We start from the raw sequence: 56292 nt of genomic DNA on the forward strand, positions 1-56292 counted from the left end.
CGCTCAATGCAGGCGCGACGACCGGTTCCTGATCTCTACCTCAACCGCAGGCGCCCTCCCGCGCAGCGGGTTCGTTCTTCGGCCCCAAAATGACCATTAACGCCGAAGTTTGGTGGAAAACGGAACGTCCGCTGTCGGCCACCCTTCAGCAAATTTCCACCACATCCCAGAACTAACGATCGCTTCATCGGGATTGGCTGATAGCTTCGGCACGTCTTGGCATGACATGACTGCGGGAGGATGCCCCCTTGAGAATGAGATATCTGCTAGCGGCCTCACTCGTTGTGGCGATCGTCCTGACGCTCAGATGGGAATGGCGGGAGCCCCATCACTTCGAGGATGAGGTCATGCGAGCCGCGCTGGCGGAGGAAGTTCGCCGGGACGACACCCGTTGCCCGCTCAGCAGCAAAGCTGTGGAGCAGGCTCGGCCATGGGTTCTTGCAGCCTGCGCGGCAGGCGGGCTCGGCTGGCATGAGGCAGCGGCGAAATATGGCGACGATGCAGCCAGAGTGTTCCTCGTCTATGGCGAGGATGCGGATTTCGTGGAGGTTTTCGACCGTCTCGGCCATCCGGTCGTGCCGGTGATTGCTTACTTCGTGAAGAATGGATCGTCGCAGTACTTGTTGCAGGAAACCATCGGTCAGGGCCTCTCGAGCCTGTGGGACGACCGGCAGGTGGGATTCGGCCTCGCCGAGATTTCGCCGGAGCAATATGGGCTTATTGCCATTCGCGAGCTCAAGGATCGCGGGCATGAGATGCTGTCGGAGTTCGAGATCGTTGACGGAACAGCAGTCCGCAGACAGTTCACCCGCACGCTGCTTGGTGCGAAGAACATAGTCCTGGGCGGCGTTTCCGACCTGGAAGGGGTGATCACCCGCGGCGAGCGGCTTCCGACCTGGGACGAGATGGGTTGGGCGGCCTTCGATGCGGCAATCGTCGTCGGGGGCATGGGCGCCGCAGCCAAGGCATTGCGGGTTGCGAGGGCACCGGTGGCCGCAGCTGGTCGCGGAACTGTGCGGATCGCACATCTGAGGGCAGCAGGCAAAGGTGCGTTCCAATCGCTTTCCACCGTCGGTACCGCAGCCGGTGTCGCCGCCGTCGTCGCACTTCCCTATGTGGCGATCACGCGACCTCACCTTCTGACAAACGCCGCCGGTTGGATAGCCGAACAAGCAGGTCTCCCGGCCTGGCTCGGCGCCTTTGCGGCCTACTTCATACTCTGTCTTGTCCTGGCTTCTCTGCTGAGGATGGTTCTGGCGCCGCTGGCCTGGACGCTGCGAACGCTGAGCAAGATCGTTGGACGACTCGCCGGTGCCGGCGGTGTCCGATCCGCCTAAATCCCGGGCGCAGCGCCAATGGTGCGCGAAGCAGACATAGTTTAGATGGCGCGGCTCAGATTCTGCAAAATCGCGAGTGGGTAGGTGCCGGAACAGCCGACCTGGGTTGGCGGGTGAAATGGCAGCAATAGCGTGTCGCAGTTAAATAGTTATGCGTCTGCCAGCTCCATCGAGCGGCCTAGATACTTTTCCATCTTTTCAGTGGGGATATCTGCGGGGCAGGCAGTATTCGGGTTGCCTAACCCATTGTTTTTTCTGGTCGGAGTGGCAGGATTTGAACCTGCGACCCCATCGTCCCGAACGATGTGCGCTACCAGGCTGCGCTACACTCCGTGACCAGACCGCGGGCTTATAGCCGCCGTACTTCGTTCCTGCAAGCGCCAATGGCAGCGCTTCTGTCGCATTTCTTGCCGTTTCGCCTTAACGTCATACAGGTTTCAGTTCCCTGCGGGATAAACACCGCTTAAGGGCTCGTGTTATAGGCATGGCCACCTGCGTTGAAACCACTCTGAATCCAGCCGCTTGGAGTTGCTGTCTTGTCCCTGAAGATTGTTAGCGAAGCCCTTCCCAACACTTTCGAGTTTGAAACCTCGGCGCTGATCAAGGCGTCCGGCTTTCGTGAGTATGATGCGCGCTGGTGGTTCGGCCATCCGGGCTCTGCAGAGCCACCGGAGCTCAACCTGATCGGTGTGCAGGCGCTCGGCATGGGGCTCGGCACGCTGATCCGGCGTTTGGGCGCCGGGCCGGACATCGTGACCGGGCATGATTTCCGCTCCTATTCGCTGGCGATCAAGCTGGCGCTGGTTTCCGGGCTGATGGCCGCCGGCGCGCGGGTTAGGGATATCGGGCTGGCGCTATCGCCGATGGCTTATTTCGCCCAGTTTGCGCTCGACACGCCGTCTGTCGCCATGGTCACCGCCTCGCACAACGAGAACGGCTGGAGCGGCGTCAAGATGGGGGCGGCGCGGCCCTTGACCTTCGGTCCGGAGGAAATGAGCGCATTGAAGACGATCGTGCTTGCCGGCGACTTCGACCTGGTCGGCGGCGGCTCCTATGACTTCGTTGCGGATTTCCGCAAGATCTATCTCGACGACCTGACCCGCGACAAGCGCATAGCGAGAAAGCTCAAGGTGGTCGCCGCCTGCGGCAACGGCACTGCCGGCGCTTTTGCACCTGAAGCGCTGGAACGGATCGGCTGCGAGGTGATCCCGCTCGATGTCGAGCTCGATCATAGGTTTCCGAATTACAACCCCAATCCCGAAGACATGAAGATGCTGCACGCGATCCGCGACAAGGTGCTGGAGACAGGAGCAGACGTCGGGCTTGGCTTCGACGGCGATGGCGACCGCTGCGGCGTGGTCGACAATGAGGGCAACGAAATCTTCGCCGACAAGGTCGGCGTCATGCTCGCGCGCGACATTGCGCGCCTGCATCCAGGCTCGACCTTCGTCGTCGACGTCAAGTCGACCGGATTGTTCAATACCGACGCCGCGCTGCGCGCCGATGGCGCCGTCACCGATTACTGGAAGACCGGCCACTCCTACATAAAACGGCGCGTCGCCGAGCTTGGCGCCATCGCCGGTTTCGAGAAATCCGGCCATTTCTTCTTCAACCCGCCGATCGGGCGCGGCTATGACGATGGTCTGATCACAGCCATCGCCATCTGCGAGATGCTGGATCGCAGCCCCAAAAACAGCATGGCCGATCTCTATCGCGACCTGCCGCTGACCTTCGGCACGCCGACCATGTCGCCGCACTGCGCCGACGAGCTGAAATATGGCGTGGTCGAGCGGGTCGTTTCCGACTTTCAGGCCATGAAGCATGACGGCGCCATCTTCGCCGGGCAGAAGATCGCCGAACTGATCACCGTCAATGGCGTTCGCGTCGTTGCCGAGGACGGCACCTGGGGCCTGGTGCGGGCGTCGTCGAACAAGCCGGAGCTTGTCGTCGTGGTGGAGAGCCCGGTGTCGTCGGAGCGGCGCCGGCAAATGTTCGAAGCCGTCGATGCGGTGCTGCGCCGCAGCCCCGAAGTCGGCGCCTACAACCAGACGTTCTAAGTTCTCTGGCTAAGGTCTCTGGTCGGCGGCGCCGGTGAGCCTCAATAGGGGCTCGCGACGTCGCCAGTCTCGACATAGACCGACTTCAACTGCGAATAGAGTGCCAACGCGGCAAGCGAGTTTTCTCGCCCGATTCCCGACTGCTTGAAGCCGCCGAAGGGAATTTCGACGGGCGTCAGGTTGTAGGCGTTGATCCAGCAGGTGCCGGCCTGCAACTCGGCGATGACGCGGTGGGCGCGCGGCAGATCGCGCGTGAACACGCCGGCGGCAAGGCCAAATTCGGTATCGTTGGCGCGGTCGATCACCTCATCCTCACCGTCGAATTTCAGCACGCTCATGACAGGCCCGAAAATCTCCTCGCGCGCGATGCGCATGGTGTCGGTGACGCCGGTGAAGACCGTCGGCTCGACGAAGAAGCCACCCTGGAAACCTTGCAGCGAAGGTACATTGCCGCCGCAGGCTAGCATGGCACCATCCTGCTTGCCGGCCTCGATATAGCCGATGACCTTCTCGTGCTGCGCCTTGGAGACCAGCGGCCCCATCTGCGTTTCCTGGTCAAGCGGATCGCCGATACGGATTTTCTTGGTCCGTTCGACCAGCCGCTCGACGAAACGGTCGTGGATGCCCTTCTGCACGAAGACCCGCGTGCCGTTGGAGCAGATCTGGCCGGTCGAATAGAAATTGCCGAGCATCGCGCCGCCGATGGCGTTTTCGAGGTCGGCATCGTCGAAGACGATCAGCGGCGACTTGCCGCCAAGCTCCATGGTGGCGTGCTTCATCTTCGAGCCGGCGAGCGACAGCACCTTGCGGCCGGTCGGCACCGAGCCGGTCACCGAGACCTTGGCGACGACATCGTGCCCGACGAGGCCGGCGCCGACATCGCCATAGCCCTGCACGACGTTGAACAGCCCGTCGGGCAGGCCGGCCTCGGTGTAGATTTCGGCGAGCGCCAGCGCCGACAGCGGCGTGTTCTCCGACGGCTTGAACACCATGGCGTTGCCCATGGCGAGTGCCGGCGCCGATTTCCAGCCGGCGATCTGGATCGGGTAGTTCCAGGCGCCGATGCCGACGCAGACGCCCAGCGCCTCGCGCCTTGTATAGGCAAAGGCGCCGCCGAGATCGACGGACTCGCCATTATAGGCAGCGACCGCGCCGCCGAAATATTCGAGGCAGTCGGCTGCCGATGGCGCGTCCGCCACCAGCGTCTCCTGGATCGCCTTGCCGGTATCCAGCGTCTCGATGCGCGCCAGGTCGGCGTTGCGCACGCGCAATATGTCGGCGGCGCGGCGCAGGATGCGCCCGCGCTCGACCGGCTTCAGCCGCGCCCAGGCCGGTTGTGCTGCACGCGCTGCTTCGATCGCCAGTTCAAGCACGTTCGGCGTCGCCGAACGCAGCATCGCGATGGTCTCGCCGGTTGCCGGATAGATGACCGGCAGCGGCGCACCTTGCTCATCGTCGATGTAGCGTCCGTTGACATAGTGCGATGCCTTTGGCTGGGCGCGCATGGGACCTTCTCCAAACTGTCTTTCGATGGGACCGGCGGGCGGGCACCGCCGGATCATGGCTTATCGCATCGGCTCGAAAATCGGAATCGATTTTCGGAAAGCACGATGCGAGGACTAAAAAAGCGATAGAGCGCTTGTGCGTCCGAATGGACGCACGTCGCTCTATCGATCCGACACCTGCCAGCGCGGATTGATCCATGGTTCCTGGTTGGACGGCGCCAGCGGCGTGCGGCCGAGAATGTGGTCGGCGGCCTTTTCGCCGGTCATGATCGACGGCGCGTTCAGATTGCCGTTGGTGACGCGCGGGAAGATCGAAGAATCGGCGATCCGCAGCCCTTCGACGCCGATGACACGGCATTGCGGATCGACGACGCTCATCCGATCATCCTTGCGGCCCATCTTGCAAGTGCCGCAGGGGTGGTAGGCGCTTTCGGCGTGATCGCGGATGAAGGCATCGAGATCGTCGTCCGACTGCACGTGCGAGCCCGGCGAGATCTCCTTGCCGCGATAAGGGTCGAATGCCGACTGGCCGAAGATCTCGCGCGTCAGCCGGATGCAGTGGCGGAACTCGATCCAGTCGTCCGGATGCGACATGTAGTTGAAGCGGATCACCGGCTTCGATCCGGGATCGGGCGAGCGCAGCGTGACGGAACCGCGCGACTTCGATCGCATCGGCCCGACATGCGCCTGGAAACCGTGCGCTTTCGCCGCCGCCTTGCCGTCATAGCGGACCGCCGCCGGGATGAAGTGATACTGGATGTCGGGATAGTCGACGCCGGCGCGCGAGCGCACGAAGGCGGCCGCCTCGAAATGGTTGGTTGCGCCGAGGCCCGATTTGAAGAACAGCCATTGCGCGCCGATCAGCGCCTTGGAGAACGGGTTCAGCACCGAATTCAGCGTGATCGGCTGCGTCGATTCCTGCTGGATGTAGAGTTCCATATGGTCCTGCAGGTTGCGGCCGACGCCGGGCCGGTCGGCGATCACCGGAATGCCGTATTCCCTCAGATGTTGGGCCGGGCCGATGCCGGACAGCATCAGGATCTTGGGCGAATTGATCGAAGAGGCGGCAACGATCACTTCACGTCGCGCCTTGATCACCTGAATCCGTCTGCGCACTTCGATCTCAACACCGGTGGCGCGTTGATTCTCGATGACCACCCGTCGGGCGAAGCCCTTGACGAGGCTTACATTTTTCCGCCTCAGCGCCGGCCTGAGATAGGCACTCGCCGCCGACCAGCGGCGGCCGCCGCGAATGGTCTGCTCCATCGGACCAAAGCCTTCCTGCTTCGCGCCGTTGTAGTCGTCGGTCAGCTCGAAGCCGGCCTGACGGCCTGCCTCGACGAAGGCGCCGTAGAGTGGATTCGTCCTTGAGCCGCGCTGCACGGTCAGCGGGCCGCCGTGGCCGCGCCAGCCATTCTCGCCGCCGTTGGCGTCCTCCATGCGCTTGAAGTAGGGGAGCACGTCGGCAAACCCCCAGCCAGCCGCGCCCTGTTCTGCCCAATGGTCGAAATCGCGGGCGTGACCGCGTACATAGACCATGCCGTTGATCGAGGACGAGCCGCCGATGACCTTGCCGCGCGGCGTCGCCAGCACACGGCCGCCGAGATGCGGCTCCGGCTCGCTGGCAAAACCCCAGTCGTAGAGGCTCATATTGAGCGGGATCGACAGCGCCGACGGCATCTGGATCAGCGGCCCGATGTCGCTGCCGCCAAATTCGATGACGATCACCGAATATTTGCCATCCTCCGACAGCCGGTAGGCCATGGCCGAGCCGGCCGAGCCGGCGCCGATGATGACGAAATCCGCCTCAAGACCGTCTGTCATCATTCGCCTCGTGGAAAGCGCTTCTGCTCTTCGAGCAGGTCGAGGTTCATGTGGTTGCGCATGTAACGATCCGAGGCCTTCTGCAGCGGCTGGAATTCCCAGGGGTAATGCGTGCCGTTGCGCAGCGCCGGATAGACCACCCAGCGGCGCGCCTGGCTGGCGCGCACGGCGGCATCGAAGGCAGCCATGTCCCAGCGCGCCCGGACCTTGCCGGTGAAAGAAGCCACCAAAGCCGCGTGCGCCGGGTCGGCGGCGAGGTTGGTCAATTCCCGCGGATCCGATTCAAGATCAAACAGTTGCGGCGGATCGATCTCGCAATGGATGAATTTGTAGCGGCCCTCGCGGATCGCCACCATCGGCGCGTTGGAGCCTTCGGCCGCATATTCCATCAGCACAGGTTCAGCGCGCGTCTTGCCGTCGAGCAGCGGCAGCAGCGACTGGCCGTCGGTCCATGGCGCAATCGCGCTCATGTCGATGCCGGCGAGGTCGCAAAGCGTCGGCACGACGTCGAGATTGGAAACCGGCGCGTCGATCAGGATGGCCGAAATGTCTTTTCCGGCGATCATCAGCGGCACCCGCGCCGAGCCCTCGAAGAAGCACATCTTGAACCACAGGCCGCGCTCGCCGAGCATGTCGCCGTGATCGGAGCAGAACAGGATGATCGTGTCGTCGAGCATTCTCGTGCGCTCGAGCACCGACAGCAGTTCGCCGACCTTGTCGTCGAGATAGGAGATGCTGGCGAAATAGCCGCGCCGCGCGCGGCGGATCTGCTCGCCGGTGATGTCGAAACTGTCATAGTCGCTGGCGCGGTAAAGCCGCTGCGAATGCGGATCCTGTTCGTCATAGGGGATGAAGCCGACTTCCGGCTCGAGCGCCGGGCAATCCTCGTAGAGATCCCAGTAGCGCCGGCGCGCGACATAGGGGTCGTGCGGATGGGTGAAGGAGACGGTCAGGCACCACGGCCGGCGCGCGGCATCGTCCGAGACGCGGGCGAAATCATAAAGCTTCTGCACCGCGTGAAAAGCGACTTCGTCGTCATATTCCATCTGGTTGGTGATCTCGGCGACACCGGCGCCGGCCACCGAACCGAGATTGTGATACCACCAGTCGATCCGCTCGCCGGGCTTGCGATAATCCGGCGTCCAACCGAAATCGGCCGGATAAATGTCAGTGGTCAGCCGCTCCTCGAAGCCATGCAACTGATCCGGCCCGACGAAATGCATCTTCCCGGACAGGCAGGTGTGGTAGCCGGCGGTACGCAGATGATGCGCATAGGTCGGGATCGACGAGGCGAATTCGGCGGCATTGTCATAGACCTCGGTGCGCGACGGCAACTGGCCGCTCATGAACGCCGCACGGCCCGGCGCGCAGAGCGGCGAGGCGGTGTAATTGTTCTTGAAGCGCGCCGAACGAGCCGCCAGCGCCTTCAGATGCGGCGCATGCAGGAAGTCCGCCGGCCCATCCGGGAACAATGTGCCGTTGAGTTGATCGACCATGACGATCAGAAAATTGGGTCGCTTCGACGTCACTGCGCGCTCCGCTGGCCGAGTTTCGTTTCGAGATAGTCCTCGATCAGCGCGATCGCGGTCGCGGCATTGGGCACGCCGTCCTTCAGCGCGCGCCTGATGTAGAGCCCGTCGATCAGCGCCGCTGTCGCCTCGGCGACACGGTCGGCTTCGCTTCTCGGCAGGATGCCGGTCAGCCCGCTCAACAGATTGGAATGCAGGCGTCGCGCATAGACCTTGAGCAGCCGGCGCAGCGCTGGCGATTTTTGCGCCTCGACATAGAAGGCGAGCCAGGCGGCTATCGTTTCCGGCTGGAACTGGGCGTCGGAGAAATTGACCGCGACCACCGCCGAAACGCGCTGGCGTGGCGTGCTGGCCGATCGAAGCGCGCGCCGCATGTCGGCGGTCAACTCGGCCAGGATGTGCCGCATCGTCGCCAGCAAAAGTTCGTCCTTGGCGCCGAAATAGTGATGGGCGAGCGCCGAGGACACCCCGGCGCGCCCGGCGATTTCCGACATCGTCACATCAAGCGAACCGCGCTCGCCGATCGCCGAGATCGTCGCGTCGATCAGCGCCCTGCGGCGCAGCGGCTCCATTCCGATTTTCGGCATCTTTGCTCCGGTCCGTTGCGGCAAGATTATTTTTTATTGACGGATCAATCAACAAAAATCCGACGCGATTGTGTGGCAAATGTCAGCTGCCGTGACCAGATATCAAGATCAAGTCGTTGTGTGGTTCTGGCCCCTTTACGAAGTCGCTGGGACGGTTCATTCTTGAACAATGTTGATAGCGCGCCGCGACATCGCGTAGCCCGGCCCGCAGGGATGGAGATAATCATGACAGCATGCATCGTCGGCTGGGCGCATTCGCGCTTCGGCAAGCTCGAAGGCGAGACGCTGGAGGGCCTCATCACCAAGGTGGCTAGCGAGGCGCTCGATCATGCCGGCATCGGTCCGGACGAGGTCGACGAGATCGTGCTCGGCCACTTCAATGCCGGCTTTTCCGCACAGGATTTCACCGCAAGCCTGGTCCTGCAGGCCGACGACCGGCTTCGCTTCAAGCCGGCGACGCGCGTCGAGAACGCCTGTGCCACCGGCTCGGCGGCGGTCAGGCAAGGCATCCGCGCCATCGACGCCAATGCGGCGCGTATCGTGCTGGTGGTCGGCGCCGAGCAGATGACGACGACATCAGGTCCGGAAATCGGCAAGAATCTTCTCAAGGCCTCGTATCTGCCCGAGGAGGGCGACACGCCGGCAGGCTTCGCCGGCGTTTTCGGCCAGATCGCGCAAGCCTATTTCCAACGCTATGGCGACCAGTCGGACGCGCTGGCGATGATCGCCGCCAAGAACCACAGGAACGGCGTCGACAATCCCTACGCGCAGATGCGCAAGGATTTCGGCTATGAGTTCTGCCGGCACGAGAGCGAGAAGAACCCCTTCGTCGCCGGTCCCCTGAAGCGTACCGACTGCTCGCTGGTCTCGGATGGCGCCGCCGCCCTGGTGCTTGCCGACACGGCGACGGCATTGAAGATGCGCCGCGCCGTCGCTTTCCGCGCCAATGAGCACGTGCAGGATTTTCTGCCGATGTCGAAGCGTGACATCCTGGCATTCGAGGGTTGCGAGCAGGCCTGGAATCAGGCGCTGAACAAGGCCGGTGTGACGCTCGACGATCTGTCCTTCGTCGAGACGCATGACTGCTTCACCATCGCCGAGCTGATCGAATATGAGGCGATGGGCCTGGCCAAACCGGGCGAGGGCGCAAAACTGGCGCTGGACGGCGAGACGGCGAAGGACGGCCGGTTGCCGGTCAATCCGTCAGGCGGGCTGAAGGCCAAGGGCCATCCGATCGGCGCCACCGGCGTCTCGATGCACGTGCTGAGCGCCATGCAGCTCGTCGGCGAGGCCGGCGGCATCCAGGTGCCCGGAGCAAAGCTCGGCGGCATCTTCAACATGGGCGGCGCCGCGGTAGCCAACTACGTTTCCATTCTCGATCGGATCAGATAAAAGCGGCCCGCATTACAGCGCCGCGCGCCCTTCCGGACGCGAAAAGAGTGCTGTAACACTTTGATTTTACGCATGATCCTTTTCGAAAATCGAATCCGATTTTCGAGGTCACGCGTTAGCGGGGAATTCATGACAAATCCGGTTCTGGTCGAAGTTTTGCGCGGCGCCGTGGTCGAGAGCGCGCATCGTGGCGCTATTGCGGTCTTCGATGCCGATGGCAAGCCGGTCTGGGAAATCGGCGATACGGCTCGCCCGGTGTTCCCGCGCTCAGCGGTCAAGGCGATCCAGGCGCTGCCGCTGGTCGAAAGCGGCGCCGCCGATGCGTACGGTTTCGGCGACCGCGAACTGGCGCTGGCCTGTGCTTCGCATTCCGGCGAGCCGGCGCATGTCGAACTGGCGCGGGCGATGCTGGCCAAGGCCGGGCTGGACGTGGCGGCGCTGGAATGCGGCGCGCATTGGCCGTCGAGCCATGACGCGACAGTTGCGCTGGCCAGCACCGGCAATTTGCCAAACGCGCTGCACAACAATTGTTCTGGCAAGCATGCGGGCTTTCTCTGCACCTGCGTCCACGCCGGCGTCGCCCATCGCGGCTATGTCAAATCAGGCCATGCCTCGCAGGAGATGGTGCGCGATGCGATGCAAGCGGTGACCGGTGCCGCTCATGATGTCGATCATTGCGGCACCGACGGCTGCTCGATCCCGACCTATGCCGTGCCACTGCGCAGCTTCGCGCTCGGCTTTGCCCGCATGGCGACAGGTATCGGCCTTGAACCCGTGCGCGCCAAAGCTGCAAAGCGGCTGCTTTCCGCCTGCATGGCCGAGCCGTTTCTGGTCGCCGGCACAGGCAGGGCCGATATTGCGCTGATGCAGGCCGCGTCAGGCCGGATTTTTGTGAAGGTTGGGGCCGAAGGCGTCTATTGCGCGGCGCTTCCCGAGCTTGGCCTTGGCATTGCACTGAAATGCGATGATGGCGCCGGCCGCGCCGCTGAAGTCACGGTCGCGGCCGTGCTGGCCAGGTTTTTGCACGCCGACAAGGCGCTGGCGGCGATACTGATCGAAGAGGCACATCCGCCCATAGAAAGCCGGATCGGCGCCAAGGTCGGCTCACTCCGCCCTACTGCTGCGCTGAGCTGAGGACGGGCATTCAGCTCACGTGATTGCGTCCGATGGTCAGATGCGCATAGCCACACAAATTCCCAGCGTCCTGCCGTCGCGCCGCAGGAATCGTGTCACGCCGGATCGGCAGATCCGGTTTTCCGGCAATAGCTTGTAGAGTCGCCACGCGAGGCATAAGCTCGACTGATGAGCAGAGCCTTCACGCGCGAAGAAGATAGCGAAAACGCCATCGCCGGCATCGGCGAGCGGCCGATCAGCCACCATCGCAATCTGGTGACGCAACGCGGCCTGGCGCTGATCGACGCCGAACTGGCTGCCCTGCGCGACGATCTGGGCAGAGCGGAAAAGAGGGCGGACCGCGAGCGCATCGCGCTCATCTCGCGCGACCTGCGCTACTGGACCGCGCGGCGTGAAAGCGCCGAGCTTTCCGTGCCGGAACCGGGCAGCGACCTGGTTCGCTTCGGCATGGGCGTCACGCTGGAAGGCGATGACGGCAGGAAGGTGCACTGGAGGATTGTCGGCGAGGATGAGGCGGATCCGGCCAAGGGGACGATTTCCCATGTTTCACCGATGGCCTTGGCCTTGTTCGGCAAGAAGGTCGGCGAAATTGCCGTGGTGAACGGCAGGGAGTGGGAGATTGTGAAGCTCTCCGACAGCTAATGCATGTCGCCCCAAAAGCATGCGGGCCTGACCCGAGGGTGCGCAGCGGTTTTGCGATAGCGACTGCATAAAAACGAGAACTTAAAGCGCGTCGCGGAAATCCATCCCGAACGCGACGCACATTAGCCCTCGACCTTGACGACATGGTCGCGGAAGAACGCCGCAGCACCAGCCTCGTCGATTTCGCCGGCGGCAACGCCCATGACGAACTCATAGATCGTGCCGTTGTCGGCCATCAGCACATAGCCGTTGACAATCAGGAACGCGCCGGCGGCGACGATGGCCGTGCGCTTGTTGCCGTCGACAAAGGCGTGATTTCTGGCGATGCCGAAGATATAGGCCGCGGCCAGATCCTCGATCGATGGATCACCATAGTTGGCCTTGTTCTCGGCTCGGGCGAGCGCCGATTCGAGGGCATTCTCATCCCTCAAACCGTGCGCGCCGCCGTGCCGACGCAACTGCTCGGCGTGCATGGCTTCGACCGCACGCCGGCTCAGGAACTCCCAGCTCATTCGGCGAGCTTCTGAAGCGCGACTTTGTATTTGTCCATGACTTGGCGAGCGGCTTCCATCTGCCGCTCGAAGCTGTCGTCCACTGGCCGAAGGGCGATGCCCTTGCTCGTTTCGACGATCTCAAGCTGATCGCCGGCCTTCAGATTCAGGTGATCGAGAATTTCCTTGGGCAGGATCACGCCTTCGGAATTGCCGATTTTGCGAATGGTCGTGTTCATGGATTCATCCTCTGTTGCAACGCCAATTATAACTCAACTGTCGGTCGTTGCAACATGGATTATAACAATTCAGCCAGCCTGCAGCAGCCGGTCCATCAGCCGGTCGGCGGCCTCGGGAATAACCGTGCCTGGCGGGAAGATCTCCGCCGCCCCCGCCTGCCGTACCGCCTCATGATCTTGCGGCGGGATGACGCCGCCGGCAACGATCAGCATATCGCCGCGGCCAAGCTTCTTCAGCGCGTCCCTGAGTTCGGGAATGAGCGTCAAATGGCCCGCCGCCAGCGACGAGGCGCCAATGATATGCACGTCGTGCTCGACGCCAAGCCTGGCGATCTCGTCCGGCGTCTGGAACATCGGCCCGACGGTGACGTTGAAGCCTAGATCGGCAAAGGCGGTGGCGATCACTTTCTGGCCGCGATCGTGGCCATCCTGTCCCATCTTGGCGACGAGAATGCGTGGCTTGCCGCCGGACTTCTCCTCGAACGCGACGATCTTGTCCTGCAGCCGATCGACCACCGGATTGTCGCCGAGCGCCTTGCGATAGACGCCGGAGATCGTCTGGACGGAGGCGACATGGCGGCCAAAAACCTTTTCCAGCGCCAGTGAAATCTCGCCGACCGTGGCGTTGGCGCGCGCGGCGCGAATGGCGAACTCCAGCAGGTTTTCGCCACTCTCGGCAGCTCGGGTCAGTGCATTCAGTGCATTCTCCACCGCGCCGACGTCGCGCGTGCCTTTCAGCCGCTGCAGTTTCGACAATTGCCGGGCCCTGACTTCGGCGTTGTCGATCTTCAGCACGTCGACTTTGATATCCGTCTCGGGACGATGGGCGTTGACGCCGACCAGGATCTGCTCGCCGGAATCGATCCGCGCCTGCGTGCGCGCGGCGGCCTCTTCGATGCGCAGCTTCGGTATGTTTTTTTCGGTTGCGGCGGCCATGCCGCCCAGGCTCTCGACCTCTTCGATATGGGCAAGCGCGCGCGCCGCCAGGTCATGCGTCAGCCGTTCGAGATAGGCAGAGCCGCCCCACGGGTCGATGATGCGGGTGGTGCCGGATTCCTTTTGCAGGATGAGCTGCGTGTTGCGGGCGATGCGGGCCGAATGGTCGGTCGGCAGCGCCATCGCCTCGTCGAAGGCGTTGGTGTGCAGCGATTGTGTATGACCCTGCGTCGCCGCCATCGCCTCGATCATGGTGCGAATGATGTTGTTGTAAGGGTCCTGCGCCGTTAGCGACCAGCCCGAAGTCTGGCAATGGGTGCGCAGCGACAGCGAGCGCTCGTCCTTCGGCGAGAAGTTCTTCAGCATCAGGGTCGACCACAAAAGGCGGGCTGCCCTCAGCTTGGCGACCTCCATGAAGAAGTTCATGCCGATCGCCCAGAAGAAGGACAGGCGCGGCGCAAAACGGTCGATATCGAGACCTGCGGCGACACCGGCGCGGGCATATTCGATGCCATCGGCGATCGTGTAGGCGAGCTCGAGGTCGGCGGTCGCCCCTGCCTCCTGCATGTGATAGCCGGAGATCGAAATCGAATTGAACTTCGGCATGTGCTGCGACGTGTAGGAGAAGATGTCCGACACGATCCGCATCGAAGGTTTTGGCGGATAGATGTAGGTGTTGCGCACCATGAACTCTTTCAGAATGTCGTTCTGAATGGTCCCCGCAAGGTCCTTTTGCGCAACGCCCTGTTCTTCCGCGGCGACGATGTAGAGCGCCATGATCGGCAGCACCGCGCCGTTCATGGTCATCGACACCGTCATCTCGTCAAGCGGGATGCCGTCGAAGAGCTGGCGCATGTCGAGGATGGAATCGATGGCGACGCCTGCCATGCCGACATCACCGGCAACGCGCGGATGATCGCTGTCGTAGCCGCGATGCGTGGCAAGGTCGAAAGCCACCGACAGTCCCTTCTGGCCGGCCGCGAGGTTGCGCCGGTAAAAGGCGTTCGACTCTTCCGCCGTCGAGAAGCCGGCATATTGCCTAATCGTCCACGGCTGCTGGACATACATGGTCGGGTAGGGGCCGCGCACGAATGGCGGCAGGCCCGGATAAGTGTCGAGATGCGGCAACCCCTTGAGGTCGCCCTGGTTGTACAGATGCTTGATGGCCAGTCCTTCCGGGGTCATCCGCTGGCCCTTGACCTCGATCGGCGCCCGGCGCGGCGCCGACCAGCCGATCTGGCTGAAATCCGGAATCATGATGCTGCTCCGATCGATTGATCGATACGGATCGGAAACAGCGGCTCGCACACCGCGACGCCCTCGGTGACCGAGGGCCGCCGCTCCGCCGCCAAGGTTTCGACCGGACGTTCGATCTTCGACGGGTGAAGCGTCGTGCCGATGATGGCCCGGTCGCCCGCCTGATAGGCAGCATTGCGGCGGGCGGCGGCCGCCTGAACCCGTTTCTGGATGTGTCCTTGCTGCAGGCTGGACAGAACGCCGCCTTCCGCCTCGATCCGTTGGAATTCTTCCCACGCCGCTTCGCAGAGTTCGGCAGTCAGCGCTTCAACGGCGCCCGAACCGCAAGCAGGGTCGGCGACATGATCGATATGGCTTTCGTTGGCCATGATCAGTTGCGTATTGCGGGCGATACGGCGGGCAAAGCCCGCCGGCAGGCCATGCGCGATCGTATGCGGCAGGATGGAGACCGAGTCCGCCCCGCCGGCTGCCGCGGCAAAAGCGGCGATCGTGGTGCGCAGGATGTTCGTCTCCGGGTCCGCCGAAGTTATCATGCGGAACGATGTCTCGGCATGGATGTTAGCGGTGGCGGCGGAGATCGAGCATGCCTCCTGGACCCGCGCCCACAGCCTGCGCAGGGCCCTGACCTTGGCCATCGATACGAACTGGTCCTGGTCGACGCTCAGCGCAAAGCCGATATGGGGCGCCGCATAGACAAGCGGCTGGCGCGCCTCCTCAAACATCCGGAGATAGGAGACCGCCGAAGCCATCATGGTGCCCAGCTCCTGCGCTTCGGTGGCACCGGCATTGTGGAAGACGCGTCCGTCTGCCTCCAGCAGGACCCCGGGCACGCCCATCGAGAAAAAGTGCGCCAGGGACTGCGGCATCGACGCCTGCAAGGCCTCGATCGACATCCGCAACCGGCCGGTTCCGGCAAAGATCGCCGCCGGGTCGATGCCGAAGGACAGGTTGAGCTTTGCCGGGTCTGACCGGCGCTTGCTCAAGAACGCAACCAGCCAGTCGGCCACGGCGCGGCTCCAGGGATGCGCGTCGATGCGGACCTGGATGCGGTTGAGTGGCACGCCGTCCAGCACGGTCTCCAGCGCCTGGGCAGTCCTCGGCAGGCCGTAGCCGAACGCATTCGGCGCGCCTTCGAAGACAAGCGACAATCCGGTGGCGCCCTGTGCGACGTCCTCCAGGGCCTGGGCTTTGGCGCGGCCGACATCCGGATCGTCGATACGCTGGCTGACGATCCACGGCGATCCGGGGTTTGCCCGTGGGAGAGGCTCTGCGGTGACCGAACGATCATAAAGCGGTTCGACGCGGATGCCATCGTCCGTATGGGATACGAGTTTTTCCTCGAAGGATCCGCCGGCCAGGGCTTTTTTCGCAAGGGCCAGCCACCGCTGCCGGTCAGGGTTCGGAAGTTCGGCATCGTGGTTCAAGGCACCGGCCATCCGCTCTCCTCGTCTTCTCGGCCGATAGGCCTGGAACGTCAATCTACGGTTCCCCGTCGCATATCACAATGCAACACGCGCCCTGCGACGGTGAACCGTCAACCGATTGCCAAACATGCGCAAAATCCGCAAGCTCCAAAACCCAATTTCGACCATGGCCATTGTCGCTGCGCAATGGCGTCATTATACCTGCGGCGAGCCCCGCTACTTTCAATAGATCAGGGCATTCAACACTTCAGGTTGCGGAGACCGACACATGGCTGACGACACCAGTATTTTCATCGGAGCCAGCCGAAAGCCTGATGACAGCTACCAGCGCGCCGAAAACCTGCTGCTTCAGTATGGCAATCGTCATGGCCTGGTCACCGGCGCGACCGGCACCGGCAAGACCGTGAGCTTGCAGATTTTGGCGGAAGGTTTCTCCAATGCCGGCGTGCCGGTCTTCTGCGCCGACATCAAGGGCGACCTGTCCGGTATCGCCATGATGGGCGCGGCACAGGATTTTCTGGTCAAGCGCGCCGAGCAGGTCAAGCTCGATCCCTATGATTTCCAGGAATTTCCGGTCATATTCTGGGATCTTTTCGGCGAGCAGGGCCATCCGATCCGCGCCACCGTCTCGGAAATGGGGCCGCTGCTGCTGTCGCGGCTTATGAACTTGTCCGAGGCGCAGGAAGGCATCATGAACATCGCCTTCCGCATCGCCGACGAGGAAGGCTTGTTGCTGCTGGACCTGAAGGACCTGCAAGCGCTTCTTGCCAACATCGCCGAACGCGCCGAAGAAATCGGCGCTCGCTACGGCAATGTGACGAAACCTTCGGTTGGCGCAATCCAGCGCACGCTGCTGGTTCTGGAGCAGCAGGGCGCGACGAATTTCTTCGGCGAGCCGGCATTGCGGATCGCCGACATCATGCGCACCACCCGCGACGGGCGCGGCGCGATCAGCGTGCTGGCCGCCGACAAGCTGATGATGAATCCCCGGCTCTATGCGACATTCCTGTTGTGGCTGATGTCGGAACTGTTCGAGGAGCTGCCCGAAGTCGGCGATCCCGACAAGCCAAAGCTGGTCTTCTTCTTCGACGAGGCGCACCTTCTGTTCGACGACGCGCCGAAGGTGCTGATCGACCGCGTCGAGCAGGTGGTCCGCCTGATCCGTTCGAAGGGCGTCGGCGTCTACTTCGTCACCCAGAATCCGCTGGATATCCCCGAAACCGTTCTGGCCCAGCTCGGCAACCGGGTGCAGCACGCCCTGCGCGCCTACACGCCACGGGAGCAGAAGGCCGTGAGGACCGCCGCCGAGACGTTCAGGCCCAATCCCGACTTCGACTGTGCTACCGTGATCACGCAGCTCGGCACCGGCGAGGCGCTGGTCTCGACGCTGGAAGCCAAAGGTGTTCCGTCCATGGTCCAGCGGACGCTGATTCGCCCGCCGTCGTCGCGACTTGGCCCGATCACGCCTGACGAGCGCCGCACGCTGATCACCGAGAGCCCGGTTGCGGGACAGTACGATCAGACCGTCGATCGTGAATCGGCTTTCGAGATGCTGCAGAAAAAAGCCAAGGATGCGTTGGACGCGGAGGCGCAGCAGCAGGAGAGCGGCGGCTCGCGCTGGACCATTCCAGGCTTCGGCAATGACGATCCCGCCCCCCAGCCCACCGGCGGCAGGCGAGCACCGGCGCCGCGAGCGTCCAATCGCCAGACGGTGGCGGAGGCGGCGATCAAATCGGTGGTTCGCTCTGTCGGCACGTCGGTTGGACGGGCGATCGTGCGCGGCATCCTCGGCAGCCTGGCAAGGGGGCGGCGCTGAAAGCACCGCATCGGACCCAAAACTGGGCACCGGTTGCGAGAATCCGATGCTCAGGCCAAAATATCGGGCCCCCAAAATGGGCGCCGAGTCTGGAAAAATCCCGGTACTGTGTCGCAGGCGGCACCAGGCTGAATTAGGGCTGCGAACGGCAGCTTCGGGCCAAGAACCGACCTCCATGATGCCTGCTATCACTTAGTACGACCCAATCAATCAGCCGTCATCTCTCAATTATTAAGCCCAACTTAAAGACGCATCCGGATATTGGCATCTAATCGAGGAATACGTTTGGCTTTATCGTTTTCGCAACGGTCTGAAAGGTTGGGAAGGGATAGGGCTTTGAATTCACGGAATCGGTATGTAGCGTCGATGGCTGCTGTGGCTATGCTTATGCTAGCCTCCACTGGCGCAATGGCCGATCAAAAGGGAAACTCGGAGCCACTGGCGATCCAAGATCAGGGCAGCTTCGCCGTCGGCGGGACGGTGCTGAGCAATCCCGGTGCCTACAATAACAATGCGCCCACCGCCGAAGGGCAAACTTTACACGGAGATCATCTCTACGCCTCCTATCAAGTCCCGCAGAATCCGAAAGCGCTGCCTATCGTCATGCTGCACGGCGCCTTCCAGTCGGCGCGAAGCTGGGAGACCACCTCGGACGGGCGCGAAGGCTTCCAGACGATTTCCCTGCGCAAAGGCTACCCGGTCTATCTGGTCGATCAGCCGCGTCGCGGCCGCGCGGGCAACAGCACCGTCGCTGCGACGATCAAGCCGGACCCAAACGATCAGCTCTTCTTCGACCAGTTCCGGATCGGCAAGTGGCCGGACTACTTCGACAACGTGCAGTTTGACCGCAAGCCGGAAACGCTGGACCAGTTCTTCCGTTCGGTCACGCCCAACACCGGACCCTACGACGCCGGTGTGATCTCGGACGCAATGGCGGCGCTGTTCGCAAAGACCGGCCCGGCAATCCTATTCACCCACTCGCAGGCTGGCGGGCCAGGCTGGCTGACGGCGATCAAGAGCGAGAACGTCAAGGGGATCGTGTCCTATGAGCCAGGCAGCGGCTTCATCTTCCCCGAGGGTGAGCTTCCGGAAGACATGCCGAGTGCGGCCGGCACGCTGAAGCCGGAGGCAGTGCCGCTGGCGGATTTCGAGAAGCTCGCCCGCATCCCGATCGCCATCTACTACGGCGACAATTTTCCAGTCGAGCCGACCACGGAGCGCGGACAGGACAATTGGCGTGTGCGCCTCGCCATGGCCAAGCTCTGGGTCGAGGCCGTCAACAAGCATGGCGGCGATGCCACGCTGGTGCACCTGCCCGAGATCGGCATCAGGGGAAACACGCACTTCCCGTTCTCGGATCTGAACAATGTCGAGATCGCGGATCACACCGCAAAGTTCCTGACCGAGAAGAAGCTGGACTAACGCGTCCCGCGTGACCTCTCGCGGGGTCCTCCGAGCCCATCATTCGCAAAGCAGAGAAAGGAGGTCGGAATGACCAACGAAGTCATCGACAAAAGACGGCGCGAGTTCCTCGGCGCCTCGGCGCTCGTTCTCTCAGGCGCAATGTTAGGAGTTCCAGCAATGAATACCACCGCTGTCGCAGCCGACTACAAGCAGAATCCGTTCAGCTTGGTCTATGGCGGGGCGATCACGACGAACGAGCCGGGCGAGGTCAATATCCACCCGGTCAAATACAAGCTCCACGGCCTGGACATCGTCGCCAACGTCTACACGCCGGCGGACTATGATCCAAGTCAGAAATATCCCGCCATCGTCGTGGCCCACCCCAATGGCGGGATAAAGGAGCAAGTCGCGGGCTTATATGCCCAGCGCCTGGCCGAACAGGGCTACATCACGATCACCGCGGATGCCGCCTACCAGGGCGGAAGTGGCGGCGAGCCGCGCAGCGTGGATAAACCCGCATTCCGCATCGAGGACATCCACGGCATGGCTGACTTCATCATCCGCTACGAAGGCGTAGATGCCGATCGTCTTGGCCTGCTCGGCATCTGTGGCGGCGGCGGATACTCGTTGTCCGCGGCGAAGGCCGACAAGCGCTTCAAGACGGTCGCGACGCTCAGCATGTTCAACTCCGGACGGGTCCGGCGCAACGGCTTCGCGGATTCGCAACTCGACACGATTCAGGAGCGCCTGAAGCAGGTTTCCGAGGCCCGCGCCCAGGAGATGGCCGGCGGGGAAATCCTCTACTCGGGCGACGCCAATCTGACGGACGAGCAGATCGCTGCGCTGCCGTTCGAGATGTATCGGCAGGGTTACGAGTACTACTGGAAGACGCACGCACATCCCAACTCGACCTTCAAGTACACCACGAGCAGCTTGCTGGACCTGATGCGCTGGGATGCCACCGACCAGATTGACCTGATCGACCAGCCGCTGCTGATGATCGCAGGCAGCAAGGCCGACAGCCTGTACATGACGGAGGATGCCTTCCCCAAGGCAACCGGGACGAAGGACAAGGAACTGTTCAAGATCGAGGGCGCGACCCATATCGAAACCTACTGGGTCCCCGAATATGTCGATGCCGCTATGGGCAAGCTGACGCCGTTTTACGCCCGGACGCTTGTTTCCGACCGTTCGTAACCCGCCGACCCCTTAATTCACAGGTGACGTGCGGCTCGGTTCCGGGACGTCATCTCCTTTCCCCAACCTCAAGGTGTCATTCTTTGAAGAAGCTCACCCGAAACCTGTTCGTCGCAGCCAGCCTGCTTTTGTCCGGAGGGATTCCCACCATGGCTATCGCCCAAAGCGAGACCCCCGCCGCGTCCGATACCCCTCCTGCCCAGCAGCAGTCGCGAGCGCAGCAGCTCTATGGCGATATCGCGCCGAAGATGGCCGAATTGACCGACGAGGTGCTGTATGGCGACATCTGGGAGCGTCCCGGGCTTTCCAAGCGGGATCGCAGCCTGGCGACCGTCAGCGCGCTCGTCGCCATGAACCGCCCCGACCAGCTTCGTTCGCACCTTGCCATCGCCAAGCGCAACGGCGTCACCGAGGAAGAACTGATCGAGACGATCACCCATCTCGCCTTCTATTCCGGCTGGCCCAACGCGGTATCCGCGATCGCCGCCGCCAAGGAAGTCTTCAAGAAATGACGCGGAACCAAAGGAAGCGAATGAAACTCGCCGCCATGACCGCCGCCTCGTTCGTCCTTGCTGCTTCGATCGCCTCGGCCCAGTCCGAGCAGGCGGTTACGGTGACGCGCGCCGGATCGCAGCCGTCCACGACGGGCGCGGCTGAGAATTTCATCGGCTCCGTCCGAGTCGACGACCGGTTCAAGGGAAGCGGCGACGCCCGGATCAGCGGCGCAACCGTCACCTTCGAGCCGGGAGCACGGACCGCCTGGCACACGCATCCGCTCGGCCAGACCCTGATCGTCACGCAGGGTGTCGGCCGGGTGCAGCACGAAAATGGCCCCGTTCAGGAAATCCGCCCGGGCGACACCGTCTGGATTCCGCCGGGCGTGAAGCACTGGCATGGCGCTAGCCAGACGGTCGGCATGAGCCACATCGCCTTCTCCGAAGCACTCGACGGCAAGACCGTCGAATGGATGGAGCAGGTTTCCGACGAACATTACGGCCGCTGATCGCCAAATCCAAGTGAACCGCAGTGGCGGCCCCATTCCTTCCTTGAATCCTTGCGAGCTCGCCCTTGAAGAAACTTCTCGTTGCAACTGGCGCCTTGGCCGCCTGCGCCGCCTCTCTGGTCGGCTGGCAGGTCCGCGCTGAAACCAACCGCGTCCAGTTTCCCGAACTCGATGAACTGGTCCCACTACACGACGGTCAGGCGCGGCAATGTGGTCGAGCACATCATGACCACGCCCGCGGCCATCGAGGCCGTCAAGAGCGGGCAGCCTATCCCGGCGGACACGCATTTCGTCCTGGTCGATCATCGCGACGGTGAACTCTATCGCTACTTCGTCATGCAGAAGGGCGAAGGCTTTGGTGCCGAGTATGACGAGAGCCGCCGTACCGCCGACTGGCAATTCCAATGGTTCTGGCCGGACAGGTCGATCAACATGGACGAGAACACCGCACGCTGCCAGTCGTGCCATCGCAGCCAGGAGGGCAGCGATTACCTTTTCACGGGCTATCGCATTCCCCGATTCAACGGCACTCCGGTCGAGTGAGCCGGGAGGTCCGACATTTGAGCCCTGTTTTCCTGTCTCGACTGGCCTTCGATCTCAGTGCGGCCGGGCTGCTGCTCTTCGGTCTCTCCTACTGGTGGCTCGGCAACGTCGCCCATGAACTGGCTGGAACCGCCATGTTCCTGTTGCTCATCGTCCATAACGTCTTCAACCGCCGCTGGTACGGCACGATTCCGAAAGCCCGCCACGAAGCGCGCGGGCTGTTCAACATCGCGGTGACGTTCCTGCTGATGCTGGCAATGCTGGTGCTACTGACCACCAGCGTGCTTATTTCCAACCCGCTGTCAGGCATCATGTCACCTTATGGCGGCTTCACCATTCGGCAGATCCATACGCTCGCGGCCTACTGGGTTCTCGTGATCGTATCCGTTCATCTCGGCCTGCGCTGGCCGATGCTCATGGGCGTGGCGCGCAAGCTCACTGGAATTTCACAGCCCAATGCCGTTCGGACGCTCGCGCTCCGCCTGATCGCCGTCCTCATTGCGACACACGGCGTCTGGAGTTCGTTCGAGCTGACTGTCGGCACGAAGCTCTCCATGCAGATGACGCTCGACTGGTGGAACTTCGAGGAATCCGTCGCGGGCTTTTTCATCCACTGCGTCGCGATCGCTGGGCTCTATATGACCCTGACCTACTACGCCTTGAAATGGCTCCAGACGAGAAAGCGCAGGACCGGATCAGTCGCCGCGATACCGGAGAACATCCGCCAATAAGGCCAGCGCCGGCGATTGTTGTCGTCGGCTCGGGTAGTAGAGGTGATAGCCGGGAAAGGACGGGCACCAGTCCTCCAGAACCCGCACCAAGCTCCCGTCAGCAACGTATGGGAGCACCTGATCTTCGGGCATGTACGCCACACCGAGGCCGTCCAGGGCCGAAGATAGCCTCATGCCGAGACTGTTGAACACGAGCTGGCCTTCTCCACGCACCTTCACCTCGCGTCCGTCCTTCTCGAGACCCCAGGCGAATATGCCGCCATAAGTCGGAAGCCGAATGTTGATGCACTGGTGCGCGGTCAGGTCCTGCGGGGTCCCCGGAATTGGATACCGCTTGAAATAGGCCGGCGACGCGACGACAGCCATGCGCATGTTAGGGCCGATGCGCACCGCGATCATATCCTTCGCAACCTGCTCGCCCATCCGCACCCCGGCATCGAATCCTTCGGAAACGATATCGGTCAGGCCGTAGTCGATGATGATTTCGACCTCGATGTCCGGATAATCCGGCAGGAAGCGTTTGAGCGCGGGCTGCAGGATCGAGATTGCGGGATGCTCGCCAGCCGTGATGCGGACGGTGCCAGCCGGCTTGTCCCGGAGTTCGCTCAAGGCCGCCAGTTCGGCTTCGATCTCCTCAAAACGTGGCGCGATCGTGCGCAGCAGGCGTTCGCCCGCTTCCGTCGACGCAACGCTGCGTGTCGTCCGGGTCAGGAGCCGCAGGCCCAATCGCTCTTCGAGATTGCGGATGGTCTGGCTCAGCGCCGACGGGGAAACCCGAAGCTTCGCGGCGGCGCGCGTGAAACTCCGCTCCCTGGCGACGGCTGCGAATGCGGCGAGATCGTTGAAGTTTTCCATCTGGATTTGTTAGCTCATCTAAAAGGCTCATGCGGATTATAGCGCCTTATCGCAAGTTGCTGCAGGCACTAAATTTGCGGTCATCGGCCGTGGAAGGCGAGGAACAGACTGCCTCTCAGGTTTGCCAGCGGGTGGATCGAACTCCCATCGCAGCCAGACGGAACGCTATAAGAAGGACCCGCAACATGACGAATGAGAGCGTAATAGGCCGCCGCATCTTTCTCGGCGCGGCGGCAACGCTAGCGGCCACTCCCATCCTCGCCAGCGCCAGTTCGCGGGCATCGGCGCAGACCGGCAATGCGAGCGGCTCTGCAGCAGTCCCGTCGAGCGATCGCCGGAAGCTTGGAACGCTGGAGGTCTCCAGCGTCGGGTTGGGCGTCAGAACATGCATCGTACCTACCAGACGACAATTCCGTCGCGGCCGGAGATGATCAACATCATCCGCACGGCCCACGAGCGCGGCGTTACCTTTTTCGACACCGCCGAAGCTTATGGCCCGCATGAGTGCGAACAGATTCTTGGCGAGGCCATTGAGCCGTTCCGCGACGAGGTCGTGATCACCTCGAAATTCGGCTGGAACATCGACCTTGAGACGGGCGAGCGGGGACCCGGCCTCATCAGTCGCCCGGACCACATCAAACTGGCGGTCGAAGGCATGCTCAAGCGCCTCCGCACCGACCGCATCGACCTTCTTTACCAGCACCGCGTCGATCCGGAGGTTCCGATCGAGGACGTCGCGGGCGCCGTCAAGGACCTGATGGACGAGGGCAAGGTCCTACATTGGGGCCTCTCCGAAATGGGACTCAACACACTGCGACGCGCCCACGCCGCGCTTCCCGTCTCCGCCGTCCTGAGCGAGTATTCGATGCTGTGGCGCGGGCCAGAAGACGAGGTGCTTTCAGTCTGCGAGGAGCTGGGCATCGGCTTCGTGCGGTGGAGCCCGCTCGGCGTCGGGTTTCTGACGGGCGCGATCGACGAGCGGACGCGGTTCGCGGAGGGCGACATCCGCGGGATCGAGTCGCGCTTCTCGCCTGAGAACCTGCCCGCGAACCTGACGCTCGTTAAATTGCTGGGTGACTGGGCCGACAGGAAGCAGGCCACCAGGGCGCAGATCGCGCTCGCATGGCTGATGGCGCAAAGACCCTGGATCGTTCCGATTCCCGGCACTACGCAGATGCCGCACATGCTCGAGAACATCGGCGCCGTTTCGATCCGCTTCACGCCCGAGGAGATCGGCGAGCTCAATTCGGCGGTCAAGGCGATCGAGGTGCGCGGCCAGCGCCTGCCCGACGCGGTTCTCGCGTTCTCGAATGTCGAGGCGCCTAAAAAGAACTGAAGGAGCTACCATGATGAAACACCGGCATCTCGGAAATCTAGAGGTTTCGGTCCTTGGCCTCGGCTGCATGGGCATGACTGGCGTCTACGGTTCCAACGCGGACAAGAGCGAGATGATCAAGCTCATCCACGATGCGCATGATCGTGGTGTGACGTTCTTCGACACGGCCGAGGCCTATGGTCCCTTCGCCAACGAGGAGCTCGTCGGCGAGGCTCTCGCGCCGATCCGTGACGACGTCGTCATCGCCACCAAGTTCGGCTTCGACATCGACCTCGAGACAGGCGCGCGCAGCGGAGGCACCAACAGTCGTCCCGAGCACATCAAGGCGGTGGCCGAGGCGGCATTGAAACGCCTGAAGACCGACCGGATCGACCTGTTCTACCAGCATCGGGTCGATCCCGACGTGCCGATCGAGGACGTCGCCGGAGCTGTCAGGGATCTCATCGCAGGGGGCAAGGTCAAGCACTTCGGCCTCTCCGAAGCGGGAGTTCAGACGATCCGCCGCGCGCATACGGTGCAGCCTGTTACCGCCGTTCAAAGCGAATACTCGCTGTTCTGGCGCGGGCCGGAAGTCGAGCTTTTGCCGACACTTGAAGAACTCGGGATCGGTTTCGTGCCGTTCAGTCCCCTCGGTGCGGGATTCCTGACCGGGAAGATCGACGAGAACACCAGGTTCGATCCAACGGACTTCCGCAGCAGCGTGCCGCGCTTCTCTCCAGAATCCCGTAAGGCCAACATGGCGCTGGTCGACATCGTCAAGGCCGTCGCAGGGCGCAAAGGCGCAACGCCTGCACAAGTCGCTCTCGCCTGGCTGTTGGCGCAGAAGCCATGGATCGTGCCGATCCCCGGAACCACGAAGCTCCATCGGCTGGAAGAAAACCTCGGTGCGGTCGACGTGACGCTCTCGACAGACGACCTGGGGGAAATCGCAACGGCGCTTTCGAAGATCGAAGTCCAAGGTGAGCGCCTTCCGGAGGCGGTGCTCAAAATGACGGGCCTCTGATCAACATTTCGGAGAAAGAGATGGTCCCCGACAGTCCGACGCGGAGGGAAATCCTCATGTCCTCGCTGCTTCTATCCCTCACGGCAGGCGGAGCAGCATCGCTCTCTCCGGCCGCGGCGGCGCAACTCCCGGAAGGAAAGATGCTCGTTGCGTATTTCTCGCGAAGCGGGAACACGCGCGTCATCGCGGGTCAGGTAAGCCGCGCATTGGAAGCTGACCTGTTCGAGATCGTGCCCGAAAATCCCTATCCCGCCGACTATTTTGAGACGGTCGAGCAAGCGCGACAGGAAAGTGCCCGTGGCTACGAGCCGCCTCTTAAAGCGCAGGTAACCGACGTCGCTCAATACACGACGGTATTCCTTGGCTTCCCGATTTGGGGAATGACGGCGCCGCCAGTCGTCCGCTCGTTCCTCGCCACGCATGAATTCCTGGGCAAGACCATCATCCCTCTCATCACGCATGGCGGTTACGGTCTGGGCGATAGCCTGACGGTCGTCGCCAGCCACACGCCACAAGCCAGCCTTGTCGAAGGTTTCTCTATGCAAGCCCCTCAGGAGCGGCAGACCGCCGAGCGGGTCATGGAGTGGCTGGATGGATTGAACGTCGCAAAATGATTCGGAGCGCCCGCATAGGCCTGCCTTGCGTGCGGAAAACTTCTGTCCCTAGGTTGGCATTGTTTCAATTGCCGCGAAGCGGTCGTTGCAGATCGAATGCCTGGAGCTGCCTTCGGGTCATGAACTGACTGGTTGCGTTGCCACATAGTCGGACCCAAAGTCGGCGCCGATTTTGGGACAATCCGATGCTCTGCAAAGACCAGCCAGAGCGGCGAAAGTCCGCCCCTCCAGCGCTTTCGACCAGCTCAGAAGATCGGGTCCGAAATCGCCCTTGCCGGGCCGAGCAGGATCGATCCTTCTGGGACCCCCGCATCGATTGGAATGGCTTTGCGGTCTGCCGTGGCAACCAGTTCCTGACCGACACCGGCGGTAACGATCACCGGCGTCTTGTTGGGCACACGGTCATAAAGGTCGATAATGTCCTGATTTATCAAGCGAACGCAGCCAGATGACACCGATTTGCCTATGGAAAACCACTCCGGCGAGCCGTGCAGGCGGTAAAGCGTGTCCTCGTTGCCCTCGAAGAGATACAGCGCCCGCGCTCCGAGCGGATTGGTGAGCCCGCCGGGCATGCCGCCATTCTCGGCGCTGTATTTTGCGTACTCGGGCTGGCGGGCGATCATTTCGGCCGGCGGCGTCCATTTCGGCCACTTCTGCTTCCACTGGACGACGGCATCGCCAGACCATTCGAAACCGGCGCGACCCAGCCCGACCCCATAACGAATGGCTTGTCCGCCCGGACGCACGAGATAGAGGTGGTGGCCGGCCGTATCGACGACGATGGTGCCGGGCGCTTGGCCGGTCGGATCGGGAACGATCTGACGCAGAAATTGCTCGTCGATTTTCTCGTAGGGTATGCCCGGCAGCTCGAACCCATTGTCGCTGACCGGACCGTACATTGTTGCATAGTCCATGAGCGGCGGCTCGACATTGGCTGGCGGCGGCGGCTCGACAGGCCGGCCTGCCGTCGTGGTGCAGGCGGAAACCGCAATCGAGGCGGCGCCGAGCGCAGCGGCGTTGAGAAAGCCGCGACGGCTCAGGCGATAGGAGTCGATTTCGGTTGTGAACATCGTTGCCTTTTTTAAGTCTCATATCGAAACAGAACATGAATACGCCAATCAGTACGGCGCGCCAGCCCTACCAATGCCTGGCGCGATAGGCGGTTCCGATTCTGGCCTGAGGGTGAACAAACAAAGGCAAAGCTGTGACGGTTCAGCCCCTGTTGCACCGAGGCAACAGGCCCGCAGCGCCGCGCGTCAGCAAAGGACGCTGTCGCAGTTTTATTTTGCCTATGATCCTTTCCAAGAATCGATTCCGATTTAGGGTCATGTGTCAGCCTGCGGCGAGCAGGCCTTCGAGCGAGGGCAGGATCAGGGCCGGCGGAAAGTCCCGGTATTCCTCGGGCTGGTCGGAGCGGTTGATCCAGACTGTCCGGAACCCGAATTTGGTGGCGCCGGCGACGTCCCAGCGGTTGGATGACTGAAACGACACCGCACCCGGATAGAGACGCCAGCCTGTCGTGACCATGTCGTAGACCGACGGATCGGCCTTAAAGCGCTTGACGGCCTCGACGGAATAGATGTCGTCCAGAACCTGGTCGAGCGCGGCCGATTTGACCGCCGCTTCCAGCATTTCAGGCGAGCCGTTGGATAGGATCGCCAGCTTGGCGCCAGATGCTTTGAGCGCCTTGAGCACGGCCGGCACCTCCGGATAGCAGTCCAGCCGCCAATAGGCGTCGAGCAGCTTGGCCCTCAGTCCCTTGTCCGCGGAGGGAACCTTTCGCAAGGCGAAATCCAGCGCCTGTTCGGTGAGTTGCCAGAAATCAGCGTAGGCGCCCATCAGCGTCCTCACCCAGGAATATTCCAGTTGTTTGGCGCGCCAGATCTCCGACAGGAGTTGGCCGTCCGGTCCGATTTGGTCGGCATGACGGCGGACCGCTGCGTGCACGTCGAACAGCGTTCCGTAAGCGTCGAAAACGTAAGCCGCATGTTGCATGGTAACAGTTTTGCGGCGAGGCAAGGCCGGGCGCAAGCACGGATTGCAATTTCGCATGCCGCTGGCCTTAACAAAATTCAGCCATATCAGTTGACGGCAGACGCCAAAGCATCTTCCAATGGCGAGACAGGACAGCTCTGAAACGCGGAATCAAGCGATGACACTGGCGGCTGCGGCGCAATCCGCGACATGGACCTTCGTGGATGGCGACTGGTATGAAGGCAACGTCGCCATTCTGGGGCCGCGCAGCCATGCCATGTGGCTCGGCACCAGCGTGTTCGATGGCGCCCGCTGGTTCGAGGGCGTCGCCCCCGACCTCGACCGCCACGCCGCGAGGGTGAACGCCTCGGCGATCGCGCTTGGTCTCAAACCATCCATGAGCGCCGAAAAGATCGTCGGGCTGACCTGGGACGGGCTGAAGAAGTTCGACGGCAAGACGGCGGTCTACATAAGGCCGATGTACTGGGCCGAGCATGGTGGCTATATGGGCGTGCCGGCCGATCCGGCCTCGACCCGTTTCTGCCTTTGCCTCTATGAATCGCCGATGATCCCGCCGTCAGGCTTTTCGGTCACCGTCTCGCCGTTCCGGCGCCCGACCATCGAGACCATGCCGACCAACGCCAAGGCCGGCTGCCTTTATCCCAACAACGGTCGTGCCATCCTCGAAGCCAAGATGCGCGGCTTCGACAACGCGCTGGTGCTCGACATGCTGGGCAATGTCGCCGAGACCGGAACCTCGAACATTTTCCTGGTCAAGGATGGCCATGTCCTGACGCCGGCGCCGAATGGCACGTTCCTGTCCGGCATCACCCGCTCGCGGACGATGACGCTGCTTGACGAGTATGGCTTCAAGACCATCGAAAAGGCGCTGTCGGTGCGCGAATTCCTCGAAGCGGACGAGATATTCTCGACCGGAAACCACTCGAAAGTCGTGCCGGTCACCCGCATCGAGGATCGCAGTCTCCAGCCCGGGCCTGTAGCGAAAAAGGCGCGCGAACTCTATTGGGAGTGGGCGCATTCGACTTCGGCCGGCTGACTGGCTAAAAAGCGAACCGGCGCTTCGTTCCGGAGTTGCTCCACACCAATCCAGACCTATGTTAGTCCGGTATCGACACCGGATTTTTCCACGAGGAGTACGACCGATGGCTTTTGAATTGCCCGCCTTGCCCTATGACTACGAGGCATTGCAGCCTTACATGTCGAAGGAGACGCTGGAGTATCACCACGACAAGCACCACAAGGCCTATGTCGACAACGGCAACAAGCTGGCTGCCGAAGCCGGGCTCGGCGATTTGTCGGTCGAAGAGGTTGTGAAACAATCCTTCGGCAAGAACCCCGGGCTCTTCAACAATGCCGGTCAGCACTACAATCACATCCACTTCTGGCAGTGGATGAAGAAGGGCGGCGGCGGCAACAAATTGCCGGGCGCGCTGCAAAAGGCGTTTGACAGCGATCTTGGCGGTTACGACAAGTTCAAGGCCGATTTCATCGCCGCCGGAACCACCCAGTTCGGTTCAGGCTGGGCCTGGATTTCGGTCAAGGACGGCAAGCTGGCGATCTCGAAGACCCCGAACGGCGAGAACCCGCTGGTCCATGGCGCGACCCCGATCCTGGGCGTCGATGTCTGGGAGCATTCCTATTACATCGACTATCGCAACGCCCGGCCAAAATATCTCGAAGCCTTCGTCGACAGTCTCATCAACTGGGACCATGTCCTCGAGCTCTACGAAAAGGCGTAGGCCTGACTGAGTTGCAGAAGAGCCCCGGCAAAACCGGGGCTTTTCTTTATGTGCCAAATGATCGGCCGCCCTTTTCCAACGACCGTCGCGAAAAATTCACACAAGCGTGAGGCGAATTTCCGGAATTTTCAAGCCAGTTTTGCCGTTATCGATCAGTCGGACCTTCACCCGAAACATCTTCACCATGGAGCCAGTTGAATGAGAAAGCTTATCCTCGCCATCTCGATGCTCGCCTTCACCGGTTCGGCGGCGTTTGCCGATCCGATCCAGGAGCGGCAGGCCATTATGAAGGAACGTGGAAAGATCGCCGGCCAATTGTCGAAAGTTGTCAAGGGCGAGACCCCTTATGACGCAGCGGCCGTGCTGGCGGCGTTGAAGGCGCTGGAGGCAAACGCCGAGAAGTTCCATGCAAACGTCGACACTCTTTTCCCGGCTGGCAGCGACACCGGCGACACCACCGCTGCCCCAAAAATCTGGGACGATATGGCCGGCTTCAAGGCGGTGGAAGAGAAATATCTCGCCGACGTCAAGGCTGCGGCGGCCGCCGCTCCTGCCGACGCCGATGCTTTGAAGGCGGGGTTCAACACCATAGGCAGCGATTGCGGCACCTGCCACCAGACATACAGGATTAAGAAGGGCTGATAGCGGGCGATGCGCCTGCTGAAAAAACTCGTCGGCGCCGCCCTCGTTCTTGGCGCCGCCGGCGCGGTCGCCGGCTGGTTCCTGTCGGCGCCGGTCAGGCTCGACAGCGAGACCCTGGCGCAGCTCGGCCCCGGCGATGCCGCCAGGGGCAAGCGCATTTTTTATGCCGGCGGCTGCACGTCCTGTCATGCGAAGCCAGGCTCGCAAGGCGATGCCCGTCTTCAACTGGCCGGCGGTCTCGAACTCAAGACGCCGTTCGGCATCTTCGTGCCACCGAACATCTCACAGGATGCCGAGGACGGTATCGGCGGCTGGTCAGTCGAAGATCTCGCCAACGCCATGCTGAAGGGCGTGTCGCCGAGCGGCGAGCACTTCTATCCGGCGTTTCCCTATGCATCCTACGCACGCATGAAGCCGGCCGACATCGCCGATCTCCATGCCTTCCTGAAAACGCTTCCGGCGGTGGCGGGCAAGGCGCCGCCCAATTCGCTGGGGTTCCCGTTCAACATCCGTCGCGGCATCGGGCTGTGGAAACGTCTCTATTTGAGTGACCAGCCGGTGGTCTCCTTCCCCAATGGGACGCCGAATCCGGTGATGGCCGGCCGTTACCTGGTCGAAGGGCCCGGCCATTGCGGCGAATGCCACACGCCGCGCGATTTTGCTGGCGGCACCAGGAAGAGCGAGTGGCTGGCCGGAGCCACCGCTGCCGAAGGCAGCGGCATCGTGCCGAACATCACTTCGGGCGAAGGCGGGCTCGGTGACTGGTCGGAGGCCGACATAGCCTACTTTCTGGAGACCGGCTTCACGCCTGATTTCGATTCCGTCAGTGGCGCCATGGTCGACGTGCAGAGAAACATGGCCGAGTTGGCACCGAACGACCGTGCGGCGATCGCGGCCTATCTGAAGGCCATCCCGCCGCACCCCAACGGCTATCCCCCACGCAAGCCGGCGAATTAGCACCTGTCAGCCGGCTGGCTCTGGCCCATTCTCAGGCCGGCCAGCCTTCATCAGGTCGAGGATCTTTTCAAGCCGGGCGACGACATCGCTGGTTTCCAGAAGCTGCTGCTTCTGTTCGATACTGATCGACAGCAGCGGCGCGAGCGTATCGGCTAGGACACCGGGATCGCCGATGGAGGGCAGGCCGAGTCGCGCCTTGGCCTTTCGTGGAAGCGAGGAAAAATCGATGTTGGCATAGCTCTGATATGCATCGAGAACCGCGCTCGAACGTGCTACCGCCTCCGCCGATTGGCGACGCTGCTCTTCGACTGGCGCGACCTCCGCCGCCAGAAAGTCGGCGTTGACCAGGTGAAGGATCGCGGCTCGCTGGAGGCCGGAGACCGAGACCTTGAGTACCCCATCCACCTGCGTCTGGCAGTTTATCACGCTAGCCGTGACACCCACCGGATAGAGAGAAGCAAGGTTGCCGGGATCGTCGTCGGTCGCCTGCCTCTGTGCGACCACAAGAACGCGGCGGTCGCCTGCCATCGCGTGCTCCACCGCGCGCCGCGTTTTGTCGCGGCCCACGAAGACCGGAACAGTCATTTGCGGAAAGAGCACGAAATCCCGCATTGGAAAAATCGGCAGATCCGCGCCGGAGGACGGGGGCGGGCTGGCCTCGAGCGCCGGGTTTCGGGGCCCAGCACCGACTAGTTGGCTCGCCTGAATCCTTGCAGCCAATACGTTCCAGTCGCGCAAGCCGAGGACCCTAGCAATGAGCTCGAGGCTTTCGCTGTGGGACAGCGAAACGGATTTGGCGCTCAGCGCTTCGGACAGCGTTTGCGCCATGGCTTTTGCATCGCGGAAATCGCGCATGGAATCATCCTTTGCTTCGAAGAACGGAAGACGTCAGAGCTTGCGTTACTGACCCGTTCGTTCGGGCAAAGAGAGCCTGAAGTGGCTCGATACATTCACCTTACCCCGGAGGGCGCAAGCAGCAGGTTGTATCCACCTGTTTGGAAGGTGCGCTGAAGGTCCGGTGTCAATCCTGCCCGCGCTGCATTCCACGCTCCCGATTTACAGGTGGCGGTCGCCGAGGAAATCGAAGCCGGTTTCAAAGAAATGATTGTAGTTGCAGGTCATTTCCTCGCCGGGCGCGATGTCGCGCAGTGCATAAGTCTCGTCGGGCGAGGCGACGTCGCAATTCGGGTCATCGGCATGGTTCATAAAGCGGGCGTCGTCGGCTTCGAAGACGACAAAGTTTGGATCGCGCCGGTCGGGATAGGAATAGCGATCGAGATAGGCTCTGACCGGCCCGGTTTCGCTTTCATAGACCTCGACTGGGATGCGCCGGTCGTAATTGGGATGGAGCTTCCAGACCAGTGTGCCGCGGGGAATGTGGTTCTTGGCAAAGACACCGATGCCCTGGATGGGCGATTTGTCGAGATAGACGTCGACGAGCAACATTGCGGACCCTTGCCGTGACTGGATGATTCTTGGGTGGCGCGGCTGCGAGAAGCCGCGCATTGGCTAGCGCGCAGCTATGGCAATTGCGAGCGGAAAATCCACATGGCCTGACCCGTGGTGCGCAAGATCAAGCTCCTACAGCGCCGTCTGTGCGTCCAAAAGGGTCGGGGGCGCTGTGGTGGCAAGTTCGGCCTTGCCCGCCACCTTCAACGCAAACGCATAGGTGAAGGCGATTTCCTCGAGCCTGGAAAACCGGCCGGATGCGCCGGCATGACCGGAGTCCATATTGATCTTGAACAGCACCGGATTGTCGCCGATCTTGCGGTCGCGCAGCCGCGCCACCCACTTGGCCGGCTCCCAATAGGTGACGCGCGGGTCGGTGAGGCCGGCAAGCGCCAGGATCGGCGGATAGTCGAGCGCGGCGACATTGTCATAGGGCGAGTAGGCGGCGATCGTTCGGTAGTCCTCCTCCGAGGCGATCGGGTTGCCCCATTCGGGCCATTCCGGCGGCGTCAGCGGCAAGGTCGCGTCGAGCATGGTCGTGAGCACGTCGACGAACGGAACCTCGGCGACAATACCGCCGAAGCATTCCGGCGCCATATTCGCGACGGCGCCCATCAGCAGGCCGCCGGCCGAGCCGCCCTGAGCGACGATGCGGTCATGTTGCGTATAGCGTTCGGCGACGAGGTGGTGGGCGACTGCGATGAAATCGGTGAACGTGTTCATCTTGTGCGCCCGCTTGCCGTCGTCGTACCAGCCATAGCCCTTGTCCTTGCCGCCGCGGACATGGGCAATCGCGTAGACGAAGCCGCGGTCGACCAGCGATAACAAATTGGTGTTAAAGGCGGCCGGGACTGTGATGCCGTAGGAGCCGTAGCCGTAAAGCAGGCAAGGCGCTGATCCGTCGAGCGGCGTGTCGCGATGGTGGATGAGCGAGACCGGCACCAGTTCGCCGTCGGCTGCGGGCGCCATCAGCCGCCGCGTCACGTAGTGGTCCGGGTCGTGGCCGGACGGAACTTCCTGGGTCTTCAGCAGCACGCGCTCGCGGGTCCGCATGTTGTAGTCGAAGACCTGCGCCGGCGTTGTCATGGACGAGTAGGAAAAGCGCATGATCTCGGTATCGTATTCATAGGATCCCGACAGGCCGAGTGAGAAGGCTTCCTCGTCGAAGGAGATGAGGTGTTCCTCGCCGCTGTTGCGGTCATGCACGACGATGCGCGGCAGGCCTTCCTTGCGTTCAAGCCTGACCATGTGGTCCTTGAAACCGATTACCGAAAGGATCAGCCGGCCCGCTTCGTGCGGCACCAGCTCCTGCCAGTTGGCGCGCACCGGGTCGCTCGCCGGCGCAGTCATGATCTTGAAATCCTTGGCGCCGTCGGCATTGGTAAGAATGAAGAAGACATCGCCGCCTTCTTCGAGGTCGTATTGCAGGCCGGTCTCGCGCGCAGCAACCAGCTTCGGTTCGGCGAACGGCTCGCTGGCGCTCATGATGCGATATTCCGAGGTCTCGTGGTCGTTGATGCCAACCATGATCCACTCGTTGGAGCGTGTGCCGCCGACATTCATGAAGAAGCCCGGATCGGTTTCTTCGTAGATCAGCCGGTCGTTCTCAGGACTGTCGCCAAGGGCATGGAACAGCACCTTGGAAGGACGGTGGTTGGCATCGAGGCGGGTGTAGAAAAATCCATCATTTCCGGCGTCCCACACGCCGCCGCCACCGGTATCCGGAATCCTGTCGGCCAGATCGTTGCCGTCGGCGAGATCGCGGACGCGAAGCGTGTAGAATTCGGAACCCTTGTCGTCGAAGGCCCACAGAAGCTTGCGGTGGTCGGTCGAATGGTCGACACCGCCGAGGCGGAAATAGGCCTTGCCTTCGGCCTCGAGATCGCCGTCGAGCAGGATCTCTTGGTCGCCGCCCTCGCGCGGCGTGCGGAAATAACGCGGCTGCTCGCCGCCAAGCTTGAAAGATGACCCATAGGCGTACGGCCCATCCTTCATCGGCACGGACGAATCGTCCTCCTTGATGCGGCCCTTCATCTCCTTGAAAAGCTGCTTCCGCACCTGGGCGGTCTCGGCCATGAGCGCTGCCTGATAGGCGTTCTCGGCTTCGAGATGGGCGCGTATCTGCGCGTCGAGCAGCGACGGATCCCTGAACATCTCTTGCCAGTTGTCGGCTCTCAGCCAGGCATAGTCGTCCGTCCGCGTCACTCCATGGTGCACATCGAAGACCGGCCGCTTCTCTGGTTGCGGCGGGCTGGCAGTTGGAAATGCTGGGGTTCGGGTCATTGCGTCTCGCTGTGGAAGTTACTTGTATGGAGAATGAACACGCCGATCAGCGCAGGTTCAAGAGCCGAAGTATATGTTTGCGCCGGGCTCCAGAACATGACCCGGAGGAGAGGGAAAAATGAAGTTCCGTTTTCACGCTGCTGCGGCTTTCGCCGTCGCTTCGACAGTCTTGGCCTTTATCGGCCAATCTCATGCAACCGTGTTCGCAGCTTGGCAAGTGACCAACCTTCCGTTTGGCGACACGCTCAACGTGCGCAAGTATCCGGCGGGATCGTCCCAGAAGCAGGCGGCCTATCCCAACGGCGCCGTTTTGCAGATGACCGGGAGATGCACCGGCGGCATAAACTTGCTCGACATCGCCAAGCAGCCGGTTTGGAAGCAGGAACAGAAGATCCGCTATCGCTGGTGCGAAGTCTGGCACGATCCGGCACACAACGGCAATTTCGTCACCGGCTGGGTCTACGGAAAATACATCACCCCACATTGATGGACGGTGCCGGTCCGCAGGCTGATTTCTGGCTTGCTTGCAACAGCAAATCGCAACCTATGGTTTTGCGGATTCTAAAAACAACCAGATAGCCTGCACCACAACCAAGCATAGCCAAGCATTGAGATTTTTTTACTGGCTCTCATGGATGTAACGGCAGCTTGACTGGGCGTCCGCCGCCGCTGGTCTGCCCAGAAAATATCGCAAAGTTACAGAGTGCACGAAAGGTTGAAGCTGATCGTCGAATATTTTATTGCCATCGATGAATACAGCGCAAGAAGCGAATTGACTTACTTGGTTTAGTGGCTCATTAGGATGCTGCGACGCGAATCGCAGAGGCTCTTTCCTGCAAAAATTTCGCGCGATGCCCGACCTATCAAAAATAGGGCGCAGGTAGAAACAACTCACGTTGGGGCCAGGAAGCCATGGATATTATCGAAACACCTTCCAGAAATAGTGATGCGCTGATCGAATTGACGGCCGATGTCGTCGCCGCCTATGTCAGCAACAATCCGGTGCCGGTCGGCGAGCTGCCTAGCCTCATCGCCGATGTCCATGCCGCCCTTGGGCGCGTGGGCGGGGCCAGTGAACAGCCTCCTGCCGACAAGCAGAAGCCGGCAGTAAACCCGAAACGCTCCGTCCATGACGACTACATCGTCTGTCTTGAAGACGGCAAGAAGTTCAAGTCGCTGAAGCGTCACTTGATGACCCACTACGGTCTGACGCCCGACGAATATCGTGAAAAATGGGGCTTGGACGCAAGCTACCCGATGGTTGCTCCCAACTATGCTGCCGCCCGCTCACAGCTCGCCAAGAAGATGGGTCTCGGCCGCAAGCGCAAGGGACGCTGATACCGGCTCTCTTCCCAACCTGGGTTAGATGATCAACGGCGCCTCCGGGCGCCGTTTTGGCCTTGGGGCGATGCGCGAGCAATCGATATGCGTCGCGACTTGTGCGGCTCCGATCATGTCGGGCCATCGCGCGCTGTTCGTCTGATCAGGCGGTCTGCTTCAAGGCCGCCTCTGCGTCGCGCTTGATGCGCTTGACCATTGAACGAAGACCATTGGCGCGTTGCGGCGACAGGTGCTCGTCGAGGCCAAGTGCCTTCAGCGTGGCTTCCGCGTCGGTTTTCTGGATCTCGCTGGCGGGTCGTCTGGAAAACAGCGCCAGCATGATAGCGACGAGGCCGCGCACGATATGGGCGTCCGAATCGCCGGCGAAGGTGACGACTGGGTCGGGCCCCGGACCATACTCGGTAGTCAGCCAGACCTGGCTGACGCAGCCGGGCACCTTGTTGGCAGGGTTGCGTTCCTCGTCGGGAAACGGCGGCAGGGCCTCACCCAGTTCGATCACATAGCGGTAGCGGTTTTCCCACTCATCAAGCAGGGAGAAGTCGTCGCGGATCGTCTGGATCGTCGTGGTCATCACTCCGGATATAGTCATCCGGCGACGCCGCGTCACGGAAAAAGAGGAAAACACTATAGGCGTCAGAGCGCGGACGGTGACAGATGCGCTGAAAAATATCTCAGTTTTTCGCCGGCAAATCGACTTTCGCCGGCAAGACGATGTCTTCGGGCACGCTGCCGGTCGTTGTCGCCGTGTCGGGTTCGGCGGTCTTGTCGTCCAACATGGCGGCCGCGATCTTGGCTGTCTCCCTTGCCCGGGCGGTGATCGTGTGCATTGCGGACTTGCCGGTCTCGCAGACGTCAGGCTTGCGCTCGCATATGCCGGCAATGTCGCCGACGGCCTCGCGTGCCGCAAACAACGCCTGGATCGGCCCGACGCTTTGGTGGCCTGTCTCGTCGGAGCCGACATTCAGCGGCAGCGCCAGAAGCACCAGCGAAAACCAGAAAGCCATTCTGATCAGAAAGCCCATCTGTATGCCCTCATTCGTGACCGGATCATGCGTTCATGCGGCATGACCTCTTTATGGATACGATAGTGGCATGGACGCGCAAAGGACGGCTTGCCCGGTCAGCGAAAATTTTCCTCAAATTTTAGGCAAATTCGAAACGAAGCATTTTGCAATGGATTTGTCTCAAATCCAGCCGATTTTCTTCACTTAAGCTTAACCATCTATCCAACTGTTTTCCTTGTGTATTTCCCAGAAGCACGGCTTACCGGGGGCGACTGTCAAAGGCGGAAGTGCTGTTCGCCCGGATAACGCTCCATTTACTATGGCCGCAATTGCCAAGGTTCGCCCCGTGCCGGCCTCCCAATATCTGCCTCAGGCCGCGCATTGATCGGTCCTGCCTTATCCATTCCTTAAACGCTGGATGCGAGTTTCAGATCGACAAAAGCATCTGCGAAGCAGGGCTGTTCACGACCAGGTGCGAGTGCGTTGAGTTGAGTTCGATAAGGGCCAGATACGTTGAGTTGCCCGGCGCGATGGCAGCCGGTTGCGAACGTATGGTTCATCCGTCGATCCTCGGACAGAACGACCGCCGGTGCCAGAGGCGGTTTATCGGTGTCATGCTGGCCGCTCCGTTCTTCGCCGCAGGCGCAGCAGTCACGCTGGTCACCTCGGGCATGGGCGTGGCCGTGACCATGGCTGCGATCTTTGCGACGTTCGGCCTCTGCTGGTTTGCTGCCTTGCTGGTGGCGGCATCGGGCAAGATGGCGTTCGCCGGCCAGGTCGCGCTGGTGATGGGCAGTCTTGCTCTTGCCGGTATCATCGCCGCGGCGGGCGGGATGGCCTCGCCGGTCGCCATGCTTGTCGTGGCGCTGCCGTTCGAAGCCTGGTGGATCGGCGCGTCTCGTCGCGCTGCACTCTGGGGTGCCCTATCCGCATGTGTCGCTATCCTGCTGCAGGCTTTTGCCGGTTCTGTCTTCCCGTTCGGTCCGGCCGAAATCGCCGCCTGGCATTGGCTGCTGCCGCTGGCCTGGGCGCTCACCCTCGTTCCCCGCGTCGCAGCGCTTGGCAGCGCGGCCGGCGCGCAGCTTGATCCGGCGACCGACGATCGGCTCGAGAACATCATCGACGCCGTTGTCCTGCGGGCCGGCCGGCATGGCGAGGTTCTGGATGCGTCGGCAAAGGCGCGCACGATCCTGAAGCTGCAGCCGGAACTGCTGTTCGGTACCGGCCTGTTCGACCGCATCCATCTTTCCGATCGCGTCGCATACCTCAGCGCGCTGGCCGACATGCGCGATGGCGCGCCGGCGCGCCGGCTGGATCTTCGCGTCCGGCTGCCGCAAAACGGCAATGGCCCGACGGCGGACAATTACCGGCCGTTTTCGCTTGAATTGGCGCGCGGGGAAGAGCAGCAGGACGTCCTCACGTTCGTCCTGCGCGAAAACGACGAACTCGCCGGCTTGCGCGAAGAGCTTGCCGCTGCGAAAGAGGCGGCCGCGTCTGCCGAAGTGGCAAAGGGACGGTTTCTGGCGGTCGTCAGCCACGAGCTGCGCACGCCGTTGAACGCCATCATCGGTTTTTCCGACATGCTGCTGCATGAGATGTTTGGCACCTTCAAGGATCCGCGCCAGAAGGAATATGTCGGTCTGGTCAAGGAGTCCGGCCAGCATCTGCTTGCCGTCGTCACCTCGATACTCGACGTATCGAGGATCGAAGCCGGCGCATATGCAACCGAGCCGGAACCATTCCGTTTCGTCGAAGCTGTCGAAATGTGCCAGTCGATGATGCGCTTGCAGGCCGAGGCAAAGAACATCGATCTACAAGCCCAGATCGCACCGGATGCAGGCGAGATAAACGCCGACCGTCGTGCCGTGCAACAGATACTCATCAACCTCGTCTCCAACGCCATCAAGTTCACGCCCGATGGCGGCGATGTTATCGTCGGCGCCAAGCGGATCGGCTCGCGACTGCATTTCTGGGTCAGGGACACCGGCATCGGCATCGCCGAGGAAGACTTTGCCAATCTCGGCAAGCCGTTCATGCAGATCCAGAACGACTATACGCGCCGCTTCGAGGGCACCGGGCTCGGCCTGTCGCTGGTGAAGGGTCTGGTGGCGCTGCACGAGGGCACGATGTCGATCGAAAGCATGCCGGGGGAGGGCACCACGGTCACGATCAGCTTGCCGGTGAACGGACCGAAAGGACGTTCGAACGACAAGCCCGGCGTACTGCCGATGCCTGCAGCCAAGGCGGAGACGAAAGGGGACAGGCATGGCTCGCTCCGCAAAACAGCCTAGGGCGGTCAAGCGCCGCGGCAATGCCTTCCAACGCAGCGCGGTCGCCCTCGGCAGCCGAATTTCACGCAATCCGGTTCTGGTTGGCGGTTCGACCGCCTTCCTGGTGACGCTGTTCTACGTCTCGGCGAACGCCTTGTGGTATCAGCCTTTTCCTCATGCCGGCGCGTTTTTTGCGACCAGGAGCATGGAGGGCTTTCCTCGAGCCGGCGCCGACGAGCCTGAAACCACCATCAACATCGTGCGGCCGGAGCCGGCCCCGATCAAGAGCGATCCGATCGTCGAGCAGGTCCAGGGCATATTGAAGGATCTCGATTTCTATTCCGGCACCGTCGACGGTATTTCCGGCCCCAACACGCGCAAGGCCATCCAAGCCTATCAGCAGAAGGTCGGGCTCAACGCTTCCGGCGAGATCGACAGCATTCTGCTCGATCAACTGGGCGCCATGCCAACCGCCTCGACGGTCGTGCCGCATCCGGCACCGCGTCCGGACGACATGGCCGCGATTCCCGTCTCGGCTTCGCCGGCAGATGCGCCGGCGCAGGCACCCGACGCTCGCATCATCAAGATCCAGGCCGGGTTGAAGGCATTCGGCAATGACGACATGCAGCTCGATGGCGTGGTCGGGGCCCGCACCAAGGCAGCGATCAGGGAGTTTCAGTTGCTGTTTGGTCTGCCCGAGACCGGCGAGCCCGACGAGGTCGTCTACGTCAAAATGCGCGAGATCGGCCTGACCAACTGATGGGCGCAGGCGCGCGGTTTTGGTTTCACCCAAACGCAAAGCGCTCTAAGTACCGTCCGATGTCGTCCGGAATGCTGCCATGCGCGTAACCACCGATCTGTGGGTGTCGGCCCTGCTGCGCCGGGTTTTCGGCGCCGGCGGCTTTGCCGCCGTGGTCAAGCGCGGCGCAACCGAGGCCGGCGCCGTCTTCGTGCTGGCGCGAGGCCGCATGGGCGAGATTGCCTTGTTTGGCCCGGCGCCGCAGACGAGCTACGATTCAGCCAAACCCGACGACCGTTACTTCAGTTTGCTCGGCGCCGGCGACGATGCCGCCGTCTTTGACGGGCGACTGGAGAGGGAGAAGAAATTCGACCCCGACATCTGGGTGGTCGAGATCGAGGCCGGCTCTGTTCCCGTCGAGGAGCTTCTTTCCGTCAAGTCGCAATAGCGATATGCAGACAAAGGCTTAGAGCGTTCGCTTGAATCTCTTTTCAGGCGCGACTGCGGGTCAAACGCGACGCGCTTTAGGGCTGGCGGCAGCATTGTCGCTGTCCGCTTTGCGGACGTCGGCGTTAGCCGCGATCGGTCCGGCATTGCGAATGGCCTTCGACAGTGTCTCGGCTTTCCAGCCGCGTAGCCTGTCCAGCGCTGCGTCGCGATGCAGCAGCCGGTAGCGGTCGAGGAAGATGCGGATGGCCTGCGGATGCGAGAACTCTGTGGGATAGACGGCGGCGGTGATCAGGAACGCCCTCTCTTCGCCGAGATCGAGCGCGCGCAGGGCGGCCAGCAGCGACGTGTAGTTCTGGTTCGCGGTGAGCGACCGCGCCGTTGAAAAATCGATCTCGAGCGCGTCGGCCAGTGCTGTCTGGAAGAATGCGGCATTGCCGGTCAGCGCCGTCTCGCGCAGTTTGAGGTAGGTGTTAGCGCCGGCGAACGGATTGATCGTCGCGCCGCCGCTCTCGGCATCACGCATCATCGACCGCAGCCGGCGCCGTGCAGTCTCGGCGGCGGCGCCGGGCACCTGCTGGCTGTCGGCGACGACTTCGGCGCTTTCGGGCACCGCCTTGGCGTTCGCCTCAGGCTGCCGCACGCTCACCAGCGTCGGCTTTTCAAGCGCCCTGATCAGGTGGGCGATGGTCGGGTTCAGATCCTTGCGGCGCGCAATGGCGCGCGCATGCGGCAGGCCATGGCGGCCGATCAGCGCGATGAGGTCGATATCGCTGAGCGCGCGCGAGCGGATGAGCAGCGGCGCGGCAACGTCGACCGGCTCCTCGCAAAGCCGCCGGACCAGCGCAGCGGGCGCATATTCGCATTCGGAAAGGGCGGCGGCGACGTAGCGGCGCGATTCGACCGACACATCGGCGAAAAGCGGCAGCGTCAGATCCTCAAGTTGCGCGATCTCCCGGCGCGAAGGGCGGGTCAGCGAACAGAACGCCGACACCGTGGCGCGGAACAGCCTTTCGGCCTTTCCCGGTTCAGCCCGTATAGCGATTTGCCTGAAATCCGCAGATGACACGAAGGATACGCCTGACACTCGACACAATCTGGACCATGCTCGACCGGGACTGTGTCGGTTTCGCATTTGCCACGGGTCAGGACTTCCTGACCTCAGAACAAAGATCAAATTAGCGGCGATGCGTTAGCGTTCCGTTAACCTACTGGCTCCTTAATCAGATTGGAGGCGTTGCGTTGTGCTCCGGGGCAACCGAGAGGAATGCACGAACCATGGGCATGGTACTGTCTTTCGTGCCGCGACCGGCGGCAACCAATCGAGCAGACCGAAACACCGGAGCGCCGGCGGCGGTGATCATTTTCCCCGGCGTCCGTTACGAGCAACCGCCACTGACGGGCGAGGCGCGGCCAGGCGCCGGTCCGGACAAGCCGGGTTCGTCAAGGACGATGCCGGGGACGTCGGGGACGTTGCCTGTTCCGCATCATTGAAGCGCGTCGCGGCTGAATGGATTAGCCGCGCCCTGTTGGGCACGCAAAGGATGCTCTATCCCCTTGAACGAGCGCCGCGGCGGCTCGCAAGGCATGGGCCGCAACCGGCGGCATGTCTCGGTTGACGTCAGTAGTCCTGCAGCTCGCAGGAACTCTGCTCGAGAAACCGCGACACGGTCGGCTTCCAGCTGTCGTCGGGCACGAAGGAGCGGATGACGAACATGCCTTCGTCGATCGGCGCTTCGACGAAGATTGCCCCTTGCAATTCCTCCGGGAGATCCTTGCGGATCTCGATCATCTGCGCCGGCGTCAGTACGATACTGTCCAGCACCCTTCCGGTCGCACTGTGGTCGTTGAAGGAGTAGATGTTATGGCCGCTGCGGTCATAGACCGATACGGACCAGAACGGGACGTTTCCCGGTGCCTTCACCCGAACCATCCCATCGGACAGATCGAAGCGGCAAGCCGCAGCATAAAACAGCGGATCGACCGATTTCACCACAGGCGTACCGCCGGCCTCAGCGTCCAGCCTGGTCATCCGATAAAGGTTGGAGGCCATGGCCAGCCGCGACCAGGCATTGCGTTCGGAAAATTCCGGGGCGAGCAGCAGCACGATGATGTGTACGATGCCGGCGCCAAGCAGGCCGAGCAGGATCGCGTGCAGCAGCCTACGCATTGCAGCCGACCTTTACGATCTGCGGCAGCGTGACATCCGAAAGGCCCGTGCTGCTGGCGATCGGCGTGTCGTAGAATGTCAGCACGAGATACATCCGGCCGAAGCCGTCGGAAAGCAGCCAGTTGCCGGGCGCGGGGCGGTTGCTGACGGAAATAAGCACGGAATTGTCGGGCTGGCGCAGCACCTGGTAGGACTGAAGTGACGCAAGCCTTGGCTTGCCGGTCTCGACCACGCCGAGCGACCGATCGGCGGCATAGAGGGTCCAGAACCGGGCTGTGGGAAACCCGCCTTCGATTTCATAGGCGCATTGGCGTTTCAATAGTTCGCCATCGGAATCGCGTTCGGCGATAAACGACAGGCCTTCTGCCTGCCCGAGTGCAAGGACGCCCTCGCGCGCCACGCGGGCTTTCGAATAAGGATCCGCCGTCTGCGTGCCGATATCGGGAAACGCCGTCCATTGGCCGATCCTGATCGCGCCAATGCCATCCTGCGTCTTGAGAGCGAACCAGACGCTGCCGCCGCCGCCGCCGATGGCTATGGCAAGCGCGAGGAGCGTCAGGAATGCGTTCTTGAGCATGAAGAGCCGCGGGCAAGAGGAGTGCCGCTCGGGGATATCGCGGGGCAGGGGGCCATGGCAAGCGGACCTCTGTGGAATTGCGGCGCGAGGGATGGCCTGGCCCGTCGTGCCGGCATCAAAGCGCCGACAGCGTCTCCGGTGTCGCAGGCGCCTGGAGGACGGGCGCCGACTGGAACAGCCTGGTGATGTCCCTGAGCGCCCGCGTCGTCTGGCTGGACAGCACCGGCGGCCGCTCGGCGGCAGTGTCGGCCGCTGCCTGCTCGGCATTCTTCTTTTCCGCTTCCTCGGCCTTGGCGGCGATCTCTTCGTCGACGAAGGGATGATCGAGGCCGGGGATCGGCTTGAGGTCGATATTCTGGTGCGCATAGACCATCAGCCGCTGCCAAACCATCGCCGGCAGCGAGCCGCCGGTCATGTTGTTGGTCGGGGTGAAGTCGTCATTGCCGAGCCACACGGCAGCCGTGTAGTTGCCGGTAAAGCCGACATACCAGGCGTCGCGGTAAGACTGCGTTGTGCCGGTTTTGCCGGCCGAAACGATATTGGGAAGCGCAGCGCGCCGCGCCGTGCCCATCACCGGCACCGCCGCCAGCATGGTGTTCATGGATTTCAGCGCCTGCTCCGAGAGCACACGGCGCGGCGGCGGCGCATCCTTGGCGAAATCGTAAACCACCTCGCCGGTGCGGGTGACGAGCTGGGTGACGCCATGCCGGGAGCCGACTAAGCCGTTCTGGGCGAACACGCTAAAGCCTGTCGCCTGGTCCATGACGGTCATGCCCGATGTGCCGAGCACCATCGTCTTGTGCGATTCGAGCGGCGATTCGACGCCCATGGCTTCCGCCATCGCCTTGATCGGCTTGATGCCGAGATGATTCTTGGCCAGCCGCACCGGCACGGTGTTGACCGATTTGGCCATCGCCGTGATCAGCGTGACCTTGCCGGCCCGTCCGTCATTGTAATTGTGCGGCGACCAGGCACCCCAGGAGATCGGCGCGCCGGAAACGATGGAGTCCGGCGTGAAGCCGTGCTCCATCGCCGTTGCGTATACGTAGGGTTTAAACGACGAGCCGCTCTGGCGCAGCGCCTTGGTGGCGCGGTTGAACTGGCTGGCACCGTAGTCGCGGCCGCCGACGATCGCCCTGACTGCGCCATTGGTTTCGATGACGACCATGGCGCCTTCGGTGACGTTGTATTCCTTGCCGAACTGGCGGAGATGGAACTCCATCGATTCTTCCGCCGCCTTCTGGATGTTGGCGTCGAAAGTGGTGTGGGCGACCAGCGAATGCTGGCCGGACTTCGCGACGATCTTCTTGACCTCTTCGAATGCCCAGTCGAGGTAGTAATCCGGGCTCTTCTGCTCGCCGCGGTCGACGATTTCAGCCGGATGCAGCCGCGCCTGCAGCACCTGACCCTCGCTCATGAAGCCGCCTTCGACGAGATTCGACAGCACCACATTGGCCCGCGCCCTGGCAGCAGGCAGGTTGATGTGCGGCGCGTATTTGGTCGGTGCCTTGAACAGGCCGGCCAGCATCGCCGCTTCGGCGAGGTTCACATCCTTGACGCTTTTGCCGAAATAGAAATCGGCGGCCGCTTCGATGCCGAACGTGCCGCCGCCCATATAGACGCGGTCGAGATAGAGCTGCAGGATCTCCTTCTTCGACAGATTGGCCTCGAGCCACAGCGCCAGGAAGGCTTCCTTGACCTTGCGCTCCAACGTCCGTTCATTGGTCAGGAACAGGTTCTTGGCCAGTTGCTGGGTGATGCTCGAACCGCCCTGCACCACGGAATTCGCCCGCACGTTCGCGAAGATCGCGCGCGAAAGGCCGAGCGCGTCGATGCCGTAGTGATCGAAGAAACGCCGATCCTCGGTGGCCAGCACCGCCTTGATGACCTGGTCGGGCATCTCGTCGACCGGCACCGAATCGCGCTGGATGATGCCGCGCTGGCCGATCTCATTGCCGTAGCGGTCGAGGAAGGTGATGGCGAAATCGCCCTGGGCGCGCCAGTCGCCGGCGGTTTCCTGGAAGGCCGGCAAGGCGAGCGCCAGCATGACGACGATGCCGCCGGCGCCGAGCGTGAAACCTTCGCTCAACAGTTCGATGATGCCGCGGCGCCAGCCGGAGACGCGGAAGCGCCGGAAAAAAATGGTGGCCGCTTCCCAGAACCGGCGCGCCTTGAAGCCGGTCTCGTAGAGCGAGGAATCGAACCACGCATCCGCCGCCAGCAGTCTTGCGGCAATCGGACCCCTTCTCCTGCGTGTTTTCAAAGGACTGGCCATTCCAAGATCCGGCTGCGGCTACGCCTCCCACTGAGAAGCGGCACTCATACCAGACTATTTGTCCATTTTGGCCACGCTCACAAGGGTGAGGGGGCTTTCGCGGTACAGTTTGTTGATACCAGGGTCGGGCCTGCGACCTCTGCCACCTCGCACCCACTTAACGCGCCGCGATAAAGCGCATGAAATGCGCCACGTCGGCATCGCTTGGCTCCTGGCCGGTGAAACTGCGCAGATAGGCGGCGAGATGACTGACTCTCGCCTCGACCGGTTCCTTGAGGTCGAGCACATAATAGCCGATCTGCATGTAGTAGAGCACACGGGCGCGGATGAAGGCATCCTCTTCGCCGTAGCCATGCCGGCGATACATGTCGCGGATCGCGCCCAGTCGGTCATTGTCGGCTTGGTCGATGGCCCGGCGCACGTCGTCGGAGCGACGCGCCCATTCCCGGATGGCAAAGTCGAGCCTGGGATCGAACAGGCGCTCGTCGGCCCAGCATTCGAACACGTTCATGACCCCCATGATGATGCTTTCGGCCGGCCGCTGCGCGCGTTCAATGATCGACTTGGTGTTGGTGTCCCGCCAATGCGCAAGCAACTGGTCGAGCAGGTCCTGACGGCTCTCGAAATACCAATAGAAGCTTGAGCGCGATACGCCGAGTTTCTGGCCAAGCGGCAGCACGCGCACGCTTTCGACGCCGTCTGAAATCAGTGTCTGGAGCGCAAGATTGATCCAGTCCCGGCGCGTCACCTTGGTGTTGCCGGGCGCCGGCTCGTGCTGCGGAGAAATCATGGTCATGGCCGCACAATAGGCATGAGGGCGAACTGCATACAACCGTACTAGACACATATGTACAGTGCAAGTATCCTGTCTGCCTCAACGAACTGGGCCGAGCGGCCAACGCGCGTCATCGCGGCTCCTGCCTACGATCCGCAACGCAGGGCAATACGGCAATGAGGAGTATCCGCCATGGTCGATGACGCCGCACGCAACCTCAGGCGCGAACGCAGGCGCGGACGAACCGGCGAGGCCGGCAGCGAGACCAGCCGCCGGCCGGACTATCGTTCGCTGAAGAACCCGTTTCTGCCGCAGCCGATCTTTTCGGCCGACCAGGTCGCCGCGATCCACGACACGGCGCTGCGCGTGCTCGAGCAACTCGGCGTCAAGGTGCTGCTGCCGGAGGCGCGCGCTATTCTTGCCCGTGCCGGCGCTTTGGTCGACGAGGACAGCCAGATAGTGCGCATCGGCCGCGATATCGTCTCGGCGGCGCTGGGCTCGGCGCCGAAATCGATCCGCGTCCATGCCGGTGACCGTGCCCGCGACCTGACGCTCGAACTCGGCTCGATGACGTTCCTGGCAGGATCCGGGGCGCCGAACGTCACCGATCTGGAGCACGGCCGGCGGCCGGGAACGCTTGCCGCTTTCGAGGATCTCATCCGCCTGGTGCAGCATTTCGACGTGCTGCACATGCTGGGACCTTGCATCGAGCCGCAGGACATCGACAACCGCTTCCGCCATTATGCCGTCAACCGCGCGCAGTTGACGCTCTCCGACAAACTGCCGTTCGTCTTCGCGCGCGGCACGCCGCAGGTCGAGGACGGCTTCGAGATGCTGCGGCTGGCGCGCGGCCTGTCGGAGGACGAATTCCGTTCGGGCGCTCATTGCTACACCGTCATCAACACCAACTCGCCGCGTCAACTCGACATTCCGATGGCGCAAGGCATCATCGACTTTGCCAAGGCGGGGCAGGTGCTGATCATCACGCCCTTCTGCCTGGCCGGCGCCATGGCGCCGATCACCGTGGCCGGCGCGCTGACGCTGCAGCACGCCGAAGCGCTGGCCGGGCTGACGCTGGCCCAAATCGTGCGGCCGGGCGCGCCGGTCGTCTATGGCTCCTTCTCCTCCAATGTCGACATGAAGTCCGGGGCGCCGGCCTTCGGCACGCCGGAGCACGTCAAAGCGACGCTCGGCGCCGGTCAGCTTGCACGCTTCACCGGCCTTCCCTGGCGGTCCGGCGGCGGCAGTGCCGCCAACATTTCGGACGCGCAGGCAGCCCACGAAACGCAGTTCGCGCTGTGGGGTTCGGTGCTCGCCGGCGCGACGGTCTGCATCCATGCTGCCGGCTGGCTCGAAGGCGGGTTGAGCGTCTCGTTCGAGAAGCTGATCACCGATATCGAGGCGCTGCAGACCATCGCGGAACTCTGCGCGGCGACGCCCGGCGACGAGGCCGCGATCGGCTTCGACGCCATCGCCGAAGTGCAGCCGGGCGGGCATTTCTTCTCGGCCGGGCACACAATGGCGCGCTACCGCACCGCATTCTACGAACCGCTGGTCGCCGACTGGTCGAATTTCGGCAACTGGACGCAGGCCGGGTCAAGAACCGCCACGGAGCGCGCCACCGGCATCTGGCAACGGCTGCTGGCCGATTTTCGGCCGCCGGCTTGCGCCGCTGCCACATCAAGTGTTCTCGACGAATTCATTGCGCGGCGCACGGAAGAGGGTGGCGCAGCACCGGTCTCGTGAGGATCAGCGCAGCGTCCCTGCCCGAATAGATGGCGGCCGTGAGCCCAGGCTAGCGCTGATCGGAGCGGGCGTACGTGAGCAGTCGGTGCCGCATTCAGTTCTGTGCGAATGAATTTGGTATTATTTCACAATGTCATTTCAAGCATTTGTTCAATCAAAAACATCCTGAAAATTGGTTTTTCCGTTCCGAGTTCCTATTTTAGGTGAGAAACTAATTTTCATCACCTCAGCTAAAAGGAGATTTTATCCATGGCGGAACCCAATCAGAATATCATGGAAAAAGCTGAAGCGCGCTTCATGGAGAAGCAGAAGAAAACCGCCGAGCGAAACCAGGCTACGGCCGAATATATTTCCGAGGCCAAGGCCAGGACCATCAAGACCGAAAAGTTGCGGGCGCTGCGGCTGGCCAAGGAAGAGGCCGACCGTGCGGCGGAAGCCCTCAATCCCGTCGCTCCCAAGAAAAAGCGGGCGGCAGGCAAGAAAGCGGGGGCCGCTTGACGGCATCAAGTCATGAGCCTGACATTTCCAAACCTAAGCCGAAGCTACGACGAGGCGAGCCGGCGGATCCGCTTCGTCGGCTATGATGGCATGTGCCAGATATCTTTCTTTGTCCATGCAGACGCCATCTCGACGGCGTCGCCGGGGACGGCGACAGCTGAAGCCACATATCTCGCCGCCTTCGATTCGGCCGTCGGTCCCATACATGACGTCGCAAGGAACGCTTATACCCGTACCGGCAAGAGCATGTATGTGCTGACCGCAGCCGATTTTCGATAAATCCCGACTGTCCGCGCGATCGCGGCCTTGGAAATCCCGGGATCTGGCGGCAGAATTTCAACGCGGCTGCGCTGCAGGCGGAATCTGTCGGGTGAAGGCCTGTTCAGCCGCGACGGGCGAGGGAGAATACAATGACCGCGCCGGCTGCCGCGTTGCAGAAGGCCTTGTTCCAGGCGCTGGACGCTGACGGTTCCCTGTCAGCGGCGTTGGGCGGCGCAAAACTATTCGACCATGCCCCGGAAAACATCCCGTTTCCCTATGTGACGTTCGGCCGGACCAGCGTCTATGACTGGGTAACAGGCAGGGAGAACGACGCCGAGCAGCTTTTCACTCTGCATTTTTGGTCGAAATCCGAGGCCAGGAAAGAAATGCGCGACGTGATGGACATGGTAAAGGCCCGCCTCCAGGATGCGGCGCTGGCGCTCGACGAGCATCACCGCGTCAATCTCAGGCTCGAATTCACCGAGGTCCGTTACGACGAGGATCTTTCAGCCTGTCACGGGCTGCTGCGCTTTCGTGCCGTGACGGAAGAAAACGCCTGACGCGCTTTCAATGAGGCTGCAACACAGTCTAGACTGGCGCTTGGATTTGCCGGGTTGGGGCGGCCAAATCACCGGGGTTGGTTGTGTCGCATTTCAGGGGGTGAGACAGGCATGTGTTGCAGGCAATGTTCATATCACGTTCAGCACCGATGCGTTAGGACGCTGATCATGAAAACGCTTCGCTCCCACTTCCCAACCGCGACACTTGCTCTCTGCGCTGCCGGTCTGTTTGCGTCGCAGGCGACGGCGCTGCCGGTCGTCGTGCCCGAGCAGAACCGGCCGATCGTCCTGGCCGCCTCCGACTGCTACGCGATCGGTCAGCAGGTCGCCGAGCAGAATGGCGGCACGCTGGCCAAGGCGTCGCAGTCGACGCGCGGTGGCCAGCCGGTCTGCGTCATCGTCGTGCTGGTTCCGGGCAAGGATGGGCAGCGTCCGCGCCGCACGGAGATCGTCGTTCCGCTGAACTGATGCCTGCCGTATCCCAGGCGCTGGAATCGGCCTATATCTGACGTCCAGCTCCTCAACAGGCCGATTTTTCAACAGGCCGATTCTTCAACTGGGTATGATTCCCGCATGCGCGTACTCGTCGTCGAAGATGACAAGGACCTGAACCGGCAGATATCAGACGCGCTGGTCGATGCCGGCTATGTTGTCGACCGGGCTTTCGACGGTGAGGAAGGGCATTTCCTTGGCGACACCGAGCCCTATGACGCCGTGGTGCTCGACATCGGCTTGCCGCAGATGGACGGCATCAGCGTGGTCGAACGCTGGCGGCGCGGCGGCCGCAAGATGCCGGTCCTGATTCTGACGGCGCGCGATCGCTGGAGCGACAAGGTATCCGGCATCGACGCCGGCGCCGACGATTATGTCACCAAGCCGTTCCACATCGAAGAGGTGCTGGCCAGGGTCCGAGCGCTCATCCGGCGCGCGGCCGGCCATGCGTCGTCCGAACTGACCTGCGGACCGCTGCGGCTCGACACCAAAGCCTCCAAGGCCGATGTCGACGGCCTGCCGTTGAAGCTGACGTCGCACGAATTTCGCCTGCTTGCCTATCTGATGCACCATATGGGCGAGGTCGTGTCCCGAACCGAGTTGGTCGAGCACCTTTACGATCAGGATTTCGACCGCGATTCCAACACAATCGAGGTCTTTGTCGGGCGGCTTCGCAAGAAGATGGGCATCGACATGATAGAAACCGTTCGCGGCATGGGCTATCGGATGCGTGAGCCGGAGGCGTAAGGCGGAACCGCTCAGACAGACTGCAAGGACGCCGCTTTCACTGCGGTTCGGGCCGCGTTCGCTGGCGTTCCGGGTGATCGCCTTTTCCACGGTCTGGGCGATACTCACCCTGATTGTCATCTTCACGCTGATCACAACCCTTTATCGCCAGGCGAGCGAGCGCGGTTTCGACAGCCTGTTGTCGGCGCATCTGTTCAATCTGATCGGCTCGGTCGGCGTGTCCGAAGGCGGTTCGTTGACTGGCGCTCCCGACCTGGGCGACCTTCGGTTCTCGGAGCCGAATTCCGGCTGGTACTGGTCGGTGGAGCCTGCGTCGGAAGGCGTGAGTGGTGAGTTGCACTCCTCCTCGATGCCCAAGGCGATCCTGTCGCCAAGCGTCGCCGAGGTTCCTTTCAATGCCAGCTTCCAGCGCAGCTATACGACAGAAGGTATCGATGGCGAGGAACTGGAAGTGTTCGAGAGCGAGTTCGTTCTCGACGCGAAAAATCGCGCAGCGCGCTTCCGCGTCATGGGCAACCGGACCGAGCTCGAGCAGGAGATAAGCGCCTTTCAGCGTCGCCTGCTTACCTATCTTTCGCTGTTCGGCGTCGGCATGATCGCCATCAACGCCATCGCCATCCTGCTGGGCCTGCAGCCATTGCGCCGGGTCAGGGACGCTCTCGCCATGGTGCGCGAAGGAACCGCGCAAAAGCTCGACGGTCGCTTCCCCGCCGAGATCGAGCCGCTCGCCAACGAGACCAACGCGTTGATCGAAAACAACAAGCGTATCGTCGAGCGCTCGCGAACGCAGGTCGGCAACCTCGCCCATTCGCTGAAGACGCCGCTGGCGGTGCTGATCAACGAGGGACGGGCGCTCGGCGGCGCCAAGGGCCAGCTCATAGCCGAACAGGCCGCCTCGATGCAGAAGCAGATCAACCATTATCTGCAGCGCGCCCGCGTTGCGGCGCAACGCGACAGCGTCGTCTACCGCACGCCGGTGGCGCCGCTGGTCCAGCGCATGGTGCGCGTGCTGCAAAAACTCAATCCGCAGACCGCTCTCTCACTTTCGCTGCCGGCAGTCGATATCGTCTTTGCCGGCGAACGCGAGGATCTGGAAGAATTGCTTGGCAATTTGCTCGACAACGCCATGAAATGGGCAAAGAGCGCGGTCGCGGTATCGGTGGCGCCAATCCCCGGCAAGAAGACTGGCTCCGGCAAGGAGGGTGCTGTCATCCTGTTCGAGATCAGCATCGAGGATGACGGCCCGGGCATTCCAGAAGACAAGGCACGCGAGGCGCTGAAGCGCGGACGGCGTCTCGACGAGACAAGGCCGGGCACCGGGCTTGGACTTGCCATTGTCGCCGACCTCGTCAACGAATACGGAGGCGTTCTGGCTCTGGAACGGTCCAGCATGGGCGGGTTGAAGGCGGTGGTTCGATTGCGGAGCCTTCACTAATGCATGTCGCGCAAAAGTGTGCAGCGGTTTTGCGATAACGACATGCGTAAAAACAACAACCTGAAGCGCGTCGCATGAGGCCGGCCAAACGCGACGCGCTTTAGGCCTATGCTTTTTGCTGGGCCAGTCGACATTGATCGACGGTGCGTGATATGGCGGCATGTCGACTGGTCCCGGAGCCGTCGGCCGCGGCCAAATTTCCGACAAACATCGACACTATGGCCACGCCGACTTCCCCGATGGCGCGGCCCCCAGCTTTAACTCAAGAGACCGGTTTTTGGCATGAAGATTCGCGTCGCGCTCGTCTCCGCACTGCTGGCCGTTTCCGGCTGCACGACGCTGGGCAGGAACCCTGGCCCCACGGTGGCGCCGCAGCCGGCCGCAACGCAGCCAAGTGAAGGCAAGATCGCGACGACGGTCATTTCCGCCATGGGCGGCGGCCTCGTCAGCGGATCGATTGGTACCGGCTTGAGCAATCCCGAAAAACGCAAGGCGCTGGAGGCGGAATACAGGGCGCTCGAGTACACGGCGAGCAGCCAGAAGGTGACGTGGAAGAGCGATCGGTCGGCGCATTACGGTGAAGTCGTGCCCGCCCAGCCCTATCGTGTCGGCTCGCAGGACTGCCGACAATATACCCATACGGTGTTCACCGGCGCCGCCGGCGCCACCGCGCGCGGAACCGCTTGCCGCAACGCCGATGGCAGCTGGACACCGCTGACGTAACGACCGGCCGGATAATGCATGTCGCGCAAAAGTGTGCAGCGGTTTTGCGATAACGACATGCATAAAAACAAGAATTCGCGCAAAAGCGTGCCCTCGGGACCTGCCCCGGGGTGTGCGGCGATCTTGCGATGACGACATGCATGAAAACGACTACCTAAGGCGCGTCGCATGACGCCGGTCGAACGCGACGCGCTTTAGGTCCGGTTGACATCAATCAAGGACATGCGACGCATCTGCCGTCAAAGCGTCGCAGGACGCCTGTGTTGGCAGGGCAGGGCTCTGCCGTTATTGGAAGAAGCATGCTGTTCTGGGTCATAGCCGCCATTCTCACGCTGGGTGCAAGCCTGGCGGTGCTGCTGCCGCTGGCCGGCGGCCCGAAGGGTGGTTCGCCAAGCAGCGATCATGACCTTGAAGTCTATCGCGACCAGCTGTCCGAGCTTGACCGCGACGTGGCGCGTGGCCTGATCCAGCCGGCCGAGGCCGAAGAGGCGCGTGCGGAGATCGCCCGCCGCATCCTTCGCCTCGACAATGCCGCCGACAAGGCAGCGGCGCGGCAGCCATCGATGGCGACCAGGCTGGTTGCGACGGCTGCGGTCCTGGCGGTCCCGCTGGTCAGCTGGGGCTTGTACAGCCAACTCGGCTCGCCCGATCTGCCGTCGCAGCCGCTCAGCGAGCGACTGGCCAAGAATCCCGCCGACAGTTCGGTCGACGAACTGGTGGCACGCGCCGAGGCCCACCTTGCCGCCAACCCGTCCGATGGCAGGGGTTGGGACGTGCTGGCGCCAATCTATCAGCGCATGCAGCGGTTCTCCGACGCGATGACGGCGTACCGCAACGCCATTCGCCTCGACGGCGACAGCGCAGCCCGCCAGGCCGGCCTCGGCGAGGCGATCGCCAGCGAAGCGGGCGGCATTGTCTCGGCCGATGCTCGGGCAGCCTTCGAGGCGGCGCTGAAGCTCGATCCGGCGAATCCGAAGGCCAGCTTTTATCTGGCGATGGGCATGGCGCAGGAAGGCCGCATCGAGGAGGCGACGATTGGCTGGCAGAAAATGCTCGCGGCCTTGCCACAGGACTCGCCCTGGCGCGGCGCCGTCGAGCAGGCACTGGCCGAATCCGCCAGGCGCAGCGTCGCTTCGGGAGTACCTGCAAAAGGCCCGAACGCCGGGGATGTCGATGCCGCCGCGTCGATGTCGCCGCAGGATAGGGAAGCGATGATCAACACCATGGTTGCGGGGCTTGATGAAAAACTGCGGCAAAACCCGCGCGATGTGGAAGGATGGATGCAGCTTATTCGTTCCTATGTCGTGCTGGGCAAGGCCGATCAGGCGCGCGACGCGCTCAATCGCGGTATCGCCGTTTTTGGCCCCGATAGTGACGAAGCGAAGAAATTCACCGCCTTTGCCGTCTCGCTTGGCCTGACGGCGACGGAGTAAAAAATGACGCGCAAGCAGAAACGACTGTCGGTGATCGCCGGAGGGTTGGCCTTCCTCGGTGCCGCCACCGGCCTGACCTTCTACGCGCTCGGCCAGAAGGCCTCCTACTTCTACATGCCGGCCGATCTGACGACCGCCAGCCTGCAGCCCGGGCAGCGTATCAGGCTCGGCGGCCTCGTCGAAAAAGGCACGATCGAGCGCGGTCAGGGGACCACCGTCGCCTTTTCGGTGACCGACAACCAGAAGCAGGTCAAGGTTACCTACACCGGCATTCTTCCCGACCTTTTCCGCGAGGAGCAGGGCGTCATCACTGAAGGCATTTTTCGCCCGGACGGCGTCTTCGTCGCCGACAGCGTGCTGGCCAAGCACGACGAGAACTACATGCCCAAGGAGGTGGCCGACGGCCTCAAATCCAGGGGCGTGTGGCAGGAGAGCAAAAAGTGACTAAGCAGGTTCCGCAAAAGCCTGCCCTCGGGCTTGACACGAGGGTTCCCACGGTTTTGCGGCAAGACCCTGCGGCAAAGCAAAAACCTGGCGGGCTTGGCCACAATGGTTGAAACCGGACATTTCGCGCTGGTCCTGGCGTTCGCGCTGGCTTTGGTACAGGCGCTGGTGCCGCTGTTCGGCGCGCGTATCAACAGCCAGAAGATGATGGCCGTCGGCGATCCGGTCGCGGTGACCGGCTTCGCCTTGACCGCTCTGTCCTTCGCGGCGCTGGCGACGGCCTATGCGACGTCCGACTTTTCGGTGGCCAACGTCTGGGACAACTCGCATTCGCTGCAGCCGCTGATCTACAAGATCACCGGCACATGGGGCAATCACGAGGGCTCGATGCTGCTCTGGGTGCTGATCCTGAGCTTCTTCGGGGCGCTCGTCGC

Annotated in this window: 55 protein-coding genes, 1 tRNA gene and 2 pseudogenes (1 of these 58 only partly in view); 36 read left to right on the forward strand and 22 right to left on the reverse strand. The window is 62.3% G+C overall.

From position 1 onward, the window contains the following. The first annotated feature begins 254 nt into the window (after positions 1–254). Complete coding sequence (locus AC0L18_RS21330; protein WP_473494088.1) at positions 255–1337, forward strand: hypothetical protein; 1083 nt, start codon at positions 255–257, stop codon at positions 1335–1337. 256 nt (positions 1338–1593) lie between these two features. Here the strand turns inward: AC0L18_RS21330 and AC0L18_RS21335 are convergent. After that, positions 1594–1670 (reverse strand) — tRNA-Pro (locus tag AC0L18_RS21335). Between the two features lie 203 nt (positions 1671–1873). Between AC0L18_RS21335 and AC0L18_RS21340 the strand changes: the two genes are divergently transcribed. Beyond that, positions 1874–3394 carry a phosphomannomutase/phosphoglucomutase gene (locus tag AC0L18_RS21340; RefSeq protein ID WP_473494089.1) on the forward strand — a complete coding sequence of 507 codons (1521 nt, stop codon included), beginning with the start codon at positions 1874–1876 and terminating at the stop codon, positions 3392–3394. A gap of 41 nt (positions 3395–3435) precedes the next feature. Here the strand turns inward: AC0L18_RS21340 and betB are convergent, their stop codons facing one another. From betB to betI, 4 genes are all read right to left on the reverse strand, one after another. Further along, on the reverse strand, positions 3436–4899 hold the full coding sequence (gene betB / locus AC0L18_RS21345) for a betaine-aldehyde dehydrogenase (RefSeq protein ID WP_473494090.1): 1464 nt from the start codon (positions 4897–4899) through the stop codon (positions 3436–3438). A gap of 162 nt (positions 4900–5061) precedes the next feature. Further along, positions 5062–6723, reverse strand: a complete 1662-nt coding sequence (gene betA / locus AC0L18_RS21350; RefSeq protein ID WP_473494092.1) for a choline dehydrogenase — start codon at positions 6721–6723, stop codon at positions 5062–5064. Further along, positions 6723–8252 (reverse strand): choline-sulfatase, encoded by a 1530-nt coding sequence (gene betC / locus AC0L18_RS21355; protein WP_473494094.1) that lies wholly within the window; start codon positions 8250–8252, stop codon positions 6723–6725. Before betC ends, betA begins: the two co-directional genes overlap by 1 nt. Further along, positions 8249–8839, reverse strand: coding sequence for a choline-binding transcriptional repressor BetI (betI, locus tag AC0L18_RS21360; protein ID WP_091590338.1), 591 nt, complete (start codon positions 8837–8839; stop codon positions 8249–8251). Before betI ends, betC begins: the two co-directional genes overlap by 4 nt. Before the next feature lie 225 nt (positions 8840–9064). On the opposite strand from betI, the gene AC0L18_RS21365 reads away from it, so the two are divergent. From AC0L18_RS21365 to greA, 3 genes are all read left to right on the forward strand, one after another. After that, a complete protein-coding gene (locus AC0L18_RS21365) occupies positions 9065–10231 on the forward strand; it encodes an acetyl-CoA acetyltransferase (RefSeq protein WP_023800854.1) in 1167 nt (388 codons plus the stop codon). Positions 10232–10360: 129 nt separating this feature from the next. Continuing rightward, entirely contained in the window at positions 10361–11365 is a 1005-nt protein-coding gene (locus AC0L18_RS21370; RefSeq protein ID WP_473494097.1) for an asparaginase, read from the forward strand. A gap of 168 nt (positions 11366–11533) precedes the next feature. Continuing rightward, a complete protein-coding gene (gene greA, locus AC0L18_RS21375; RefSeq protein ID WP_128184556.1) occupies positions 11534–12007 on the forward strand; it encodes a transcription elongation factor GreA in 474 nt (157 codons plus the stop codon). A 122-nt stretch (positions 12008–12129) separates the two neighbouring features. Here greA and AC0L18_RS21380 read toward each other — a convergent pair whose 3' ends face one another. The 4 genes from AC0L18_RS21380 to AC0L18_RS21395 form a co-directional block, all read right to left on the reverse strand. Further along, positions 12130–12519, reverse strand: coding sequence for a type II toxin-antitoxin system death-on-curing family toxin (locus AC0L18_RS21380; protein WP_473494099.1), 390 nt, complete (start codon positions 12517–12519; stop codon positions 12130–12132). Then, positions 12516–12737: an AbrB/MazE/SpoVT family DNA-binding domain-containing protein gene (locus AC0L18_RS21385; protein ID WP_023800850.1), complete on the reverse strand. Its 222-nt coding sequence runs from the start codon at positions 12735–12737 to the stop codon at positions 12516–12518. The genes AC0L18_RS21380 and AC0L18_RS21385 overlap by 4 nt, the downstream gene beginning before the upstream one ends. Before the next feature lie 69 nt (positions 12738–12806). Then, complete coding sequence (gene scpA, locus AC0L18_RS21390) at positions 12807–14930, reverse strand: methylmalonyl-CoA mutase (RefSeq protein ID WP_473494102.1); 2124 nt, start codon at positions 14928–14930, stop codon at positions 12807–12809. Next, complete coding sequence (locus AC0L18_RS21395; RefSeq protein WP_473494103.1) at positions 14927–16366, reverse strand: methylmalonyl-CoA mutase subunit beta; 1440 nt, start codon at positions 16364–16366, stop codon at positions 14927–14929. The genes scpA and AC0L18_RS21395 overlap by 4 nt, the downstream gene beginning before the upstream one ends. 256 nt (positions 16367–16622) lie before the next feature. Here AC0L18_RS21395 and AC0L18_RS21400 point away from each other — a divergent pair, with 256 nt between their 5' ends. The 7 genes and pseudogenes from AC0L18_RS21400 (at position 16623) to AC0L18_RS21430 (ending at position 23048) form a co-directional block, all read left to right on the forward strand. Then, on the forward strand, positions 16623–18170 hold the full coding sequence (locus AC0L18_RS21400; RefSeq protein ID WP_473494104.1) for a helicase HerA-like C-terminal domain-containing protein: 1548 nt from the start codon (positions 16623–16625) through the stop codon (positions 18168–18170). 387 nt (positions 18171–18557) lie between these two features. Beyond that, complete coding sequence (locus tag AC0L18_RS21405; RefSeq protein WP_473494106.1) at positions 18558–19592, forward strand: alpha/beta hydrolase; 1035 nt, start codon at positions 18558–18560, stop codon at positions 19590–19592. Positions 19593–19661: 69 nt separating this feature from the next. After that, positions 19662–20771, forward strand: a complete 1110-nt coding sequence (locus AC0L18_RS21410) for an alpha/beta hydrolase (protein ID WP_473494107.1) — start codon at positions 19662–19664, stop codon at positions 20769–20771. Between the two features lie 83 nt (positions 20772–20854). After that, positions 20855–21283: a carboxymuconolactone decarboxylase family protein gene (locus AC0L18_RS21415; RefSeq protein WP_473494108.1), complete on the forward strand. Its 429-nt coding sequence runs from the start codon at positions 20855–20857 to the stop codon at positions 21281–21283. 20 nt (positions 21284–21303) lie between these two features. Next, positions 21304–21774: a (R)-mandelonitrile lyase gene (locus AC0L18_RS21420; RefSeq protein ID WP_473494109.1), complete on the forward strand. Its 471-nt coding sequence runs from the start codon at positions 21304–21306 to the stop codon at positions 21772–21774. A gap of 65 nt (positions 21775–21839) precedes the next feature. Continuing rightward, a pseudogene (locus AC0L18_RS21425) lies at positions 21840–22317 on the forward strand (cytochrome P460 family protein). A 17-nt stretch (positions 22318–22334) separates the two neighbouring features. Further along, positions 22335–23048 (forward strand): DUF4405 domain-containing protein, encoded by a 714-nt coding sequence (locus AC0L18_RS21430; protein ID WP_473494110.1) that lies wholly within the window; start codon positions 22335–22337, stop codon positions 23046–23048. Here the strand turns inward: AC0L18_RS21430 and AC0L18_RS21435 are convergent. Continuing rightward, positions 23013–23903, reverse strand: coding sequence for a LysR family transcriptional regulator (locus tag AC0L18_RS21435; protein ID WP_473494112.1), 891 nt, complete (start codon positions 23901–23903; stop codon positions 23013–23015). The genes AC0L18_RS21430 and AC0L18_RS21435 overlap by 36 nt on opposite strands. Before the next feature lie 185 nt (positions 23904–24088). Between AC0L18_RS21435 and AC0L18_RS21440 the strand changes: the two are divergent. The 3 genes and pseudogenes from AC0L18_RS21440 to AC0L18_RS21450 all read left to right on the forward strand — a co-directional run bounded on the left by AC0L18_RS21440 (position 24089) and on the right by AC0L18_RS21450 (position 26856). Next, a pseudogene (locus AC0L18_RS21440) lies at positions 24089–25239 on the forward strand (aldo/keto reductase). A gap of 13 nt (positions 25240–25252) precedes the next feature. Then, complete coding sequence (locus tag AC0L18_RS21445; RefSeq protein ID WP_473494163.1) at positions 25253–26242, forward strand: aldo/keto reductase; 990 nt, start codon at positions 25253–25255, stop codon at positions 26240–26242. Between the two features lie 56 nt (positions 26243–26298). Then, entirely contained in the window at positions 26299–26856 is a 558-nt protein-coding gene (locus AC0L18_RS21450; RefSeq protein WP_473494113.1) for a flavodoxin, read from the forward strand. A gap of 245 nt (positions 26857–27101) precedes the next feature. Here AC0L18_RS21450 and AC0L18_RS21455 read toward each other — a convergent pair whose 3' ends face one another. Continuing rightward, positions 27102–27926: a L,D-transpeptidase gene (locus tag AC0L18_RS21455; protein WP_473494114.1), complete on the reverse strand. Its 825-nt coding sequence runs from the start codon at positions 27924–27926 to the stop codon at positions 27102–27104. On the opposite strand from AC0L18_RS21455, the gene AC0L18_RS21460 reads away from it, so the two are divergent. Continuing rightward, complete coding sequence (locus tag AC0L18_RS21460; protein WP_128168034.1) at positions 27919–28179, forward strand: hypothetical protein; 261 nt, start codon at positions 27919–27921, stop codon at positions 28177–28179. The genes AC0L18_RS21455 and AC0L18_RS21460 overlap by 8 nt on opposite strands. 9 nt (positions 28180–28188) lie before the next feature. Here AC0L18_RS21460 and AC0L18_RS21465 read toward each other — a convergent pair whose 3' ends face one another. Further along, complete coding sequence (locus AC0L18_RS21465; RefSeq protein ID WP_023800845.1) at positions 28189–28851, reverse strand: haloacid dehalogenase type II; 663 nt, start codon at positions 28849–28851, stop codon at positions 28189–28191. Positions 28852–29008: 157 nt separating this feature from the next. Here AC0L18_RS21465 and AC0L18_RS21470 point away from each other — a divergent pair, with 157 nt between their 5' ends. From AC0L18_RS21470 to AC0L18_RS21485, 4 genes are all read left to right on the forward strand, one after another. Beyond that, a complete protein-coding gene (locus tag AC0L18_RS21470) occupies positions 29009–29887 on the forward strand; it encodes a branched-chain amino acid aminotransferase (RefSeq protein WP_091590841.1) in 879 nt (292 codons plus the stop codon). Positions 29888–29993: 106 nt separating this feature from the next. Continuing rightward, positions 29994–30590 (forward strand): superoxide dismutase, encoded by a 597-nt coding sequence (locus AC0L18_RS21475; protein WP_473494115.1) that lies wholly within the window; start codon positions 29994–29996, stop codon positions 30588–30590. Between the two features lie 198 nt (positions 30591–30788). Then, the gene (locus tag AC0L18_RS21480; protein WP_473494116.1) at positions 30789–31232 is read left to right on the forward strand and encodes a c-type cytochrome; all 444 of its coding nucleotides are present in this window, start codon (positions 30789–30791) and stop codon (positions 31230–31232) included. Positions 31233–31241: 9 nt separating this feature from the next. Further along, entirely contained in the window at positions 31242–32189 is a 948-nt protein-coding gene (locus tag AC0L18_RS21485; protein ID WP_473494117.1) for a cytochrome c, read from the forward strand. Positions 32190–32195: 6 nt separating this feature from the next. Here the strand turns inward: AC0L18_RS21485 and AC0L18_RS21490 are convergent, their stop codons facing one another. The 3 genes from AC0L18_RS21490 to AC0L18_RS21500 form a co-directional block, all read right to left on the reverse strand. After that, positions 32196–33044, reverse strand: coding sequence for an LON peptidase substrate-binding domain-containing protein (locus AC0L18_RS21490; protein ID WP_473494118.1), 849 nt, complete (start codon positions 33042–33044; stop codon positions 32196–32198). A 201-nt stretch (positions 33045–33245) separates the two neighbouring features. Then, the gene (locus AC0L18_RS21495) at positions 33246–33635 is read right to left on the reverse strand and encodes an SET domain-containing protein (RefSeq protein ID WP_473494119.1); all 390 of its coding nucleotides are present in this window, start codon (positions 33633–33635) and stop codon (positions 33246–33248) included. 135 nt (positions 33636–33770) lie between these two features. After that, positions 33771–35921, reverse strand: coding sequence for a S9 family peptidase (locus AC0L18_RS21500; protein ID WP_473494120.1), 2151 nt, complete (start codon positions 35919–35921; stop codon positions 33771–33773). 118 nt (positions 35922–36039) lie between these two features. On the opposite strand from AC0L18_RS21500, the gene AC0L18_RS21505 reads away from it, so the two are divergent. Next, positions 36040–36408, forward strand: a complete 369-nt coding sequence (locus AC0L18_RS21505) for an SH3 domain-containing protein (protein WP_473494121.1) — start codon at positions 36040–36042, stop codon at positions 36406–36408. Positions 36409–36833: 425 nt separating this feature from the next. Beyond that, positions 36834–37259 (forward strand): Ros/MucR family transcriptional regulator, encoded by a 426-nt coding sequence (locus tag AC0L18_RS21510; protein ID WP_023800837.1) that lies wholly within the window; start codon positions 36834–36836, stop codon positions 37257–37259. Positions 37260–37404: 145 nt separating this feature from the next. On the opposite strand, the gene AC0L18_RS21515 is transcribed toward AC0L18_RS21510, so the two are convergent. Both AC0L18_RS21515 and AC0L18_RS21520 read right to left on the reverse strand, forming a co-directional pair. Further along, a complete protein-coding gene (locus tag AC0L18_RS21515) occupies positions 37405–37833 on the reverse strand; it encodes a SufE family protein (protein ID WP_473494164.1) in 429 nt (142 codons plus the stop codon). A gap of 100 nt (positions 37834–37933) precedes the next feature. Further along, positions 37934–38284 (reverse strand): DUF5330 domain-containing protein, encoded by a 351-nt coding sequence (locus AC0L18_RS21520; protein ID WP_023800834.1) that lies wholly within the window; start codon positions 38282–38284, stop codon positions 37934–37936. Between the two features lie 533 nt (positions 38285–38817). On the opposite strand from AC0L18_RS21520, the gene AC0L18_RS21525 reads away from it, so the two are divergent. The 3 genes from AC0L18_RS21525 (at position 38818) to AC0L18_RS21535 (ending at position 41723) form a co-directional block, all read left to right on the forward strand. Next, positions 38818–40557 carry a PAS domain-containing sensor histidine kinase gene (locus AC0L18_RS21525; protein WP_473494122.1) on the forward strand — a complete coding sequence of 580 codons (1740 nt, stop codon included), beginning with the start codon at positions 38818–38820 and terminating at the stop codon, positions 40555–40557. Further along, the gene (locus AC0L18_RS21530; protein WP_473494123.1) at positions 40532–41296 is read left to right on the forward strand and encodes a peptidoglycan-binding domain-containing protein; all 765 of its coding nucleotides are present in this window, start codon (positions 40532–40534) and stop codon (positions 41294–41296) included. The genes AC0L18_RS21525 and AC0L18_RS21530 overlap by 26 nt, the downstream gene beginning before the upstream one ends. 79 nt (positions 41297–41375) lie before the next feature. Further along, on the forward strand, positions 41376–41723 hold the full coding sequence (locus AC0L18_RS21535) for a DUF1491 family protein (RefSeq protein ID WP_128168044.1): 348 nt from the start codon (positions 41376–41378) through the stop codon (positions 41721–41723). Positions 41724–41783: 60 nt separating this feature from the next. Here AC0L18_RS21535 and AC0L18_RS21540 read toward each other — a convergent pair whose 3' ends face one another. The 5 genes from AC0L18_RS21540 to AC0L18_RS21560 all read right to left on the reverse strand — a co-directional run bounded on the left by AC0L18_RS21540 (position 41784) and on the right by AC0L18_RS21560 (position 47540). After that, a complete protein-coding gene (locus AC0L18_RS21540) occupies positions 41784–42791 on the reverse strand; it encodes a hypothetical protein (RefSeq protein ID WP_473494124.1) in 1008 nt (335 codons plus the stop codon). Between the two features lie 552 nt (positions 42792–43343). Further along, a complete protein-coding gene (locus tag AC0L18_RS21545) occupies positions 43344–43892 on the reverse strand; it encodes a DUF1254 domain-containing protein (protein WP_027152781.1) in 549 nt (182 codons plus the stop codon). Then, the gene (locus AC0L18_RS21550) at positions 43885–44469 is read right to left on the reverse strand and encodes a DUF1214 domain-containing protein (protein ID WP_473494125.1); all 585 of its coding nucleotides are present in this window, start codon (positions 44467–44469) and stop codon (positions 43885–43887) included. Before AC0L18_RS21550 ends, AC0L18_RS21545 begins: the two co-directional genes overlap by 8 nt. 115 nt (positions 44470–44584) lie before the next feature. Beyond that, complete coding sequence (locus AC0L18_RS21555; protein ID WP_473494126.1) at positions 44585–46744, reverse strand: transglycosylase domain-containing protein; 2160 nt, start codon at positions 46742–46744, stop codon at positions 44585–44587. 157 nt (positions 46745–46901) lie between these two features. Then, positions 46902–47540 (reverse strand): TetR/AcrR family transcriptional regulator, encoded by a 639-nt coding sequence (locus tag AC0L18_RS21560; RefSeq protein WP_473494127.1) that lies wholly within the window; start codon positions 47538–47540, stop codon positions 46902–46904. Positions 47541–47711: 171 nt separating this feature from the next. Between AC0L18_RS21560 and AC0L18_RS21565 the strand changes: the two genes are divergently transcribed. From AC0L18_RS21565 to AC0L18_RS21615, 11 genes are all read left to right on the forward strand, one after another. After that, entirely contained in the window at positions 47712–49265 is a 1554-nt protein-coding gene (locus AC0L18_RS21565) for a trimethylamine methyltransferase family protein (RefSeq protein WP_473494128.1), read from the forward strand. 249 nt (positions 49266–49514) lie between these two features. Next, complete coding sequence (locus AC0L18_RS21570) at positions 49515–49763, forward strand: hypothetical protein (protein ID WP_023800824.1); 249 nt, start codon at positions 49515–49517, stop codon at positions 49761–49763. 12 nt (positions 49764–49775) lie between these two features. Continuing rightward, positions 49776–50042, forward strand: a complete 267-nt coding sequence (locus AC0L18_RS21575) for a DUF1488 family protein (protein WP_473494129.1) — start codon at positions 49776–49778, stop codon at positions 50040–50042. 131 nt (positions 50043–50173) lie between these two features. Beyond that, on the forward strand, positions 50174–50584 hold the full coding sequence (locus AC0L18_RS21580) for a DUF3168 domain-containing protein (protein WP_473494130.1): 411 nt from the start codon (positions 50174–50176) through the stop codon (positions 50582–50584). A 168-nt stretch (positions 50585–50752) separates the two neighbouring features. Further along, a complete protein-coding gene (locus AC0L18_RS21585) occupies positions 50753–51052 on the forward strand; it encodes a hypothetical protein (RefSeq protein WP_023800821.1) in 300 nt (99 codons plus the stop codon). A gap of 105 nt (positions 51053–51157) precedes the next feature. After that, on the forward strand, positions 51158–51823 hold the full coding sequence (locus AC0L18_RS21590) for a response regulator transcription factor (RefSeq protein WP_473494131.1): 666 nt from the start codon (positions 51158–51160) through the stop codon (positions 51821–51823). Then, positions 51807–53258: an ATP-binding protein gene (locus tag AC0L18_RS21595; RefSeq protein ID WP_473494132.1), complete on the forward strand. Its 1452-nt coding sequence runs from the start codon at positions 51807–51809 to the stop codon at positions 53256–53258. The genes AC0L18_RS21590 and AC0L18_RS21595 overlap by 17 nt, the downstream gene beginning before the upstream one ends. A gap of 282 nt (positions 53259–53540) precedes the next feature. Next, entirely contained in the window at positions 53541–53981 is a 441-nt protein-coding gene (locus AC0L18_RS21600) for a hypothetical protein (protein WP_473494133.1), read from the forward strand. 299 nt (positions 53982–54280) lie between these two features. Further along, the gene (ccmI, locus tag AC0L18_RS21605; protein ID WP_473494134.1) at positions 54281–55414 is read left to right on the forward strand and encodes a c-type cytochrome biogenesis protein CcmI; all 1134 of its coding nucleotides are present in this window, start codon (positions 54281–54283) and stop codon (positions 55412–55414) included. 3 nt (positions 55415–55417) lie between these two features. Beyond that, complete coding sequence (gene ccmE, locus AC0L18_RS21610; RefSeq protein WP_023800816.1) at positions 55418–55858, forward strand: cytochrome c maturation protein CcmE; 441 nt, start codon at positions 55418–55420, stop codon at positions 55856–55858. A gap of 105 nt (positions 55859–55963) precedes the next feature. Next, positions 55964–56292, forward strand: the 5' portion of a protein-coding gene (locus AC0L18_RS21615; RefSeq protein WP_473494135.1) for a heme lyase CcmF/NrfE family subunit. Its footprint extends 1663 nt past the window's final position; only the first 329 of its 1992 coding nucleotides appear in the window; its start codon is at positions 55964–55966; its stop codon lies beyond the right edge, outside the window.

Source organism: Mesorhizobium sp. WSM4819, assembly GCF_055811215.1.

Coding starts and splice junctions, on each gene's coding strand:
- AC0L18_RS21330 (WP_473494088.1), top strand. CDS start 255: ATGAGATATCTGCTAGCGGCCTCACTCGTTGTGGCGATCGTCCTGACG.
- betB (WP_473494090.1), bottom strand. CDS start 4,899: ATGCGCGCCCAGCCAAAGGCATCGCACTATGTCAACGGACGCTACATC.
- betA (WP_473494092.1), bottom strand. CDS start 6,723: ATGACAGACGGTCTTGAGGCGGATTTCGTCATCATCGGCGCCGGCTCG.
- betI (WP_091590338.1), bottom strand. CDS start 8,839: ATGCCGAAAATCGGAATGGAGCCGCTGCGCCGCAGGGCGCTGATCGAC.
- AC0L18_RS21365 (WP_023800854.1), top strand. CDS start 9,065: ATGACAGCATGCATCGTCGGCTGGGCGCATTCGCGCTTCGGCAAGCTC.
- AC0L18_RS21370 (WP_473494097.1), top strand. CDS start 10,361: ATGACAAATCCGGTTCTGGTCGAAGTTTTGCGCGGCGCCGTGGTCGAG.
- greA (WP_128184556.1), top strand. CDS start 11,534: ATGAGCAGAGCCTTCACGCGCGAAGAAGATAGCGAAAACGCCATCGCC.
- AC0L18_RS21380 (WP_473494099.1), bottom strand. CDS start 12,519: ATGAGCTGGGAGTTCCTGAGCCGGCGTGCGGTCGAAGCCATGCACGCC.
- AC0L18_RS21385 (WP_023800850.1), bottom strand. CDS start 12,737: ATGAACACGACCATTCGCAAAATCGGCAATTCCGAAGGCGTGATCCTG.
- scpA (WP_473494102.1), bottom strand. CDS start 14,930: ATGATTCCGGATTTCAGCCAGATCGGCTGGTCGGCGCCGCGCCGGGCG.
- AC0L18_RS21395 (WP_473494103.1), bottom strand. CDS start 16,366: ATGGCCGGTGCCTTGAACCACGATGCCGAACTTCCGAACCCTGACCGG.
- AC0L18_RS21400 (WP_473494104.1), top strand. CDS start 16,623: ATGGCTGACGACACCAGTATTTTCATCGGAGCCAGCCGAAAGCCTGAT.
- AC0L18_RS21405 (WP_473494106.1), top strand. CDS start 18,558: ATGCTAGCCTCCACTGGCGCAATGGCCGATCAAAAGGGAAACTCGGAG.
- AC0L18_RS21410 (WP_473494107.1), top strand. CDS start 19,662: ATGACCAACGAAGTCATCGACAAAAGACGGCGCGAGTTCCTCGGCGCC.
- AC0L18_RS21420 (WP_473494109.1), top strand. CDS start 21,304: ATGAAACTCGCCGCCATGACCGCCGCCTCGTTCGTCCTTGCTGCTTCG.
- AC0L18_RS21435 (WP_473494112.1), bottom strand. CDS start 23,903: ATGGAAAACTTCAACGATCTCGCCGCATTCGCAGCCGTCGCCAGGGAG.
- AC0L18_RS21445 (WP_473494163.1), top strand. CDS start 25,253: ATGAAACACCGGCATCTCGGAAATCTAGAGGTTTCGGTCCTTGGCCTC.
- AC0L18_RS21450 (WP_473494113.1), top strand. CDS start 26,299: ATGTCCTCGCTGCTTCTATCCCTCACGGCAGGCGGAGCAGCATCGCTC.
- AC0L18_RS21455 (WP_473494114.1), bottom strand. CDS start 27,926: ATGTTCACAACCGAAATCGACTCCTATCGCCTGAGCCGTCGCGGCTTT.
- AC0L18_RS21465 (WP_023800845.1), bottom strand. CDS start 28,851: ATGCAACATGCGGCTTACGTTTTCGACGCTTACGGAACGCTGTTCGAC.
- AC0L18_RS21470 (WP_091590841.1), top strand. CDS start 29,009: ATGACACTGGCGGCTGCGGCGCAATCCGCGACATGGACCTTCGTGGAT.
- AC0L18_RS21475 (WP_473494115.1), top strand. CDS start 29,994: ATGGCTTTTGAATTGCCCGCCTTGCCCTATGACTACGAGGCATTGCAG.
- AC0L18_RS21480 (WP_473494116.1), top strand. CDS start 30,789: ATGAGAAAGCTTATCCTCGCCATCTCGATGCTCGCCTTCACCGGTTCG.
- AC0L18_RS21485 (WP_473494117.1), top strand. CDS start 31,242: ATGCGCCTGCTGAAAAAACTCGTCGGCGCCGCCCTCGTTCTTGGCGCC.
- AC0L18_RS21490 (WP_473494118.1), bottom strand. CDS start 33,044: ATGCGCGATTTCCGCGATGCAAAAGCCATGGCGCAAACGCTGTCCGAA.
- AC0L18_RS21495 (WP_473494119.1), bottom strand. CDS start 33,635: ATGTTGCTCGTCGACGTCTATCTCGACAAATCGCCCATCCAGGGCATC.
- AC0L18_RS21500 (WP_473494120.1), bottom strand. CDS start 35,921: ATGACCCGAACCCCAGCATTTCCAACTGCCAGCCCGCCGCAACCAGAG.
- AC0L18_RS21505 (WP_473494121.1), top strand. CDS start 36,040: ATGAAGTTCCGTTTTCACGCTGCTGCGGCTTTCGCCGTCGCTTCGACA.
- AC0L18_RS21510 (WP_023800837.1), top strand. CDS start 36,834: ATGGATATTATCGAAACACCTTCCAGAAATAGTGATGCGCTGATCGAA.
- AC0L18_RS21515 (WP_473494164.1), bottom strand. CDS start 37,833: ATGACCACGACGATCCAGACGATCCGCGACGACTTCTCCCTGCTTGAT.
- AC0L18_RS21520 (WP_023800834.1), bottom strand. CDS start 38,284: ATGGGCTTTCTGATCAGAATGGCTTTCTGGTTTTCGCTGGTGCTTCTG.
- AC0L18_RS21525 (WP_473494122.1), top strand. CDS start 38,818: ATGGTTCATCCGTCGATCCTCGGACAGAACGACCGCCGGTGCCAGAGG.
- AC0L18_RS21530 (WP_473494123.1), top strand. CDS start 40,532: ATGGCTCGCTCCGCAAAACAGCCTAGGGCGGTCAAGCGCCGCGGCAAT.
- AC0L18_RS21535 (WP_128168044.1), top strand. CDS start 41,376: ATGCGCGTAACCACCGATCTGTGGGTGTCGGCCCTGCTGCGCCGGGTT.
- AC0L18_RS21545 (WP_027152781.1), bottom strand. CDS start 43,892: ATGCGTAGGCTGCTGCACGCGATCCTGCTCGGCCTGCTTGGCGCCGGC.
- AC0L18_RS21550 (WP_473494125.1), bottom strand. CDS start 44,469: ATGCTCAAGAACGCATTCCTGACGCTCCTCGCGCTTGCCATAGCCATC.
- AC0L18_RS21555 (WP_473494126.1), bottom strand. CDS start 46,744: ATGGCCAGTCCTTTGAAAACACGCAGGAGAAGGGGTCCGATTGCCGCA.
- AC0L18_RS21560 (WP_473494127.1), bottom strand. CDS start 47,540: ATGACCATGATTTCTCCGCAGCACGAGCCGGCGCCCGGCAACACCAAG.
- AC0L18_RS21565 (WP_473494128.1), top strand. CDS start 47,712: ATGGTCGATGACGCCGCACGCAACCTCAGGCGCGAACGCAGGCGCGGA.
- AC0L18_RS21570 (WP_023800824.1), top strand. CDS start 49,515: ATGGCGGAACCCAATCAGAATATCATGGAAAAAGCTGAAGCGCGCTTC.
- AC0L18_RS21575 (WP_473494129.1), top strand. CDS start 49,776: ATGAGCCTGACATTTCCAAACCTAAGCCGAAGCTACGACGAGGCGAGC.
- AC0L18_RS21580 (WP_473494130.1), top strand. CDS start 50,174: ATGACCGCGCCGGCTGCCGCGTTGCAGAAGGCCTTGTTCCAGGCGCTG.
- AC0L18_RS21585 (WP_023800821.1), top strand. CDS start 50,753: ATGAAAACGCTTCGCTCCCACTTCCCAACCGCGACACTTGCTCTCTGC.
- AC0L18_RS21590 (WP_473494131.1), top strand. CDS start 51,158: ATGCGCGTACTCGTCGTCGAAGATGACAAGGACCTGAACCGGCAGATA.
- AC0L18_RS21600 (WP_473494133.1), top strand. CDS start 53,541: ATGAAGATTCGCGTCGCGCTCGTCTCCGCACTGCTGGCCGTTTCCGGC.
- ccmI (WP_473494134.1), top strand. CDS start 54,281: ATGCTGTTCTGGGTCATAGCCGCCATTCTCACGCTGGGTGCAAGCCTG.
- ccmE (WP_023800816.1), top strand. CDS start 55,418: ATGACGCGCAAGCAGAAACGACTGTCGGTGATCGCCGGAGGGTTGGCC.